Origin of the sequence: Apibacter mensalis, assembly GCF_001418685.1 — a bacterium.
In the GTDB taxonomy this organism is placed as follows: domain Bacteria; phylum Bacteroidota; class Bacteroidia; order Flavobacteriales; family Weeksellaceae; genus Apibacter; species Apibacter mensalis.
In genome coordinates this window covers 57,672-115,342 of record NZ_LIVM01000004.1, presented here as the reverse complement: position 1 = coordinate 115,342, position 57,671 = coordinate 57,672, and the positions used below count along the sequence as shown (strand labels likewise).

General features: G+C 29.6%; 48 protein-coding genes (2 of these 48 cut by a window edge). 16 read left to right on the top strand and 32 right to left on the bottom strand.

Going from position 1 to position 57,671, the window contains the following annotated elements; genetic code table 11:
* Positions 1–1,056, top strand: the 3' portion of a protein-coding gene (locus tag ASC36_RS03935) for a right-handed parallel beta-helix repeat-containing protein (protein WP_055425190.1). The gene continues 354 nt to the left of window position 1, outside the view; the window shows 1,056 of its 1,410 coding nt (coding positions 355–1,410); its start codon lies off the left edge, out of view; its stop codon occupies positions 1,054–1,056.
* A 146-nt stretch (positions 1,057–1,202) separates the two neighbouring features.
* On the opposite strand, the gene ASC36_RS03930 is transcribed toward ASC36_RS03935, so the two are convergent.
* Complete coding sequence (locus ASC36_RS03930) at positions 1,203–2,519, bottom strand: YihY/virulence factor BrkB family protein (protein ID WP_055425189.1); 1,317 nt, start codon at positions 2,517–2,519, stop codon at positions 1,203–1,205.
* A gap of 96 nt (positions 2,520–2,615) precedes the next feature.
* Entirely contained in the window at positions 2,616–3,905 is a 1,290-nt protein-coding gene (gene tilS / locus ASC36_RS03925; protein ID WP_055425188.1) for a tRNA lysidine(34) synthetase TilS, read from the bottom strand.
* Between the two features lie 197 nt (positions 3,906–4,102).
* Here tilS and ASC36_RS03920 point away from each other — a divergent pair, with 197 nt between their 5' ends.
* The 3 genes from ASC36_RS03920 to ASC36_RS03910 are packed head-to-tail and all read left to right on the top strand — an operon-like array spanning position 4,103 to position 6,830.
* A complete protein-coding gene (locus ASC36_RS03920; protein ID WP_055425187.1) occupies positions 4,103–4,849 on the top strand; it encodes a (Fe-S)-binding protein in 747 nt (248 codons plus the stop codon).
* A gap of 9 nt (positions 4,850–4,858) precedes the next feature.
* The gene (locus ASC36_RS03915; RefSeq protein ID WP_055425186.1) at positions 4,859–6,256 is read left to right on the top strand and encodes a lactate utilization protein B; all 1,398 of its coding nucleotides are present in this window, start codon (positions 4,859–4,861) and stop codon (positions 6,254–6,256) included.
* On the top strand, positions 6,243–6,830 hold the full coding sequence (locus ASC36_RS03910) for a LutC/YkgG family protein (RefSeq protein ID WP_055425185.1): 588 nt from the start codon (positions 6,243–6,245) through the stop codon (positions 6,828–6,830). Before ASC36_RS03915 ends, ASC36_RS03910 begins: the two co-directional genes overlap by 14 nt.
* A 193-nt stretch (positions 6,831–7,023) precedes the next feature.
* On the opposite strand, the gene ASC36_RS10635 is transcribed toward ASC36_RS03910, so the two are convergent.
* From ASC36_RS10635 to ASC36_RS11055, 4 genes are all read right to left on the bottom strand, one after another.
* Positions 7,024–7,200, bottom strand: coding sequence for a hypothetical protein (locus tag ASC36_RS10635; protein WP_156332308.1), 177 nt, complete (start codon positions 7,198–7,200; stop codon positions 7,024–7,026).
* A gap of 112 nt (positions 7,201–7,312) precedes the next feature.
* Complete coding sequence (locus ASC36_RS11195; RefSeq protein WP_082435400.1) at positions 7,313–7,456, bottom strand: endonuclease; 144 nt, start codon at positions 7,454–7,456, stop codon at positions 7,313–7,315.
* A gap of 44 nt (positions 7,457–7,500) precedes the next feature.
* The gene (locus tag ASC36_RS10465) at positions 7,501–7,635 is read right to left on the bottom strand and encodes an endonuclease (RefSeq protein ID WP_082435395.1); all 135 of its coding nucleotides are present in this window, start codon (positions 7,633–7,635) and stop codon (positions 7,501–7,503) included.
* A 77-nt stretch (positions 7,636–7,712) separates the two neighbouring features.
* Positions 7,713–7,838 carry a hypothetical protein gene (locus ASC36_RS11055; RefSeq protein WP_260182341.1) on the bottom strand — a complete coding sequence of 42 codons (126 nt, stop codon included), beginning with the start codon at positions 7,836–7,838 and terminating at the stop codon, positions 7,713–7,715.
* 303 nt (positions 7,839–8,141) lie between these two features.
* Here ASC36_RS11055 and ASC36_RS03905 point away from each other — a divergent pair, with 303 nt between their 5' ends.
* Complete coding sequence (locus ASC36_RS03905; RefSeq protein ID WP_055425184.1) at positions 8,142–9,149, top strand: o-succinylbenzoate synthase; 1,008 nt, start codon at positions 8,142–8,144, stop codon at positions 9,147–9,149.
* Positions 9,150–9,233: 84 nt separating this feature from the next.
* On the top strand, positions 9,234–10,229 hold the full coding sequence (locus tag ASC36_RS03900) for an AMP-binding protein (RefSeq protein WP_055425183.1): 996 nt from the start codon (positions 9,234–9,236) through the stop codon (positions 10,227–10,229).
* A gap of 156 nt (positions 10,230–10,385) precedes the next feature.
* On the opposite strand, the gene ASC36_RS03895 is transcribed toward ASC36_RS03900, so the two are convergent.
* The 6 genes from ASC36_RS03895 to ASC36_RS03870 all read right to left on the bottom strand — a co-directional run bounded on the left by ASC36_RS03895 (position 10,386) and on the right by ASC36_RS03870 (position 19,015).
* Entirely contained in the window at positions 10,386–11,531 is a 1,146-nt protein-coding gene (locus ASC36_RS03895) for a porin (protein WP_082435394.1), read from the bottom strand.
* A gap of 5 nt (positions 11,532–11,536) precedes the next feature.
* The gene (locus tag ASC36_RS03890; protein WP_055425181.1) at positions 11,537–12,598 is read right to left on the bottom strand and encodes a type II asparaginase; all 1,062 of its coding nucleotides are present in this window, start codon (positions 12,596–12,598) and stop codon (positions 11,537–11,539) included.
* Between the two features lie 26 nt (positions 12,599–12,624).
* Entirely contained in the window at positions 12,625–14,265 is a 1,641-nt protein-coding gene (aspD, locus tag ASC36_RS03885; protein ID WP_055425180.1) for an aspartate 4-decarboxylase, read from the bottom strand.
* A gap of 43 nt (positions 14,266–14,308) precedes the next feature.
* Positions 14,309–16,012, bottom strand: a complete 1,704-nt coding sequence (gene aspT / locus ASC36_RS03880; protein WP_055425179.1) for an aspartate-alanine antiporter — start codon at positions 16,010–16,012, stop codon at positions 14,309–14,311.
* 259 nt (positions 16,013–16,271) lie between these two features.
* On the bottom strand, positions 16,272–17,672 hold the full coding sequence (gene aspA, locus ASC36_RS03875; protein ID WP_055425178.1) for an aspartate ammonia-lyase: 1,401 nt from the start codon (positions 17,670–17,672) through the stop codon (positions 16,272–16,274).
* Between the two features lie 35 nt (positions 17,673–17,707).
* Positions 17,708–19,015 (bottom strand): anaerobic C4-dicarboxylate transporter family protein, encoded by a 1,308-nt coding sequence (locus tag ASC36_RS03870; RefSeq protein ID WP_055425258.1) that lies wholly within the window; start codon positions 19,013–19,015, stop codon positions 17,708–17,710.
* Positions 19,016–19,224: 209 nt separating this feature from the next.
* On the opposite strand from ASC36_RS03870, the gene ASC36_RS03865 reads away from it, so the two are divergent.
* The 3 genes from ASC36_RS03865 to ASC36_RS03855 all read left to right on the top strand — a co-directional run bounded on the left by ASC36_RS03865 (position 19,225) and on the right by ASC36_RS03855 (position 22,034).
* Entirely contained in the window at positions 19,225–19,875 is a 651-nt protein-coding gene (locus tag ASC36_RS03865; RefSeq protein WP_055425177.1) for a Crp/Fnr family transcriptional regulator, read from the top strand.
* 90 nt (positions 19,876–19,965) lie between these two features.
* The gene (locus tag ASC36_RS03860) at positions 19,966–21,633 is read left to right on the top strand and encodes a DEAD/DEAH box helicase (RefSeq protein WP_055425176.1); all 1,668 of its coding nucleotides are present in this window, start codon (positions 19,966–19,968) and stop codon (positions 21,631–21,633) included.
* Positions 21,634–21,701: 68 nt separating this feature from the next.
* Positions 21,702–22,034, top strand: a complete 333-nt coding sequence (locus tag ASC36_RS03855; RefSeq protein ID WP_055425175.1) for a heavy-metal-associated domain-containing protein — start codon at positions 21,702–21,704, stop codon at positions 22,032–22,034.
* Positions 22,035–22,830: 796 nt separating this feature from the next.
* Here ASC36_RS03855 and ASC36_RS03845 read toward each other — a convergent pair.
* On the bottom strand, positions 22,831–23,268 hold the full coding sequence (locus tag ASC36_RS03845; RefSeq protein ID WP_055425173.1) for an NUDIX domain-containing protein: 438 nt from the start codon (positions 23,266–23,268) through the stop codon (positions 22,831–22,833).
* On the bottom strand, positions 23,256–23,927 hold the full coding sequence (gene mnmD / locus ASC36_RS03840) for a tRNA (5-methylaminomethyl-2-thiouridine)(34)-methyltransferase MnmD (RefSeq protein WP_055425172.1): 672 nt from the start codon (positions 23,925–23,927) through the stop codon (positions 23,256–23,258). Before mnmD ends, ASC36_RS03845 begins: the two co-directional genes overlap by 13 nt.
* Positions 23,928–24,016: 89 nt before the next feature.
* Between mnmD and ASC36_RS03835 the strand changes: the two genes are divergently transcribed.
* The 3 genes from ASC36_RS03835 (at position 24,017) to ASC36_RS03825 (ending at position 27,553) form a co-directional block, all read left to right on the top strand.
* Positions 24,017–25,066, top strand: coding sequence for a branched-chain amino acid aminotransferase (locus ASC36_RS03835; RefSeq protein WP_055425171.1), 1,050 nt, complete (start codon positions 24,017–24,019; stop codon positions 25,064–25,066).
* Positions 25,067–25,183: 117 nt separating this feature from the next.
* Entirely contained in the window at positions 25,184–26,845 is a 1,662-nt protein-coding gene (locus ASC36_RS03830; RefSeq protein WP_055425170.1) for an ArnT family glycosyltransferase, read from the top strand.
* Positions 26,846–26,881: 36 nt separating this feature from the next.
* Positions 26,882–27,553, top strand: a complete 672-nt coding sequence (locus ASC36_RS03825) for an ABC transporter ATP-binding protein (RefSeq protein WP_055425169.1) — start codon at positions 26,882–26,884, stop codon at positions 27,551–27,553.
* Positions 27,554–27,853: 300 nt separating this feature from the next.
* Here the strand turns inward: ASC36_RS03825 and ASC36_RS03820 are convergent, their stop codons facing one another.
* The 10 genes from ASC36_RS03820 to ASC36_RS03775 form a co-directional block, all read right to left on the bottom strand.
* Complete coding sequence (locus tag ASC36_RS03820; RefSeq protein WP_055425168.1) at positions 27,854–28,174, bottom strand: DUF493 family protein; 321 nt, start codon at positions 28,172–28,174, stop codon at positions 27,854–27,856.
* 67 nt (positions 28,175–28,241) lie between these two features.
* A complete protein-coding gene (locus tag ASC36_RS03815; protein WP_055425167.1) occupies positions 28,242–30,008 on the bottom strand; it encodes an AMP-dependent synthetase/ligase in 1,767 nt (588 codons plus the stop codon).
* A gap of 197 nt (positions 30,009–30,205) precedes the next feature.
* The gene (gene glyA, locus ASC36_RS03810; RefSeq protein ID WP_055425257.1) at positions 30,206–31,477 is read right to left on the bottom strand and encodes a serine hydroxymethyltransferase; all 1,272 of its coding nucleotides are present in this window, start codon (positions 31,475–31,477) and stop codon (positions 30,206–30,208) included.
* A 13-nt stretch (positions 31,478–31,490) separates the two neighbouring features.
* Positions 31,491–32,513 (bottom strand): UDP-glucose 4-epimerase GalE, encoded by a 1,023-nt coding sequence (gene galE, locus ASC36_RS03805; protein WP_055425166.1) that lies wholly within the window; start codon positions 32,511–32,513, stop codon positions 31,491–31,493.
* A 25-nt stretch (positions 32,514–32,538) separates the two neighbouring features.
* Entirely contained in the window at positions 32,539–34,533 is a 1,995-nt protein-coding gene (locus ASC36_RS03800; protein WP_245630734.1) for a KUP/HAK/KT family potassium transporter, read from the bottom strand.
* A 109-nt stretch (positions 34,534–34,642) separates the two neighbouring features.
* Positions 34,643–35,605: an endonuclease/exonuclease/phosphatase family protein gene (locus ASC36_RS03795; RefSeq protein ID WP_167336868.1), complete on the bottom strand. Its 963-nt coding sequence runs from the start codon at positions 35,603–35,605 to the stop codon at positions 34,643–34,645.
* 67 nt (positions 35,606–35,672) lie between these two features.
* Entirely contained in the window at positions 35,673–36,578 is a 906-nt protein-coding gene (locus tag ASC36_RS03790; RefSeq protein ID WP_055425163.1) for a rhomboid family intramembrane serine protease, read from the bottom strand.
* A 9-nt stretch (positions 36,579–36,587) separates the two neighbouring features.
* Positions 36,588–37,367: a rhomboid family intramembrane serine protease gene (locus tag ASC36_RS03785; RefSeq protein ID WP_055425162.1), complete on the bottom strand. Its 780-nt coding sequence runs from the start codon at positions 37,365–37,367 to the stop codon at positions 36,588–36,590.
* Positions 37,368–37,404: 37 nt separating this feature from the next.
* On the bottom strand, positions 37,405–39,162 hold the full coding sequence (gene mutL, locus ASC36_RS03780) for a DNA mismatch repair endonuclease MutL (protein ID WP_055425161.1): 1,758 nt from the start codon (positions 39,160–39,162) through the stop codon (positions 37,405–37,407).
* A 190-nt stretch (positions 39,163–39,352) separates the two neighbouring features.
* Positions 39,353–39,664, bottom strand: a complete 312-nt coding sequence (locus tag ASC36_RS03775) for a hypothetical protein (RefSeq protein ID WP_055425160.1) — start codon at positions 39,662–39,664, stop codon at positions 39,353–39,355.
* 350 nt (positions 39,665–40,014) lie between these two features.
* Here ASC36_RS03775 and ASC36_RS03770 point away from each other — a divergent pair, with 350 nt between their 5' ends.
* The 3 genes from ASC36_RS03770 (at position 40,015) to ASC36_RS03760 (ending at position 43,126) form a co-directional block, all read left to right on the top strand.
* A complete protein-coding gene (locus ASC36_RS03770; RefSeq protein ID WP_055425159.1) occupies positions 40,015–40,413 on the top strand; it encodes a hypothetical protein in 399 nt (132 codons plus the stop codon).
* Positions 40,414–40,615: 202 nt separating this feature from the next.
* On the top strand, positions 40,616–42,454 hold the full coding sequence (locus ASC36_RS03765) for a tetratricopeptide repeat-containing sensor histidine kinase (protein WP_055425158.1): 1,839 nt from the start codon (positions 40,616–40,618) through the stop codon (positions 42,452–42,454).
* Positions 42,455–42,463: 9 nt separating this feature from the next.
* Complete coding sequence (locus ASC36_RS03760; protein WP_055425157.1) at positions 42,464–43,126, top strand: helix-turn-helix domain-containing protein; 663 nt, start codon at positions 42,464–42,466, stop codon at positions 43,124–43,126.
* A 336-nt stretch (positions 43,127–43,462) separates the two neighbouring features.
* Here the strand turns inward: ASC36_RS03760 and dinB are convergent, their stop codons facing one another.
* Positions 43,463–44,542 (bottom strand): DNA polymerase IV, encoded by a 1,080-nt coding sequence (gene dinB / locus ASC36_RS03755; RefSeq protein ID WP_073961204.1) that lies wholly within the window; start codon positions 44,540–44,542, stop codon positions 43,463–43,465.
* A gap of 648 nt (positions 44,543–45,190) precedes the next feature.
* On the opposite strand from dinB, the gene ASC36_RS03750 reads away from it, so the two are divergent.
* Positions 45,191–46,183 carry a polysaccharide deacetylase family protein gene (locus tag ASC36_RS03750; RefSeq protein ID WP_055425156.1) on the top strand — a complete coding sequence of 331 codons (993 nt, stop codon included), beginning with the start codon at positions 45,191–45,193 and terminating at the stop codon, positions 46,181–46,183.
* Between the two features lie 140 nt (positions 46,184–46,323).
* Here ASC36_RS03750 and pth read toward each other — a convergent pair whose 3' ends face one another.
* The 7 genes from pth to ASC36_RS03710 form a co-directional block, all read right to left on the bottom strand.
* The gene (pth, locus tag ASC36_RS03745; RefSeq protein WP_055425155.1) at positions 46,324–46,890 is read right to left on the bottom strand and encodes an aminoacyl-tRNA hydrolase; all 567 of its coding nucleotides are present in this window, start codon (positions 46,888–46,890) and stop codon (positions 46,324–46,326) included.
* A 37-nt stretch (positions 46,891–46,927) separates the two neighbouring features.
* Positions 46,928–47,662 carry a glycosyltransferase gene (locus tag ASC36_RS03740; RefSeq protein ID WP_055425154.1) on the bottom strand — a complete coding sequence of 245 codons (735 nt, stop codon included), beginning with the start codon at positions 47,660–47,662 and terminating at the stop codon, positions 46,928–46,930.
* Positions 47,663–47,683: 21 nt separating this feature from the next.
* Positions 47,684–49,069, bottom strand: a complete 1,386-nt coding sequence (locus ASC36_RS03735; protein ID WP_141656192.1) for a DUF6056 family protein — start codon at positions 49,067–49,069, stop codon at positions 47,684–47,686.
* A 62-nt stretch (positions 49,070–49,131) separates the two neighbouring features.
* Entirely contained in the window at positions 49,132–52,497 is a 3,366-nt protein-coding gene (gene mfd / locus ASC36_RS03730; protein ID WP_055425152.1) for a transcription-repair coupling factor, read from the bottom strand.
* Between the two features lie 1,711 nt (positions 52,498–54,208).
* Positions 54,209–55,543 carry an alpha/beta hydrolase family protein gene (locus tag ASC36_RS03720; RefSeq protein WP_055425150.1) on the bottom strand — a complete coding sequence of 445 codons (1,335 nt, stop codon included), beginning with the start codon at positions 55,541–55,543 and terminating at the stop codon, positions 54,209–54,211.
* 381 nt (positions 55,544–55,924) lie between these two features.
* On the bottom strand, positions 55,925–56,995 hold the full coding sequence (locus ASC36_RS03715; RefSeq protein WP_055425149.1) for an endonuclease: 1,071 nt from the start codon (positions 56,993–56,995) through the stop codon (positions 55,925–55,927).
* A 336-nt stretch (positions 56,996–57,331) separates the two neighbouring features.
* Positions 57,332–57,671, bottom strand: the 3' portion of a protein-coding gene (locus ASC36_RS03710) for a CapA family protein (protein WP_073961203.1). 773 nt of this gene lie beyond the right edge of the window; only the last 340 of its 1,113 coding nucleotides appear in the window; its start codon lies beyond the right edge, outside the window — the gene reads right to left on this strand; it ends in the stop codon at positions 57,332–57,334.

Below are 57,671 nucleotides of genomic sequence, written 5' to 3'. Positions count from 1 at the left end.
ACCGTTAGTACTTCCGAAGCATTAGCAGATGAGGACTTACTGTTTATAACAGTAGGTAACACACAAAAAGTTAAATTACTTTCTTTGGTAGAAGATGCGGAATTTTACTTTTCTAAATCAGGAACTAAGGAAATAACAAGCGATTTAGTTTGGAACAATTCAAAATCCAAGGTTATATATGGAAACTTGAAAATTACAAATGGTGCCAAGTTGTCTGTTTCGGAAGGAACTAAAATATACCTTCATAAAAATGCAAATATAATTATTGATTCAGGCAGCCAACTTAATATAGATGGTTCCTTGAATCATGAAGTATTAATTCGAGGAGATCGACACGAAACAAAATATGATTCACTCCCCGGTAATTGGAATCAAATTTATCTGGCTAATAATTCATCGGGAAAAATTAATCATTTGTTAATAAAAGGGGGAAATAACGCCTTCTATTTAGAAGAAAATGCTCACTTGACAATTGCCAATTCAAAGATTTATAATTTTTTGTACGGAGGAATACATTCTGTTGGAGGAAATGTTGAAGGAAAAAATCTTGCGATAAATAATTGTGGTACTTCTGATCTTATAGTAGAATATGGAGGAAATTACGATTTTATCCATTGCACTCTCGCTAACTATTGGTATTTAAATGCTGGTGCCGGATATTCTGTTTACTTATCCAACTCTTATCAAAAATCCGGTGAAATTAAATATAATAAACTGAAAGCTTCCTTTAAAAATTGTATTTTCTGGGTAAGAAATTATAATAGCTTATATTTAGATAAAAATGTACATGCTCCTTTTATTTATACTTTTGATACTAATCTGATTAAAAATACTTCCAATGGTATAAATATAGAAACGGATGACAATTTCATAAATACGATTCTTAATGAAGATCCTCTACTTTATAAAACAGGATATTCTGATTGCTTACTTAGTCTTAATTTAGGCTCTCCAGCTTATGGTAAAGGGAATGTAAACTATGCAAAGGCGATTCCGGAAGATATTAATGGAATTTCGAGAACTAGTGATCCTGCATTAGGAGCTTATCAAGAATAATAATTTTTGAATCGAGGACGGAATTATGCCTAAAATCAAATTAGAGGTTACAACTTTATATACTATTAGCTGGTTGTTTTTTCTCGAAATAATTTTAATTATAAATATTTAGGGGTATTGCCAAAAAATTTTAAAATAAGCAATTCTTAAATATCTTTAAGTAAGACTCCGCTTTCATGATCATAAATCATATTCCTTATTTCTAATGTTTTTTCCCAAATATTTTTTATATCTCCTTCTATATTTATCTTAAAATTTTCAGAACCGTATTGATCCAACTTGTTGAAAAAATAGGTAATGGTAATATGATTTATATCGATTCCGGGTATATATGCAACTATCATATCATTTTCCGTTAAGGTCTCTACGATTAGTCCTACTTGTAACAAATAGTATAAGGAATCATTAGTTAACCGAGTGGGTATTTTATAAGTTTCAGACAATTCATCGGCCGTATATGGCTTTTTACCGGTTTCAAATCGTTTAACAATGAGTGTAGTAATCATTAAAAGTATAAAATCTTTATACCTCCTGCTTATATTGGTAATCTCTTTTTCAAAGCTAAACTTATTTACATTTTGATAGGAAAATGATAATTGAGCACCAAATAGGCAAATAAACCAGCTTAATTGAAGCCATAGCATCAACAAGGGTAATGCTGCAAAACTTCCGTATATAGCATTATATTTCGTAATCCAAAATTGTCCTGAAATGTACAGTATTTGAAATATTTGAAAACAACTCCCACTAACTATACCTCCTAACAATGCAGCACTGAGTTTGACTTTAGTATTGGGAATGTATATATAAAAAAATGTAAAAAGCAAGATAATAATAACATAGGATATCAATCTTACTATCGGGCTAATTACCGTACCGATAATATGGATATTGGTGGTTGAATTTAAAAAAATAGATAATCCGGCATTACAAATCAAAAATAAAGGGGCAATAAGAATTAAAGCTAAATAATCAGTAAATTGTTGAGAAAATTTCCTGCCTTTTTTTATTCTCCATATGATATTAAAATTATCTTCAATATTCGTTAATAAAGTTATTACTGTATAAAATAGGATTATAATTCCTAATCCTAAAAACATCCCCCCATGGGCATAGTCAATGGATCCGTCTATAAATTGCATAGCCTTGGAAAGAGCTACTTCTTGCCCGGTGAAATATTGAAATAGCTGAGTTTCCACTAAGTTTTGAAAACCAAATCCACGGGCAATTGCAAATAATACTGCTAATAAAGGAACAATAGATAAAAGAGAATCATATGTTAAAGCTGCTGCACGTGTATTAATCTGCGATCCATTAATATTTCTAAAAGTCAGTAAAAAGGTTTTAGTTATATTTATAAAATTAATTTTTACATGAGGGCCATCGCTTCCGTTAACCCTCCATATATCATAGGTTAAAAAATGTATTACACTTTTAATTTTTTTATTTATCTTAGAATACATAAAATACTTCTTAATTTTATTGTAAGAGATACAAACATAATACCTACTCCATCAAAATAAGAAAATATTTACTTGGGTAATTAGTATTTAAACAAATTATGCTTTGTAATTTAAATATAAAAATTTCTGAGTGGAATTTGAAATTTTAAACCGATCATCTAAACGAAACCCTATTAACCAAATAATCTCTCCCGAATTATTACATAAAACAAGTACTTTCTCCTTTTGATAATTTGATACTTTATGATCTTTTAAATATTTACTTACTTTCTTTTTTCCTAGCCCGTTAATAGGATAAAAAAAATCACCTTCCTTCCAGTTTCTTAAAATTAACGGAAATTCTATCTTTTCAAAATCAACACTTTCACCATCCATAGGTTTATCACCCTCAACCACATAACAGGTAAATTCAAACGGTTGCTTTAATACAAAAGGAACAGAATGAATTAAAAGATTGATATTAGAAATCTTTGAATTTTTTCTATTTGTTACCAATAATTTTCCCCTATCTACCCAAGCTTTATACCCTTGAGATTCAAAAATTCTACCTGTCTTGGCAGTAAGAATATTTATACAATCCTTTTTGTTAGTAAATCCATAACCGGAAAGTAGGTGATATGACAAAATAAAATCAGCTTGTAGAAGCTTCTCTAATGAATAAGCCTTTATTCCTTCCTCAACAAACACTTCAGCTTTTATTTGTAGCTCGTTAACCTTGGATTCCAAAAAAGTTTGAGTTTCATGTAAAATACTCATACTTTTTTCTACTTGATGTAGAAAGTCGGGAGATATATCTATAAGTTCGGGAATAATCTTATGTCGTATTTTATTTCGCAAATATTCAAGGGTATGGTTAGAAGCATCTTCTCTCCAAGATATTGCATTCTCTCGAGCAAATTTTATAATTTCTTTTCTTGTAAAAGGTAATAATGGTCTTAAAATACAATTGGTGTCCATTTGCATCCCGGATAGCCCCTTAATTCCTGAACCTCTTAACAAATTAATGAAAAAAGTTTCTACATTGTCATTCAGATGGTGCGCTGTAATGAGATAATCAAAATGATATCCCTTTATCAGTTCCCGAAAATAGCTATACCTTAAATTTCTGGCAACCATTTCAATTGATTCTCGATTTTTCTTAATTTGTAAAGTGTCGAATGATTTTACGAAAAGTTCAATTTCATGATCATTACAATACTTACTCACCATCTTCTCATCTAAATTTGAATCTTCTCCTCGAAGCTGGAAATTACAATGAACCACACTAAAGCGGTAAGGAGAATTATTTAATAAATGCAACAATACCATACTATCTACCCCTCCGCTCACTGCCAGTAAATATTTTTTTTCTATAGTAAAATTATTCAATGAATCCGTTAACTTCATATTTTATCCGAACAAATTAGTAAATATCAGAATTTTAATTTTTAACAAAGATAGCTGAAAAAAAATTTGACAAAAACCTCTTATTAAGCACAATCTTTGCTATCGCAATAAAATATAAAAATAATATAAATTCATACAATTATATACTTTAGAATGATTATAAATAATGAAATTATCTATAAATATAAAAATCTATTATGAAAATTGGTTTATTTATTCCATGCTATATCGATGCCATTTATCCGGAAGTAGGTATAGCAACTTTGGAATTATTGGAAAAATTGGGCTTGGATGTAGAATATCCCATGGAACAAACCTGTTGCGGTCAACCCATGTCCAACGAAGGCGATTTTAAAAGTGCAGAAGCGGCACAAAAACTCTTCATTCAAAATTTTAAAGAATATGAGTATATCGTTGGTCCTGCCGGAAGTTGTGTAAAACAGGTCCGATTACATTTTGATAATTTGGAGCAAACCTATGAAGTAAAGCAAGTTAGAAAAAACACCTATGAATTGGTAGAATTTTTACACGACATAATAAAGGTTAAAAGTTTTCCCGGTGTTCAATTTAATCATAAAATAGCTTTACACAATAGTTGCAGCTCCATTAGAGGGTTGGGCATTGCTAAACCTTCGGAAATTATAGGAATACCTTATAATAAATCCGCTAATCTATTGAAAATGATAGAGGGATTGGAACTAGCTGAAATGAGTCGGCCGGACGAATGTTGTGGTTTTGGAGGAACCTTTTGTGTGACTGATGAAGTAGTAAGTGGAAAAATGGGTAAAGACAAAATTTCAGATTATATAACCAGTGGAGCGGAATATGTAGTTTCTCCCGATATGTCTTGCTTAATGCATCAAAAAGGGATAGCTCTAAAAAATGGTATTACTCATTTACCATTTCTGCATATAGCTCAAGTTCTTAACGGAGGTCCATTTTAAACTTTGAAAATGAAAAAGAAAATTGTCAACATTGAAAAAAATTCAGCAGATTTTATAAATCAAGATAGTATACACGAAAAGAAACATGATGAAAACCTGTGGAATGCCCGGTTAAAAAGAGATCGAATTGCCCAATCCATACCTGAATGGGAAGAACTCAAAGAATTAGCATCTAAAATAAAGGAACATACCTTATCTCATCTGGATGAATATGTAAATAGATTTGCTGAAAATGCCTCCAAAAAAGGCGCTGTCGTTCACTGGGCAAGGGATGCACAGGAACATAATGAAATCGTTTATAATATTTTACAAGAAAGAAAAGTAACCGAAATTATAAAAAGCAAATCAATGCTTCAAGAAGAGTGTGAAATGTCAAGCTTTTTAGAATCCAAAGGAATTGTAGTTACCGAATCTGATTTGGGTGAAAGAATTCAGCAATTATCTCACCAACCCCCGGCTCATATTGTGATGCCCGCCATAGAAAAAACTACGGAGGATATAGCCCAACTCTTTGCTAAAACAATCGGAACCGATCCCAATGATACCGATGCACATTCTTTGAACGAAGCCATGAGAAACAACGCCAGACCTAAATTTTTACGAGCGGGAGCAGGTATGACCGGTGCCAATTTCGCAATAGCTGAAACCGGCACTTTTGTAGTCTGCACCAATGAAGGAAATGCTGATATAGGAGCATCAGTACCTCCACTCCATATTGCAAGTATAGGTATAGAAAAAATAATTCCCAAAGTTGAAGATCTGGGAATTTTTATACGCCTGTTATCCAGAAGCGCACTGGGTACTCCTGCAACGCAATATACCTCACACTTTACAGGACCTCGAAAAAATGGAGAATTACATATTATTATTACCGATAATGGAAGATCGGACCGCTTAGGCATGGAAGATTTTTGGACCTCTCTTAAATGTATACGTTGCGGAGCATGTATGAATACCTGTCCTGTTTACAGAAGAAGCGGTGGCTTATCTTATGAATCAACTTATTCGGGACCTATCGGAATTATTTTAAGTCCGACTTTTGACCTTGAAAAATATAAAGAGCTTCCGTATCATTCCACTTTATGTGGCTCGTGTTCTGATGTTTGTCCGGTAAAAATTGACATTTCAGATCAAATTTATAAATGGAGACAATTGGTTGTCGATAAGGGATATATGCCATCAAACCGAAAATATGCACTTGAAGCGGCCGGAACTGTTTTCGGGCACCCTCATTTATTCAGAACTATGGAGACTGTTGCAGAAAAGGCCTTACCTATGGTTCCTGATTTTCTTATATACAGTAGTTTAAATCCTTGGACTCAAGAACGTAAAATGTTTTCTATGGCTAAAAATACGTTCAGAGATTGGTATATTAAAAACAGAAAAGAAAAAAATGATAAGTACTAAAGAACATATATTAGAGGCTATTCGTAAAAATAAGCCACAAGGGAAAATATATCCTTATCCTGAAATTCCCTCATTTCCAAAAAGTAACAAAGATATAGTTGAAGAATTTAAGGATAATTTGATTTTGAATGCCGGTACTTGCTTCACTATTAATTCTATTGAGGAAGGGAAAAACAAAATTAAAGAATTGCATCCACAAGCAAAAGTAATTTGCTCGTCTGCTGTTGAGTTTTCGGGAAACAAAGATTTATCTGAAATAACGGATCCTCATCAATTGGATGATGTGGATGTTGGTATCATTCGGGCACAATTTGGTGTTTCCGAAAATGGAATGGTATGGTTGACTGAAAAAGATATGATAATTACCTCTTTAGGATTTCTTTCACAGCATTTAATTATTTTATTAAAGCCACAGGAAATAGTTCGAGACATGTATGAGGCTTATGCAAGAATAAATCTTCGTGAAAATAATTACGGATGCTTTATGTTAGGACCTTCTGCGACTGCTGACATAGGAGCCGTTATGGTTCGGGGAGCGCAAGGAGCTAGAAGTCTATCGGTATTTTTTATGTAAAATGTTCTATAAATATTCTTTAGAACTAAAAAAAAGGGGGAAAACATTTTACCCCTTTTTTTAATAATTTTTATAATATTTTTATTTAATAATTACCTTTATGTTAACTCTAAAATCATCTCCCATAACTTTCATTATATGGCTACCGGATTTTTGAATATAAATTGTCTAAAAATTGTTAGTATGTAGGTTATCAATTGTTTGTAATAAAGTTCTGTTTAAAGAAAATACCAGCACTTTTTTTTACTTTGGATTGAGTATCGTTAGACCTAATATATCCGGTTTCCATGTAAAGAGTAAAATAAATTTCCAAAAAGTCTCCGGGTTGATATTCTAAGTTTTCAACATCTAAATTGTCGCCCCATACCATTCCTACCTATTCAGGACAATCAATATAAAAATTGCGATTTTTTTTGTTTACCAAAGATAACTTCATTCATGGTTATGTTCCTATTGCTGACAGGATCCATCTTATGTCAAGTCTACAATATATTTCTAAAAGTGTCGGTAAATACTTGATTTTTGGATTTATTAAACATATAAAAACTCCGGGAGCTGATTTCGTCTTCATAGCAGGTCGCAAAATAAAAAAATGCTTGAGCTATATCTCCCTTAAACTCGTCTATGGTTTCAAAAGCTACACACTATATATTCCTTAGAATAACCTGAATTAGCATTGTCTCCTATTTTTTGATCCATTTTTTGATACTCGTTTATAGTTTCCTACTTTTCCAAATGGATAATCCCTTCTCATTGCATTTACTTTATCATCCTTAGACCAAATATGAAAGGCATTTGATATCATAGGATCTTTTTTTTAGAAATAGATTGCGGTATAAGATTCTCTCTGTTATAACAATCTCCTTCTTTATTATAATTATCCTATGGATCTTCACCAAACTGGAATTTGTAAGGATCGGCTTCATTAGACACCTCAGAATTTATATCTAAAACAGTATCGTCGTTTTCATACCATCGATCTCCGAAAGCAGTCGTGGTTTTACACAAATTTCACAATCCTCTATATCCAATTAGAATATGATTCTGTTTAACGATTTCTTTCAGAAGTGTTTTTAAATCATATCCCGTACCGTATGCGCCTGCGTAATAATGTAATAGAATAGACTTAATTTTTATTTTTTATATCTCAATTTGCTGAGAATAAAAAACAAGTACTTAGTACAATCCAAAATAATAAAATTTTCTTCATATTATTCGTAATTTTAGCGTTAATAAAAAATTTGATAAAGTTTTTAATTTATGTTCAAGTTAAGATAAATCTCTTATTAATTATAATTATTTTTTTATATGATGCATGCAAGTTTTACCTCTTACGAATTACTATTTAAACGTCCGGCCGGTACCTCACGCGGAACATTAAATTCAAAGCTTACTTATCTTTTAAAAGTTCAAGATACCCATTCAGAATATATAGGAGAATGTAGTTTTTTTAGAGGTTTAAGCGCTGATTGCGAAATGGAATATGAGCCTAAACTTCAATGGGTATGTGATCATATAAATGAAGGAAAGGAAATTTTGATTAAAAATTGTCAAGAATTCCCTTCTATACAATTCGGTATTGAGCAGATATTTGCTCAAATTGAAAGAAAAAAAAACGGATTGTTTTTTTCTTCAAAATTTACCGAAGGAAAACAAGGTATTAAAATTAACGGATTAATTTGGATGGGAAATTGGGACTTCATGCGTGAACAGATCCAACAGAAACTCGAACAAAATTATAGTTGCATCAAGCTTAAAATAGGTGTTAACTGGGAAGAAGAACATAAAATATTGAAAAATTTACGTAAAGAATTTTCCGCTTCTCAACTGGAACTAAGAGTGGATGCTAATGGGGGATTTACTTATGAGGAAGCTAAAAAGGTATTAGACCGGCTCGCCAAACTTCAAATTCATTCTATTGAACAGCCTATTAAAGCCGGAAACGAAAATCTAATGGCTGATTTATGCAAATACACCCCTACTCCCATTGCTTTGGATGAAGAATTGATAGGTAAATTTTTTAAAGATCAAAAAGAAAAAACTTTAGAATTAATTAATCCTCAATATATTATTTTAAAACCTTCTTTAATAGGTGGATGGAAAGGATCTGAAGAATGGATTGAAATTGCTGAAGCTAAAAATATTGACTGGTGGATTACTTCTGCCTTGGAGTCCAATATAGGATTAAATGCCATAGCTCAATGGACCGCTTTATTCCACAAGGATATACCACAAGGTTTGGGTACCGGAAGTTTATATACTAATAATTTTCCTTCAAAACTTTCTGTAAGAGGTGAATATCTGTTTTATAATCCATAGATAGGTATTTGGCAATCCTTATATCGGTCTTCAACAGATTTATTGAATTTAATCATTTTATAATACATAAAGAAATAATTACGTATGATTGATCTGAATTTTTCAAAACAGATAGATCCGGATACTATACCTTGTCAAGAAAAATGGCAATTGGATATTGTTGATTTTTTAAAGGATTGGTATTCTCCTTCAACCACCATAACTACAAAAACATCCGGTTCTACCGGAACTCCTAAAAATATTAAGCTTACAAAAAAAGCGATGGCAGAAAGTGCAAAGATGACGGGTACTTTTTTAAATCTCCGAGCTAATGATCGTGCTCTTCTTTGTATGCCTTCTTCTTATATTGCCGGTAAGATGATGTTAGTAAGAGCCCTAGTTTGGAAACTTCACCTTTATTGCATTGAACCTACATCTCATCCTCTTGAAAATCTCAATATGATATTTACCTTTTCTGCCATGACTCCCATGCAAGTTGAAAATTCATTGGAAAAGCTTTATCTTATAAAAAAACTGATTGTGGGCGGAGCTCAGCCGTCTTTTCAGTTAGTATCCCAATTGAAAAATCAATCTACCGATATCTATGAATCTTTTGGCATGACTGAAACGATTTCTCATATAGCTTTAAAGAAAATATCGGACCATGAAGAACATCCGGTTTTCAAGCTTATGCCTAACACCAAAATACGTGTAGATGAAAGAGGTTGTCTATGTGTTCTTCCTCCTTTTTTAAATGAAGAAATTAAAACTAATGATTTAATATCCATCATTTCTGAAAATGAATTTGAATGGAAAGGAAGAATTGATAATGTTATTAATTCCGGCGGAATTAAAATATTTCCTGAGCAAGTAGAAAAACAGTTAAAATCTGTTATTGATTCAGACTTTATTATATCTTCTATAAAAGACCCTTTATTAGGTAATAAAGTAGTGATTATCATAGCCGGAAAAAAAGATACTGATCTTGAAGAAAAAATTCTAGATTTCAATTTTGATAATAAATATGAAAAGCCAAAAGAATTTATTTATGTAGATAGCTTTGCTAAAACTCCTACCGGAAAGATAATACGAAAAATTTAAGAAATTTTCTATTAAATTTTAAAATTTCACAATGTTAAAATTTATATCATCAGGCTTAGATTCTTTTTTAAAATATGTTCTTACAAAAAATAAAAAGCCTTATAAATCAATTATAAGGCTTTTTTGTCAAAAATATGTAAGTATAATCGTACAATTTTATTTAATTTTCAAGAACCAACGCATCCCTGCGATAATTTGATTACCATTAATTCCATCTAAACCATTATATATTCCATTAAAATTGGTTCTATTATACGCATACATAAGGTGGAATCTTAAATCTTTTATTGCCGGATCTGTAAATGGATAATATTCTACTGCGGCTTGTATACCTCCATTAATATAAGAAGATGAATTTATTTGATCCCTTCTTTTATTCCATACTCCTTTAATAAGTGGTTTTATCTTTCCTAAATCATATTTTAAATTAACAGAAACAGAATTATCTCTTACGTGTCTTGATCCTAAATCTTCATTTTGCACTAAATCACCATAATTCATATCACGGTCCCCCATATACCAATCTAATTCTGCTGTAAATTTTTGAATATTGATTTGATTACCTACGGTTATCCAATTATAGTATTTACTCGCGTCGTGTTGGAATGCTCCGTATCCGTATCGGGTTCTAAGGGCATTATTAAAAAGGCTACCTTCCCATAAGAATAATCCTGCTAAGGATTTATTTTTATATTTTTCGCTAGAGAATTGAGGAGCATCAGAGTTTACTACCTGTAAATTCAGCGTTTGCCCTGCTATGTTATAAGCTACATTAACCCCTGTCTTATAAGCATCTAAATCATTATATGTCATAGTATATAAATAGACGTCGGCAGCATTATAGTCAAATTCAATAGTACCAAATTGTACTGCTTGTTTACCTATTCTGAATGTCCATCTTTTACCTGCATCTATCTCAAAATAAGCTTGGTCGGTTGCGGATGAATAGTTATCTCTGTATAATGCATTTTGAGGTGTATTGAGTCTATGACGTATTCTATAACGAAAACCCGGTACTATTTCTCCTTCAAACCACAATTTTACAGTATTTCCTCTAAAACTGCTTTGATCCGTTTTATCTCCTTTAAATGTAGCTTGATAATCTACACGAGTATCAAACATGATATTTAACATTTTGTCATCTTTCAACAATTTGTCCAATATAGATTTAAAAGATGATTCATTGGGAGTATTCTCTCCTGACTCTCCTGAATTTAAATTGGTTTGTTGTCCGAACATTGACAAACAAAACAAACAATTAACGGCAATGAGAATTTTTTTCGTAATACTTAAGTTATTCATAAATTTTAATATTCTGTAAACATTCTTTGTATTTCCTTATAGTTATTTGTTTTGGTTAAAGCAAGCATTAACAATACTCTGGATTTATATGGATTTAAATACCAAGATGCTGTAAACCCATATTTGTCATCATCTACCTCATCATATTGTGCGGTAGGTCCCATTGAAATACGGGATGAACGCACAACTGCTATTCCTTTTTTTACTGCATTTGCTAGTGCATTTTGCATGTCGGTGGTAATGTTTCCATTTCCTACCCCTGCAGTAACAATTCCTCTTACTCCGGCATTAACTGCAGCGTCTACAAATAATGACTTAGCATTGGAATAACTTAAAATTACTTCAACTCTTGGAAGCTTAGTTATATTAGTTATGTCAAATTCTGAATTTATGGTATGTCTTTTTACTGATTCACGCGTGTATATGGGTTTTCCGTTATACATGATTCCCAAATTCCCATAGTTTGGATCTTCAAAAGTTCCTACAGAAAGAGTATGAGTCTTTGTAATATCATCTGCTCCTAAAATTTTATCATCCATTACCACCACTACTCCTTTACCTAATGATTCTGGTGATGCTGCACATGCAACCGCATTGTAAATATTTCTAGGTCCGTCTGCACTTATTGCAGTAGATGGACGCATAGAACCTACTAGTACTACAGGCTTATTACTTTTAACTGTTAAGTTAAGAAAATAGGCTGTCTCTTCTTGTGTATCGGTACCGTGGGTAATTACAATTCCGTCTACATCTTTCTGCTTAAGCAATTCATTAACTCTTTTCGATAATTTAAGCCAAACATCGTCATTCATGTCCTGACTTCCAATATTTGCAACTTGCTCTGCTTTAATAATAGCAATATCCTTAATCGAAGGGACTGCGCTTAAAAGTTCATCAACTGTAATGGAACCGGCTTTATATGCCTGTGTTACAGAAGACGACCCTTGCCCAGCTATGGTTCCTCCTGTTGCTAAAATGTAAATAGTTGGCTTGTACTGAGCATTTACCGCTATAAAGATAAACAATACAAACAAATTCAACAAATTTTTGAAATTTTTTGTTTTCATAGTTAAATCATTTATAATTTATTTTTTTATTTTTTTGAATTTTTCCAAGCTTCTACATATTCATACATGGTTTCAGAAAGCTTTTTTCCAATAATTGTATAATCATTGTCATCTAAATTTGCCAACGATACTCTGACAGACCATTCAGGACCGGCAAAACCTCCCCCATTCAACAACACTATGGAAGATTTTTCAGCTAACCTGAAAAGTATATCCACCGGTTCAAAATTCTTTTCTAAAAAGATCACAAAATCTTTATCGTAATTTTTAGATGCCCATTCATGAATATCTATTTCACAATAATAGGATGCTCTTTCAGGGTCGGGTTTAACAGGTATATTCATTCCTTCCCAAAGTAAATTAAATCTATTTTTTACTAAGTCAGTACAAACTTTTTTATATTTATTTTCCTTATCTAATAATGCAAACGAAGCAAACAACATCATTTGAATTTGTTGAGGTGAGGACAATCCCGCTGTATGATTCAATGCAACCTGACGGCTGTCGGCTACTAATCGGTCAATAAATTTAAGTTTTTCAGGATATAAAGTCAAACTTGAATATAATTTTGAAATTTCAGCTTTTTCTTTTTCAGGTAATGCTTTTAGCATTTTATCATATACGTTATCTTCATATAAAGCAATAACACCTAAACGCCAACCTGTAGCACCAAAATATTTCGAGAATGAATATACACAAAGTGTATTTTGCGGTAATTCGTTCATTAACGAACTAAATTCAGGAACAAAGGTACCGTATACATCATCCGTTAATATCATTAAATTAGGATTGAGGTTTTTAACTACTTTTACAAGGTATTTTCTGCTCTTATCGCAAATTTCAACTGAGGTAGGATTACTAGGATTAACCATGAAAAATGCTTTTATTGATTTATCCCCTAATTTATCCAATTCTTCATCCGGATATTGATAATTGGAAGTTCCATCGCTGTTTTTACCTGTACCATGTATGTAAGTTACTTTAAAGTTATATCTCTTTAATTCCGGTATTTCTAAATATGGGGTAAAAACAGGGACTCCTAAAGCAATATGATCTCCCTTTCTTAATAAATAATTTTCCATTAAAGAATCAAAAATATAACACATGGCAGCTGTTCCTCCTTCCACTGCAAAAATATCATATTTTCCACTTCTTTGCGGCCTATTTCCGCACATTTCTTGTATTAAATAATCATGAACTATGGGTTCTATGTGCCTTAACATCCTTACCGGACTTGGGTATTGATCTCCAATAATTCCTTCTGCCAGTTCATGAGCCCAACTGTCTCGATCATATTCATGTTTTTCAATTCCGTATTTATAAGTATTCTTTAAATGATCGATGCCGGGTAGTCCCTTATTTTTATCCAAAAATGCTTCAAATCTTTTACCTATACCTTTTTTTTCAGGTATACCTGCCAAACCTTCCGGTTTGTCTAATGTTCTTTTACATTCTTCAACTCCAAATCTACCTAAGGTAAAAAATGCCTCACGAGGTATGGTTGCTGTCCAATTAGGATTTCCACGGCCTGCATTTAACATGGTTCTTGTCGGTTTAGTTTGTTGATCTGAGGCCAATTTAATCAAATCATTCTTTAACTCAAAAGGGCTTAATTGCTCTAATTGCTGCTCTTTATGACGAGATGTTTTTAGTTTAGAAATATCCATCGTTTTTTATTTTTTTTGTTTTACTAATTTTTATGTTCAAGGGCTAGCTCATTAACAAAACAATTACTACTCCCCATATAATAAGTAGTGTATTGCCGACGGCATAAGTAGTTGTATAAGACAATGCCGGAACTTTACTTTGTAATGTATCTTCTAAAGCTCCTAAAGCAGCTGTGGTAGTTCTAGCTCCTGCACAAGCTCCTAAGGTAATGGCCGGATTAAATTTAAATACATATCTTCCCAATAAAATACCTATAAGCATAGGTACAATACTTACAAATATTCCTGCTATAAATAAACTTACCCCGGCAGTTTTCAATCCAGAAATAAAATCGGGTCCGGCATTTATTCCTACTACAGCAATAAACATATTCAAACCTAAATTGTTCATTAGCCATATAGAGGGTGCAGGGATATATCCAAATGTAGGGCGTAATGATCTCAACCACCCGAAAATAATCCCCATAATTAAAACGCCTCCACTGGCACTTAAACTTAACGGAATGTTTCCGATACGGATTGATAAAGAACCTAATATTCCTCCTAAAAATATACCCAATCCTATATACAAAATATCTGTAACATTAGTGGGTCTTTCAGGATATCCCAAATAGGTTGCAAATTTATCCACATCAGCTTTTCTACCTTCTATTTCAATAACATCTCCTCTTTGAATCGTTACATTTTTTAATAAAGGAATTGTTGTTTTTCCTCTATGTATTTTTAATATGACTATTCCGTGTCTATTTTTATTATATTTTAAGGTATGCAGACATTTTCCTATTATTTCTTTATTGGCAACCATTACTTTTAAATTTTCCACTTTAAAATCCAACAGCTCCAAATCTATAACTTCTTTACCAACCAGATTTTCATCAGAGAGTATGGTATCTAAAGGTCCGTTCAAAACCATCTTATCTCCTTTATTTATAGTTGTATTGGGAGTTGGATCTGAAATAATTTCATTGCTGGATGTTGTCCTAATTTTTTCAACATAAACCGGCCATCCTTTGTCTACCAATAAATCTTCAACTTCTTGAACAGTTCGTTTTTGATTAAAAAAAGAACTACTGGCTTTAATTACTCTAAAAGTTGCTCCGTCATAAGCATATTCTAAGCTTGAATCATCATCTTGTATAGCCCCCCCTAAAGATTCTTCATATTTTTTAGTTTCCTCTATGATATCTTTTCCTAAAAGTTTAGGACCTATGGATGATAAAAACCAAGCAGTTCCTGCTGTTCCAAAAATATAGGTTACCGCGTAAGCTACAGGAATTTGATTAATTAATTGTTGCTTATGGGAAGAATCTATATTTAACTGATTTATCGTATCGGAGGCTACTCCAATTACAGCTGATATGGTATTAGCTCCGGCTAATAATCCTGCTGCATTTCCCATATCAAAACCTGCAATAATTGCTGCAACCCACCCAACTAATAAACAAGATACACATACTAAAGCGGCAAATGCAATTTGCGGTAATCCTTCTTTTTTCAATCCGTGTACGAATTGTGGACCTACGCTATATCCAACCGCAAATAAAAACAGAAGAAAAAATGCTGATTTAACGGTAGGTGAAATGGAAATATCCAGTTGTCCAATTAATACACCCATTAATAGGACGCCTGTAACTGATCCTAAACTAAAACCTTTAATTTTTATTTGCCCTATTGCAAATCCTAAAGCTAAAGTGAGAAAAATAGCTAATTCAGAAGAGCTTTGAATAGTTTTTAAAATCCATTCCATATATCTTGTTTTTAAATAAATATTTTTAAAGTTAATTAGTGACAAAAAAAAGAAAATATTATTTTTATCCCATTAAATAACTCTTCATAAAGTACAATTAATATGCCAATAAAATGGATTTATTTTTCCTATTCTTAATCAATGATTAAAAAACTCCTCTGTGCTAACATTTATATTATGTTCGATATTTTCTGTTAGATTTTATTTATACCATAAAAAGAAAAAGCAATTGATTTTTCAATTGCTCTTCACTGTTATTTTAGTCTTTATACTTATGCGGTCCCAGCATATTTTGCGGGTTTAATATTTCATCTAACTTTTCTTTCGATAAAAGCTTATTCTCAAGAACTAAATCATAAACACTTAAATTTTTCTCTAATGCTTCTTTAGCTATCTTAGTACTATTTTTATATCCTATATATGGATTTAATGCAGTAACAATCCCTATACTGTTTAATACCATGTCTTTACAATGTTGCTCATTAGCTGTGATACCATCTATGCAATTTATACGTAAACAGTCCATTGCATTCATTAAAATGTGAACAGATTCTAATAAGCTATAAGCAATAACCGGCTCCATCACATTTAACTGAAGTTGACCGGATTCAGCTGCCATAGTAACTGTTAAGTCATTTCCTATCACTTTAAAGCAAGTTTGATTCATTGCTTCCGGGATCACAGGGTTAACTTTTCCCGGCATAATGGATGATCCTGGTTGCATAGCCGGCAGATTGATTTCATTAAGTCCGCAACGTGGTCCAGATGATAATAACCTTAAATCATTACAGATTTTAGAAAGTTTAATGGCAACTCTTTTTAAAGCAGATGAGTAAATTACATAGGATCCGGTATCCGGGGTCGCTTCTACTAGATTTTTTGCTGATATAAAAGGTAATTGAGTTATTTCTGCTAATTTTTTAGCACATAATTCAGCATATCCTGGAATTGCATTCAATCCGGTTCCAATGGCTGTTGCGCCCATATTTATTTCTAAAAATAAATTAGAATTTTGAGTCAGCCGTTCAACATCTTCGCTTAGTGTTTCTGCAAAGGCTTCAAATTCTTGACCTAAGGTCATAGGAACTGCATCTTGCAATTGCGTTCTTCCCATTTTTAAAACATGCATAAATTCTTTACCTTTTTTACGAAAAGATTCTATCAATTGTTTTAAATGATCTATTAAGACCATGTTGGAATTAATCGCTGCCAATTTTATAGACGTCGGATACGCATCATTGGTAGATTGTGAAAGGTTTACGTGATCGTGAGGGGAACAAAATTGGTATTCTCCTTTTTTATGACCCATAATCTCCAATGCTATATTAGCCACCACTTCATTAATATTCATATTGGTTGAAGTACCTGCTCCTCCTTGAATTACGTCACTTGGAAATTCTTTATTGTATTTACCGGCTATAATTTCCTGACATGCTTGAACAATCGCATTTTTGATATTTTCATCTAAAACTCCCAATTCACAATTAGTTTCAGCTGCCGCCCATTTTACATAAGCTAAAGCTTGGATTAATTCCGGATAATTAGATAATTTTACACCTGTTATATGAAAATTGTTTACTGCTCTTTGAGTTTGAATTCCATAATATGCACTTTCTGGAATTTCTAAATCTCCTATCAAATCGTTTTCAACTCTGTACATAATTTTTTTATTATTTTTTTACGGTTGTTTTTTATTTAAAATATAAGATATGCTAAACCAAAACCTACACTAACGGCTACAAGGGTTGCAATAAATCCCGGTAATTGAAATGAATGATTGATTACATATTTCCCTATACGAGTAGTGCCGGTACGATCAAAGTTTATTGCTGCCACTATGGTTGGATAATTAGGAATAAAGAAATATCCGTTTACCGCAGGAAACATAGCTATTAAACTAGGAATGGGAATACCTAGGGAAACACCTAATGGCATAAGTGCCCGTACGGTTGCTGCCTGACTAAATAGCATAATAGACATAACAAATAAAGCTATTGCAAATGTCCAAGGGTATTCTGTTACCATGGTAGTCAATAATCCTTTAAAAAATTCTAAATTTCCTCCAAAAAAAGTATCACCCATCCAAGCTATACCGAAAATAGCTATTACTGCTTGTATTCCGGCAGAAAAAATTGAACTTGTAGCAATTTTTTCTACACTGGTCTTAGTAAATATTATTATACATCCTGCAGCTGCCAACATAAGTATTTCTATAATATGTGGCATTGCCATGGGTACTCCATTGAAGGTAGGCTTCATTCCATCTATTGATCCGAACACAACTATACCTATTACACTAATCAGAAAGATTATCACTGATAATTTTGCTCCAGAACTTACTTTAGTTTTCTTACTTTTTTCTTTTATCTCTAAAAGGCCTTCTTTTATTCTTTTTCGATATTCAGGATCTTTTTCTAAATCAACTCCTATAAACATTTGTACGAATGCGGCAACTAAAACTCCCACTAAAGTAGAAGGAACTGAAATCATTAATATATCCGTAAGTCTTAATTCCGGGTTTTTTACCATAATTACGCTCAGTAGAGCTGCCGTAGCTGCTGAAATCGGACTTGCTGTTATTGCTTGTTGTGAAGCTATAACTGAAATACTCAATGGTCTTTCCGGCCTTACCTTGGCATCCGTAGCTACCTCTGAAATTATAGGTAACAAAGCATAAGCTATGTGGCCGGTACCTGCAATAATTGTAAAAATATAAGATACAACAGGGGCTACTATGGTAATTGCGGGAGGGTAAACTCTCAAAAGCTTTTCAGCAATATTTACCATATAATCAATACCCTCTGCTGCTTGTAAGGTACTCGCCGCAGTAATTACTGCAACAATCATTAACATTACATCTATAGGGGGATTTTGTGGCTTCAGCTTAAAAACAAAAACTAATACAGCCAATCCCAACCCACCAAAAATACCTAACCCTAAACCTCCTTTTCTCGCCCCGATAAATATGGCTGCCAGTACGACTATAAATTCCAGCAAAATCATTAATGTATTACTCATCTAAAAATTAATTTTATTTAATTTAAAACCAACAATAGGTATAAAATTTATAACAAATTTTAGTTTTAATTATTTGTTATTTGCAAATGTAAATAGATAATTGAGATTTTAATTATTTTTCGGGAGTGATGTTTTTTGTATTTTTAAAACAATATAATTACCTTTGTAAGTGAAATATTTTACTTTTTTTTAATATGGAAAAGTTGATTGCTGCCATTCCTTTTTATACTATATTAACTGAAGAAGAGAAAATGTTTCTTTCTCAAAACTGCAGTATTGTTGACTTTGATTCCAGAGAAGCACTCTTTAAACAAGGAAGCTTTGCCGCTAATATATATTTTGTATTAGAAGGCTATTGTAAAATGACCTATCAATCCGGAAATAAAAAAAAAATAGTATATATAGCCCGAGAAGGTGAAATTATAGGTAAGGATTATATATTAATGGAACATTATCCTTACAGTACCCATTCTCTTACCACTTCAAAGCTAATGGTTATCCCAAAAAATTTATTCAGGAAAATATGTGAATTGAATAATTCATTTTATCTTAAAATCAGTAATAAATTAGAATTAAAACTACAGGAGACCATGGAATGGCTAATCAATCTAAGTTTTAAGAACGTGGAGGGTGCCATGGCAATGTTTATTTTAAAATTTTGTAATAAAAATTTTAAGGACATTGGTTTATCTCGAACTGAAATTGCTGAAATAATAGGCTATTCCAGGGAAAGCATTATTCATACCTTGACTAAGTTTGAACGTGAAAAGCTTATCAAAACTAAAGGTAAAAACATAATTATAAAAGATATTGAAAAATTGAAAGAAATAATAAAATACGGATAAATTATATAAATAATAGAAAACATATATCAATTCTTGAATTGTTAATTAACAAACAAATCATATCTTTGTATCGATTTTTAAAAATTATTGATGAATTTATTCAAAGAGTATGGCCTATCAGATGATTTATTAAAGGCCATAACAGAGTTGGGTTATACTCAACCCACTGAAATCCAGAAGCAAACCGTTCCCTATTTATTATCCAAGGAAGAAGACTTAATAGCTTTAGCACAAACCGGTACCGGTAAAACAGCTGCATTTTCATTACCTATATTGGAAATGATAGATCCCTATCAAAAGCACGTTCAAGCCTTAATCCTTTGTCCAACACGTGAATTATGTTTACAAATTTCTAAAGATATAGCCAGCTATTCTAAGTATTTATCCCAAATACGCTCATTGGCAGTTTATGGAGGTTCAAATATTTCTGAACAAATTAGAGGTTTGAAAAATAATCCTCAGATTGTAATAGGCACGCCGGGAAGGGTTAATGATATGCTTAAAAGAGGGGTTCTAAAAATAAACCAAATCAAATGGTTAATTTTAGACGAGGCAGATGAAATGTTATCTATGGGATTTAAAACCGAATTAGAAACAATCCTTAAAGAAACGCCTAAAGAAAGACAAACTTTATTATTTTCAGCAACCATGTCTAAACAAGTAGAGGCAATTGCTAAAAATTATATGAAAGGCGCACAAAAAATATCTGCCGGAGGAATTAATGAAGTAAAGAAAAATATTACTCACAAATTCGTAATGGTACGTGACAGACAAAAAAATAATGGATTAAGAAGAGTATTGGATGCCAATCCGAATATATATTCTATTATTTTCTGCAGAACACGCGTGGAAACTCAAAACGTTGCAGATTTTTTAATGCATCAAGGTTATGCTGCCGATGCCCTACATGGAGATTTATCACAATCTCAAAGGGATATGGTAATGAAAAAATTTCGTTTAAAAAATTTACGAATTCTTGTTGCTACTGACGTAGCAGCCAGAGGATTGGATGTCAATGATCTCACTCATGTAATTCATTTTTCATTACCTGATGATCCGGAAGTTTTTATTCATAGAAGTGGAAGAACCGGAAGAGCCGGTAAAGACGGAGAATCTATAGCGATTATTCGTCCAAGTGAAATGGTTAAATTTAATCGTATTAAAAAGGAAACTTCTATTAAGGTAGAAGAAATGAAAATTCCTACTAAAGAAGATATTTTGAAGGCAAAGGAATTTTATTTGTCTGATAAACTTCTTAATGCTGAGTTCGATTCCGAAGAATTTGAGCTTTCTACTGTTCCGGATTTATCTAGTATTTCTAAAGAAGAACTTTATAAAAGGATTATGTTTCTGGAATTAAAATCAACTTGGGAGTTCTATAAAAATGAAAAAGATATTGCTCCCATTGATAAAAATGAGAGAGCTGCAGAAAGAGGAAGAAAATCTTCAACCAGTAGAAGTAGAAAAGAAAGAAAGGATCCTAAAGATGGAAATAACAGGAATAGAAAAAGTAAAAGACAAGGAAATTTCACTCGTTTTTTCTTTAATTTAGGCAAGAGAGACAATCTTAACAAAGTAACTGTTATTGACCTGATTAATAAGAATACGAAAGGTGCCAGAGCAGATATTGGAGAAATTGATATTAGAGATAAATTTACTTTTTTTGAGGTTGATGCGAATTATACAGATCAATTATTAAAGAAGATAAATCAGTTAAGTTTTAATGGTAAAAATATGTCATTGGAAATAGCTCAATAGAAAATTTAAATTTGAAATTTCTAAATTGTTTAAATTATTTAAAGCTACTTATAAATTATACCATAATTATGAAATTCATAAGAAATATTTTTGTCATCCTATTGATTTTTATTTCAGTTAACGAGATAAGTGCACAAATAAATAATCAAAAAGTTGAAAAAATAAAAGTTTACGGTAATTGCAATATGTGTAAAGAAACTATTGAAAATGCAGGTTCTGAAACGAATGTATCTGCAATAACATGGGATTCGGCCACCAAAATTGCAACTATAACTTATGATGACACCAAAACATCTCTAAATACTATTTTGAAGAAAATAGCTAAGTCGGGATACAGTAATGAAAAGTACAAAGCTAAAGATTCCGATTATAAAAAATTACCTTTATGTTGTCAATATTGAAAAAATAGTTTTAAGCGTTCTTTTAGAGAAATTTAAAAATTCTCATAATTTAATACATTAATTTATCAATTTAGAGAACTCAATTTTATTGAGCTCTCTTTTTTTCGCTTTAAAAATTTTATTTAACAAAAATGTTTTCAAATTCTTATAACAACATAATGTTCAAGTTAAATTGATTTGAACGACTTTTTAATATAAAAAACTACGTTACTATATATCTCATCGAGAAATAGGTAATTTTTATTTAGTCAAGTATTGTTAACTCTATGATCTTTTATACGTTAATATATTAGTGTTGTAAAAATCTAAAATCTATTTAATAAAATTATTGGACAAGAGTTTTGTCTTTACTATTTATAAAAAATAAACTGACTTTAAAAAGTCAGTCTCTCATATTAAAAAAGTAAATATATTATTTCACAAAATTTATGAGGCTGTCGCTCTTGGATACCATACGGTACACATAATACCTTCACTTGCTGCTTTTGGATGGGCGCAATCTGATTTCTGAAATTTAGAGCATTTAAGGCAATCATCTTCTCTATGATGAATCACTTTAAATTCGTACGAATTACAAACTTGGTTTTGGCTAACCGCTATTTCTTTAATAGTACATAATCGTCCATTTAAAAAATGCTCACAATTACCACAACATTTAGCTAATTTTAATTCCATATCAACTATTATTTTATTTAAAAACTTTGATACAAAAGTATAAATTAATATCCAAAGATTTATTCTAAATAACTGATTTTAAGAAATTTATATTTAGAATAAATTAAGATAATCGGTAAAATTATTCTAAATATCTAGGTGTTTTTTTGAGCAATTTTTTTAATACAATTTTATCGACAGGTAAGGTAATTGTATCAATATTAATTTTATCTAAAGGTATCCATACCACCTCATGTATGGATTTTTCGATAATCTGTAAATTTGAAAAATTATTACAATCAACCTTATAATATACAGTAAGCAACTGACTATCCGGAGTCAATTTAGATTTTAAAAAAAAATCTTGTGTATAAAAATGTTCTTGGATAGTAACTTCTAAATTTAACTCTTCTTTAAATTCTCTTTTCAAAGTGTCCAGGGTTCCTTCTCCCAATTCTAATCCTCCTCCTGGCAATTTAAGCAATTGCTTCCCTGCGTACATTTCATTTAAGAACATCAAGCTATTGTCTTTTACTAAAAGTCCATATACTCTGACATTTAAGTTTTTTATCTTTTCCATGCATTAACCATTTCTCGCTTTCCTTGCGGTCCTGATAATTTTTCAACTTTAAATCCAACACTCTGCATTGCTCTTCTGGCACTTCCTTTACTAGAATATGTAGTTAGCAAACCTCCTGGTACCATACAATCAAATATTTGCTTAAAAATATCTTCTTCCCAAAGCTCCGGCTGAACTCTGGCTCCGAAAGCATCAAAATATATTAAATTTATATCGTTAATGGGTAAATTTCTTAATTCTAGAAAATCTGCTTTAAATTTAGTAAAAGTAAAATTTTCACATATACGAATTTCCTGCTCCCAGTCTGCTTGATGTAATACTTGATAATATTCTTCTGCTTTTTTATTATCTACTAAAGCTCCATATTGTAATTCGTTAATTTCTTCTTTATTAAGAGGATATTTTTCCAATGTATAATATTGAACCGTCAAGTCTTTTTCCATCGCTTTAAATAGCGTTAAAAAAGCATTTAAACCCGTTCCAAAACCCATTTCTAGAATTGAAATTTCTGAGGTTTTAATTTGATCTAAACCATGAGAAATAAAAACGTGTTCTGCTTCTTGCATTATACCATGACGAGAATGATAAGTCTCATTCCATTCAGGAATATGTATAGTTTTAGTACCTTCCAATGTAGTGATAATGGTTCTTTCTAACATAAAATTTAAATCATTTCAAAATTACAACTCTTTTTAATCTATCAAATGATTTATTTATTAATTTTGAAATGTTTAATAAACAATATGTAATGAAAATAAATAAAATAGATAATTCCAGATTAAATAAAATAGATCCCAACGACTCTCCATTTGGTGCTAATATTTCGGATCATATGCTTATATGTGATTATGAAAATGGGAAATGGGGAGAACCGGTTATTATGCCCTATGGGTCCATGAACTATTCTCCTGCTTTAATGGCTCTTCATTATGGTCAAGCAATTTTTGAAGGAATGAAAGCATATAAGGATAAAAATAATGAGGTTTTTTTATTCCGACCTGAAAAAAATTTTGAACGGTTTAATGAATCAGCAAAACGTCTGGCTATGCCTCAAGTACCTAAAGAAATTTTTATTGACGGACTCTATGCCTTAATTGATTTAGACCGTGATTGGATTCCTACAAAACCCGGAATCTCTTTATATATTCGCCCGGTTATGTTCGCTTCAGAAGAAATGTTTTCAGCTAGGATATCTAATAAATATACCTTCGCAATTATGACGTCACCTGCGGGAAATTATTATGATAAGCCTTTAAAAATTAAAATTGAGGATTATTATACCCGTGCAGTCGATGGCGGTGTTGGTTTTACCAAATGTGCCGGTAATTACGGAGCTTCTTTTTATCCTACTTTTTTAGCAAATAAGGAAGGTTTTGATCAGGTTATATGGACTGACAGTAAGAATCATGCATATTTTGAAGAATCCGGAACTATGAATGTTATGGTAAGAATCGGAAATACTATTTTTACCCCTCCTACTTCCACAACGATTTTAAGCGGTATAACCAGAGACAGCTTAATAAATTTAGCTAAATATCACAATTTGGATGTGAAGGAAGAAAGAATATCTGTTGATAATATAGTTAACGCATATCAAGAAGGCAATTTAAAAGAAATTTTTGGTTGTGGTACTGCAGTGGTTATATCTAGATATTCTCATTTGGGTTATAAGGATACTCTAATGGAATTGCCTCAATTACCAGATGAAGAAAGTTATGCTGTTTTTCTTAAAAAGCAGTTGGTGGGAATTCAAACTAATGAAATTGATGATCCTTTTGGATGGAGATATAAAATATAAAAGTTTATATATTTTTTAAATAAACAAATTAACTTTTTACTAACTTCTGGCACAACCTGTGATTCAGAAGTTTTTTTTATCTATGAATTTATTCAACATTAAGTCTATATATAAATAATGAAATTTAAATCAACAAGCAAAATCCAATTTGTATTCATAGGTATTTTATTCTTATTAAATATTTTTCAATCAATAACTCTTCCTTTAATTGATGATGAAGCCTATTATTGGGTTTGGTCTAATAATTTAGATTTTGGCTATTATGATCATCCGCCAATGGTTGCTTTATTTATTAAGGCAGGGTATTTGCTTATCAAAGGAACCTTAGGGGTTAGATTAATGTCTATTTTATCCTGCATAGGTGTTTATATTATCTGGATAGTAATTCTTAAACCTAAGACATTAAAAGATAATTATTTGTTTATTGGTCTTTTTGGATCAGTCGGGTTTTATCAAACTTTAGGGTTTATATCCACTCCCGATGCTCCCTTGCTTCTATTTAGTTCATTATTTTTATGGCGATGGAAAACATTCACTGAAAAACACAATTTAATAAACACTCTACTTTTAGGAACATCCATGGCACTTACCATGTATTCTAAATATCAAGGAGCTTTACTGATAGTTTTTACCCTTATACCCTTTCTTCCCTCTTTACTAAAAAATAAATGGTTTTATTTTAGTTTGTTAATCTCATTAATTTTATACTTTCCTCATTTATTTTGGCAATACGAACATGATTGGGCATCAATAAAGTATCATTTTTTTGAAAGAAACAAGCAAAAATCTTTTAGTTATCCATTCATTAAATGGATACTCGGTATTCTTATTATAGGTAATCCATTACTTATATATTTTTATGGAAAGAGTATTTTCTCTCGTTTGGATAGAAATAAACCGTGGATAAAGTCTTTACAATGGGTAAGTTTTGGAGGAATTCTTTTTTTTAGTTTATTTTCATTTAGCAGGGTCATTCAGCCTCAATGGAACCTCATCATTTATATCGCTCTTATCCCATTGACTTATATAACCTTTAAAGGAAAAAATATTACTTGGATTTCTCGTCTGTCTTTTACTTATATAATTCTATTATTTATAGTAAGGATATCCTTATTTTTTCCTGCAATTATTTATAGAACTCCCATGTACAAATTAAAACAATTTGTAATGAATGCTGAAGAGGTAAATGAGGGCATAGCCATTTTCGAACGCTACCAAAAAGCTGCTGCATATAATTTTTATACTCAAAAAACTTCTTATTGTCTACAAGTTTATACTCACAGACGTTCTCAATACGATATATGGAATGCAGAACAAAAAATTCAAGGAAAAACGATTACATTTTTTGGATTGGAAGAAATATCACCTGTTTTTATTAAGGATGAGGACGGAAAAAATGAATATTTTAAAACAGTAGATGATTTCCATTCTTATTCAGAAATAAAATGCGAAGTTCAACCTACTACCTTATCATCTGAAGACACTTCACAAACAATCGATGTAAAATGGATAAATCCTTATTCAAAAGAAATTAGCTTGGGGAAAAAAACTAATCAAGAAATATTTTTCTTATTCGTTAAAAATAAAACATTCGAGCAAGAATATATTATTACCATCAACGATAATATTATTTTACCTGCAAATAAAACTGTTGAAAATACTTTATACATAGATGTGTCTCAAATTTCTCCCGGTGATTATAAAATCTATTTGATTTTAAAACCCTATGGCATATCCGGAAAAATTATCTCTAATGAAATGAACCTCCATATTCTTTAATTCTTTAATTTTTTATTATTTTTGATAAAACATTTTATGGTACTTATTCAAAATATACATAAATCTTTTGGTTCCCTGGAAGTTTTAAAGGGGGTTTCTATTCATATAAAAAAAGGCGAGATAGTTACCATTGTGGGAGAATCAGGTGCCGGAAAATCAACTCTTTTACAGATAATAGGTACTTTAGACAAACCTTCTAATCCGGAAAGATACCATAGCATTATCGAGATTGACAATTTGCCCATTACTCAATTACGAGATAAGGAACTTTCTTTATTCAGAAATCAAAATATAGGATTTATTTTTCAATTTCATCAGTTATTACCGGAGTTTACTGCGTTGGAAAATGTAATGCTCCCCGGAATGATAGCCGGAAAATCTAAGTCAAAATTGGCTAAGAAAGCTAAGGATTTATTAAGTTACCTGAAATTATCTCATCGTTTGGAACATAAGCCCGGCGAACTGTCCGGTGGTGAACAGCAAAGGGTTTCTGTTGCGAGGGCCTTGATGAATAATCCTAAAATTATTTTAGCGGATGAGCCTTCTGGAAATCTTGATTCTACCAATGCTGAAGATTTACACCAATTATTTTATCAATTAAGAAAAGAATTTAATCAGACATTCATAATTGTTACGCATAATTCGCATTTAGCCTCTATGGCCGATAGAAGTTTACTAATGAAAGATGGAACGATAGCAAACGAATAAATTTCTATTAAGATTTAAAATATTCATTATTATGTTTATGTTCTAAAACTAAATAATATTTTGTTTCCGTTTAGATTATAATATTAAAAAATTGTATGATACAACGATATATATTTACATAATTTTATTTATTTTAATCACTAAATGAGCTTTCGATAAAGATATTGATCTTCTATTTTTTATTTTAATTTGCTTCTGTAAATTATTAGAAAATATTTATTTTAACCAATTTCTATTAAAAAAACAAAGCATAAATAAACATTTCCTGAAGCTAACCTTTAATTCTTAATATTCTATTAATTATAACATTATAATTCCATCTATGGAACTGGCTTCTTTATAATATTCCATAACTGAAATAGAATCCGATACATACATAGTAATTGTTATGCTTGTATATTTACCGCTCTTACTTTCTTTCATAGAAAATGAAGCTTCGCTATGATCAAAAATTTTATGCAATTGAGCTACCTTCTTACTTTCCGTCGGAATTATGAATTTAAACATATAATTTCCAGGAAAAATGTGTGCTTTATCTAATTGTTCTTTAAATCTTGCATAAAAATCTTCTGGACTCTCATCATTATTTGCAAATACTTTTATATTGTCATTCTTATTCATAGTAAATCTTAACTCAAATCTAAAGCCAAATAAGATTTATGACAAATTAGCATGATTAAAAATAAATTTATTTATCGTATAACTTATTATATAAATTGATATATTTTTCTTTAATAAATTTTCTTTTTAATTTTAAAGTGGGAGTAAATTCTCCTCCTTCCACTGACCAAACACTTGGAGTAAGCTCAATTTTTTTTATTTGTTCCCATTTTCCTAAACTTTTATTCACTTTTTCGACCTCTTGCATAATTCTATCTTTAATTTCCTTATTATTGGCAATTTCTGCCGGTGAGGATGAATCTATAGGTAAACGTTTGTAACTGATATATTTTGCAATAAAATCGAAATCAGGTTGTATAAGAGCGCAGGGCATTTTTTCTCCGTCACCTACTACCATAGCCTCTCCTATAAATTGTGATTGCTTAAGCTTATTTTCTGTCACCTGTGGAATAATATATTTCCCACCGGATGTTTTAAAAATTTCTTTTTTTCTATCTGTAATTTTCAGGAATCCATCTTTCATATAACCTATATCTCCTGTCTTAAGCCAACCGTCTTCAGTAAATATTTCTTTGGTTTTTTCTTCATCTTTATAATAACCTAAAAAGACATTGGGACCTTTAGTAAGTATTTCCCCATCATCTGCAATTTTAACTTCATTTCCATTCAATAAAGGTCCTACGGTTCCTAATCGAAAAACATCTTCTGTTCTACCGTTGACTGATATAACCGGAGATGTTTCTGTCATACCATATCCTTCCGTAATAACTAACCCTGCTGCATTAAAAATCCTGCATAAATTTTCCGATAAGGCTGCACTTCCACATATAATTAACTGAAGATTATTACCTACTGCTTTTCTCCACTTTTTAAATACTAAAGCATCTGCTATTTTATGAGAAAAGCTAACCGGTTTGAATGGTTCAAATTTTTTAGCTACATTAAGAGCCCATAAAAAAATTTGTTTTTTTATCCAACCTGATGAAGTTCCTTTATTATATATGGATGCGTATAACTTTTCAATTACTCGTGGCACCACAAGAATTACATTGGGCCTAACTTCTTGAAAGTTTGAAGCTAATTTGTCTATTCCTTCAGCAAAATATATTCCATAACATTTATACATAAAGACATAAACAACCATTCTTTCTAATATATGACTAATGGGAAGAATACTTAAAATTCTAAATTTTTCATCATTCTCCATTATAAATCTAGTATGACATCCCATTACATTGGATAATATGTTTTTATGTGAGAGCATAACGCCTTTTGGCCTACCCGTAGTACCCGAAGTATATATTAGGGTTACCCATGTATTAGGTTCTATACTATTTTTTAATTTTTCAACCTCATGCTGATTGGAATCCTCTTCTCCCTTTTTTTTAATTTCCGTCCAATGTGGAGCCCCTTCAATTTCATCGAAGGTAAATAAATTCGTTAGGGAGGGGCAGTTATCCTTTATATTTTGTACTTTATCATATAATTTTTTGTCTGAAATAAAACAAAATTTAGCCTCACTGTTATTTAATATAAAGATTAAATCATCATCACTTATGGTAGGATATATAGGAACACTTACTGCACCTATTTGTTGTATGGCAAAATCCATAATCGACCATTCTGTCCTATTTACTGAAGTAATTAAAGCTATTCTGTCCTCAGGTTTTATCCTATATTTTAAAAGACCTCTACTTACTTGATTAACCTGATCTATAACCGACTTTGTTGAAATGCCTTCCCATATTCCATTTTTTTTAGACGATATGGAAACTTCAATCGGTCTATTTTCTAATTGATAATATAAAATGTCAAATAGCTTAGCGACTTTCATTATGTATTTATTTTAAAGAGCGAAAAATACAAAAAAATAACATATTAGCAAAAATCGTCTTTCATTTATAACTAATAATTAGAAATAAAAAATCAATGATTATATCTTATGTGGATGAAAATAGTTTAAAACTTACTTATTATAAGTAATTAGTTTTCGTATTTTTAATTTTCTTTATAATTAAATCTTTTTATTAATTACCATTGGAATAAAGGTCTTGAATCCATCATTGCATTGACTTCTTTTTTTACTTTATCTATTACGATTTTATTTTCCGGATCAGCAATTACTTCATTTATAAAATCAGCGATCTTTATCATATCGTCTTCTTTGAGCCCTCTGGTGGTAACGGCTGCTGTTCCCAATCGAATTCCGGAAGTTACAAATGGGCTTCTATCATCATAGGGAATCATATTTTTATTACAAGTTATATCTGCTTTCTCTAACGCCTTCTCAGCGGCTTTACCTGTAATATTTTTATTATGCAAATCTATTAACATAAGATGGTTATCTGTTCCTCCTGAAATGATATTAAAATTTCTTTCGATCAGAGCTTTGGATAAAACTTGAGCATTTTTAACTACTTGATGTGTATAGGTAAGATATTGATCACTTAATGCTTCAATAAATGTTATTGCTTTAGCTGAAATTATATGTTCTAAAGGCCCTCCTTGAGTACCCGGAAAAACGGCTCCATCAATAACTTGGGACATCATCTTCACCTCTCCTTTTAATGTTTTATATCCGAACGGATTTTCAAAATCTTTACCTAACATAATCATACCTCCTCGTGTACCTCTTAAGGTTTTGTGAGTTGTAGTGGTAACTATATCACAATATGGTAATGGATCTATTAATATACCTTTCGCAATAAGGCCGGCCGGATGGGATATATCAGCCATTAAAACAGCTCCGATTTCATCTGCAACTTCTCTAAATTTTCTATAGTCAAAATCTCTTGAATATGCTGATGCTCCAACTATAATCATTTTAGGTTTTTCTCGCCTTGCTGTTGCTGCCATATCATCATAGTTAATTCGTCCATCTTCTTTATTTACTTTATAAAAAACCGGATTATAATTTAATCCTGAAAAATTAACCGGAGAACCATGAGTAAGATGTCCGCCATGTGCCAAGTCTAATCCCATTATTGTATCACCGGGTTTTAAACATGCAAGTAATACGGCTGCATTAGCCTGTGCTCCGGAGTGCGGCTGAATATTAACATAAGAAGCACCAAATAATTTTTTAGCGCTATCTATTGCGATTTCTTCTATCTGATCTATTATTTCACAACCTCCGTAATATCTTTTTCCCGGATATCCTTCCGCATATTTATTAGTTAGTACTGAACCGGCGGCTTTCATTACTTCTTCGCTGACAAAATTTTCTGAAGCTATCAATTCAAGCCCTTTTGTTTGTCTTTCTTTTTCTTTTTCGATCAGTTCAAATATTTTTTTAGTTTCCATAACATAATTTAATTTATTTTCTATATGATTTTTCCCAATTCCATGCATCTCTAACCATATCTTCCAGAGAATACTTGGCATTCCATTTTAAAATTTGATTGGCCTTATCACAGCTGGCATAAATACTTTCTATATCTCCATTTCTTCTGTCTCCTATTACATAAGGAACTTTAACCTTATTAATATTTTCGAAGGTATTTATTATTTCTAAAACGGAACTTCCAATTCCTGTTCCTATATTGAATACATCATACGATAATTTACCATAATCGTTAAGAAGATAGTTACAAGCACTTACATGAGCTTTGGCCAGATCAACAACATGAATATAATCTCTTACGCAAGTTCCATCGGCTGTATTATAATTATTACCGAATACGGTTAATTCTTTTCTAATACCAAAAGCAGTTTGCGTAACAAATGGCATTAAATTATTGGGGATGCCTTTAGGTAATTCACCGATTAATGAAGATTGATGGGCTCCCACCGGATTAAAGTATCTTAGAGATAAAGCATGCAACCTTCCTGTAGCAGAAATTTTTTCTAATATATCTTCTGCCATTTGCTTAGTACTTCCGTATGAAGATATAGCTTTTTGATTGGGAGATTTTTCAGTAACAGGTAATTCTTTGGGCTGTCCATACACTGTTGCAGAGGATGAAAAAACAAATTTTCTTACTTTAAATTCATGCATAACTTCTAACATGTTCATAAGAGATATTAAATTCGTCTTAAAATACATAAGAGGAATTTCCATAGATTCTCCTACTGATTTTTTCGCTGCAAAATGTATACAAGCAGAAATTCCTTTATTTTCCGAGAAAACTTGCTGTAACTTCTTATAATCACATATATTATGGTTATAGAACTTAGGTTTAAATCCTGTAATTTTTACTATCCTGTCTAATATAAATAATTCTGAATTACTTAAATCATCAATAATTATCGGTTCAAATCCTGATTCGATCAATTCAACTACCGTATGAGAACCTATAAATCCTAAGCCTCCAGTAATTACAATTTTAATTTTATTCATAAGTCATAAAATTTTATCTGAACATTTATTTATAAATTTTAGCTCTCTTTATCCTGCTTTTATATATTACGTCCGTAAGCATTGGTACCTCTTCTACTTCCACATTATAAGTATCTAAACCTAATGCAGCTGTGTCTGATATCCCTATACATTTTACTATATTATAAAATCGTAAGATAAATCTTTCTTTTAATGAAAACAAATACTCTTGATTAAAGACTCTGTCTATAAGGACATATTTAAAATCTGCAGGAATATCATATTTTTTTAAAGATGGATAATTACTCGATAAGTCTATCTTACCTGAAATTTTTAAATCTTCAAGCACCTGGCTAAAATATATATTTATTAATGGTACTACTTTAAAACCTAACTTAAAATTAACTTTATATAGTGTATTAGGTATTAATTCTAATACATCGTATTCAAAAGTATAGGGATTTGTATCATTTTCGACTCTAAGGAACCAATAGTAATCTGCCCTCTTAGGATGTTTGTTGATTATAGAGAATAATATTTTAGCTTCTATTTCTTCTGAATTACTTGCCCTGCTTATATAAACTAAATTGGTAGAATATTTCGATATATCCTTATCTGTTTTCATATCTTGTATAGTAGGTAAATAAGGTTTTATATTAACATATTGTACATATTTATTCTTTAATTTACGTCCGTTATACCAAATGTACATACTGAAAGCTATTAATCCAGCCAATATCATGGTAATCCATCCCCCTTCTTCAAATTTCAAGGCATTGGCATAGAAAAATCCTCCCTCAATGATAAAATACACAAGTGCAAATATTAAAATAAAAAATATATTTACTTTCTTACCATACAAATAGAAGAGCAGTAAAATGGTTGTCATCAGCATGGTTATGGTAATTGCTAATCCATAGGCTGCCTCCATTTTTGAAGATTCTTTAAAATAGAATACAACAGAAATACAGGATATGAGTAATCCCCAATTTATGGCAGGAACATACATTTGTCCCTTTTCATGCGTGGGATATTCTATCTTTTGTCGCGGCCAAAAATCTAATGACATTGCCTCACTGAAAATAGTATATGAACCTGTAATTAAAGCCTGACTTGCAATGACTGCTGCTAAAGTTGACATTCCTACCCCAATGATTACAAAACTTTCAGGCATCATCATAAAAAATGGATTTCCTCCACTAGCAGCCTTAACCGGATTTGATAAAATCCATGCACCTTGACCCAAGTAATTAATTATTAAACAAACTTTTACAAAACCCCAACTCATCCTAATGTTTTTAATACCGCAATGTCCTAAATCGGAATACAGTGCCTCTGCTCCAGTAGTACATAAAAATACGGCACCCATTATTAGCAATATCATATGCTTTGCTTCTAATGCAGTCTGAGCGCTATCTTTTACAATAAGCATTAATTTAACTGCATAATAGGGATTTATTGCCTTTATTACATATAAATTAGGAATAAATTGGATAATACCCAATAGTAATAGCATGATAAACCATAGAGTCATTATAGGGCCATAAAATTTTCCTATAGATTGTGTTCCAAATTGTTGTACAACAAAAAGAACTATAAGTATAAAAATGGTTATGGGTATCACTTCTGTGTGTGGATTATAACTTTTTAATCCCTCTACAGCTGACATGATTGTCATTGAAGGTGTTATTACTCCATCCGATACTAATGTTGCTGCTCCTAAGATGGCTATTATATATAAACATTTGTTCTTCATTTTTTTAACTAACGAATACAGGGCTAAAATACCCCCTTCACCATTATTATCAGCCCTTAAGGCAATTATTACATACTTTAGGGTTGTTTGCAATGTTAATGTCCAAATTATACAAGATAAAGCCCCTATAATAAAATCTTCGGAAATTTGATCTGTATGATTGGCGGCAACTATAGCTCTCATTACATATAAGGGTGAAGTTCCTATATCCCCAAAAACAATTCCGATGGTAACTACTAAACCTAAAAAGGTAAGTTTAGATCTTTTAGAATCTTTCTGCTGCACAATTAGTTATTTTAATTTACTACTAATTTGCAAAGTTATATTTTTTTTAGGTTAAAAATTTTTTTATATACTGTTAATTTAATTAAAATATGAGAATATATTTAGCCCATTATTTTAACTCAAGAGTTGCTAATACCGGATAATGATCTGAAAAATTAACGTTTCTATCTACATAACATAATTTTGATTTAAAATCATTATTTACAAAAATATAATCTATTCTAATAGGATAATAATAATCATAAAATGTCCATCCCAGACCTTTTCCACTTTTTTCAAATACATCTACCAAATCTTTTTTTAAGGTAAAGTATTCGTAAGACAAGGGCACAGAATTAAAATCTCCACATACAATTACGGGATAGGGTGATTCTTTTATATATTTGGTAAGTAAATCTATTTGAACTTCATGTTTTTTAAACCCTTTTAATAATTTATCAGTTATTATTTCTAAGTTATTTTTTAACTGTGCTATAGTACTGATTTTAAAAATATTTTTATTAAGATACATAGGCTCCAAATATATGCTAAAGCATCTAATTATATCTTGATCTTTTTGAATATCTACCATACCTGCAAATCCATTATTCGGTAGAATTATTTTTTGTTCATTTATTATTGGATATTTCGATGATATTCCAATCAAATCAAAGGCAGCATTATATCTTTCTGCTAAAAATATTTCTTTTGATCTCCATTGCCTAGTATATATCTCATGAAAAAATGCAATATCAACATCTTTTTGTGTAATATAGTTTTCCAGTGCTTGTAAATCTTTATTATTATTTGCGTATCTAATATTATAAGTTAAAATTTTAAGCTCATTATTTGTGATTTGCTCATGATTTGCTTCCCCAAGATGAACAAATTTTTTTATAGGAAATAGTAGAAAGAAAGTAAATATAAAGAAGGGAATAAAAACCTTTTCTCTTTTTATAATCCAGTATATAGTAAACAAAAGATAAATAGCAATTAATATAGGATATATAAGAGCCAGTAAGCCTAAATAAGGAAATATTTTAGGTTCAATAAATTTATTTAAATACGTAATACACAACAAAATAGCTATCACGCTATGTATTATAAGAAATAGATACTTTAATTTACTATTATTTATAAAAATCATTTTCGGCAATATTTCACTTAGATGAATTAAATAAAAATTCTTTTTCTTGTTTTGTTAAACTATCATATCCGCTTTTAGATATTTTATCCAATATAGTATCAATCTGTTTTTGTTTCTTAACTTTTATAGAGTTAAATTCTTCGTCGGATAATGGTCTTGTATGGTTCGACTTATTTTTCTCTTGTTTGTTCTTTTCAATTTTAAATTTAGGTTTAAATAACTTATTAAAGTAAGAAGCCATATTCTTTTCAAATTTCTTAAAATTAAAAATTGAAAGTTCTAGAAAATCATTTCCTTTTTGAAAAACTTTCATATAAAAAAATCCAAAAGTTGCAGCTGTTATTCTCGCTATAAATATTCCTATTAGCTCACTAAAGTTTATTAAAGAAATAATGTCGAAAAATAAAAACACTATTCCAGCAACATAAAGCGGCATTTGATAAGGTATAGGGAACAAAGATATTTTCATTTTAGGATCATATGAAATTATTGCAAACAAGCAACTATAAGCCCCTAATATACTTCCTCCTAAAAAGCTATATTCCTGACCAGATAATACATTAGAAATTATAAAGGCTAAACATCCTGTTAAATTTCCACAAATAAAAAATTTAAAAAAACTTTGACCGTTAAAATAAATTTTGAAAATTTTTTCCACAAAATAAATAATCATTGCGGTAACAATCAAATCCAAAGGATTATTGTAAATAAAAGGGAAAGTTATAATTGTCCAAACAAAGGGGAATATATTATAGGCAGATACTAATAAATATGAGGTTATTGAAAAATCAAATATTTCAATTGAAATAAAATTTAATGTCCAATATATAAATGAGGATAATACGGATATAAAAATAATTTTAAATCCTTCTGTTCCTTTTTTATAATAATCATATATGTTTACTATCCTTTTATCCATACAATTAATTTAGTTCCAACGATATCTGTTTTTCACCCAATGACGGGTCATAAAATATCCGAAAACGGCTCCGCCCAAATGAGCAAAATGCGCAACATTATCCCCCTGCGATTGCTGTAGTCCTAAGTAAAGCTCTAATAAAACCATGATTGGGATAAAATATTTTGCTTTCATAGGAATGGGGGGAAAAATTAACATTAATACAGAATTAGGAAACATAACTCCAAAGGCAACTAAAATTCCATATATGGCTCCACTGGCTCCCACCATTGGAGTAACTAAATCTATATAAAGCTTACTTGCTGCATATTGATCTGTACCTTTGGGTAAAGTATTTAACCAGGCATATGCTTTTTGTTCCAAATTATTATTTGTTATTTCATAACTTAATTTCGCATATTTACTTACCTCATTTAAAGGAACATTGGCAGAAACTAAAGAATCATATACTTGCTTAAATTCAAAATAATTCACCATGTTGAATAAAGCAAAAGCTCCTAATCCACAAACGAAATACAGTATCAAATATTTTTTGGGTCCTAAGGATTGTTCCACAGCTGATCCGAACATCCACAATGAAAACATATTGAAAAAAAAGTGCGTAAATCCTCCGTGCATAAACATATGTGAAATGATTTGGTACCAATGAAAATTGGGTGAAAGTGGAAAATATGCACCGAAGATAACCGTTAAATCTATTCCGCGAACGGACAATATATATGTTCCTATAAAAAATATGGTATTTAATAGTAAAAGATTTTTAGTTACCGTAGGTATCGCTCTATTCATTATTTTTAGTATTTTAATTATTTTGAATGGATTTTTACTAATCAAAATTCGGCATGGTTACTATTTCATAATTTCTTTTTCCAAAAGGATTATAATTAGGACATCCTAAAGTTATAAAATTCTCCCATAAAGGTATTAAATGAGAAGGCTGTATAAATTCTTTTCTTTTTTTAGCGAAAACTTTCGAAATTGTTTTACTAAAAAATATAGAAAATTCTTCTTCTGAATGTTCTGATAATTCATTTAATAAATTATCTATCAATTCAATTATTTTTTCTTGTAATACATCCGAAGGAATTGCAGTTATCGTTAATAAATCTTCTTCTATCTCCATATCTAATCCTTCAGCAAATAATGAAGTTTTAATTGAATCTAATTTCTCTTTTTCAAGATCATAAACGGGTCTTTCTATTGGAAACAATAATTGTTGACTTAATACATTTCCCTTAAAATTTTTCATACGATTTTCATATAAAACAGTTTGATGAATTCTATAGGGATCTAAAATCCATAAATTTGAATCTTTTTCAATTATCCATCTACCATTAGATAAACGCAATAATAATGATTCATTGGCATTTTCAAAAGAATTATCAAATAAATCCGAAGTCAAAATTTCTTGCCTGGACGAAGTATATAATTCATTTAACTTTAGTTTTTCCTCAACGGTAGGTTTATTAGGAATTTTATCGAATGGATTATAGGTAGTACAAATATTTATTTTAGGTTCTACAACAGGATTATCTTTTCTAGCCAGAGAAAAACTCCATTCAGGATTTTGATCAAAATCCAAGCTTGGAACTATATTATATATACCTAAAGATTTCTTAATAGCTGTTTTTAGTAATGCATATATAGATGTCTCATCTTCAAATTTTACTTCTGTCTTAGTTGGATGAATATTTACGTCTATCCTTTCCGGATCAATATCTATATAAAGAAAAAAGGAAGGCAAAAAACGTGGTGGAATCAATCCTTCGAATGCATCTTGTACAGCCTTAGTTAAATAGGATGATCTGAAAAATCTTTGATTAACGAAAAAAAATTGTTCTCCTCTTGCTTTTTTAGCACTTTCCGGTTTACCTATAAAGCCACTTAGCTTTATCCAATCCAATTGCTCAGAAATAGGTACCAATTGATGTTGAATTTTCCTGCCAAATATTTCAGATATTCTTTGCATTAAACTTCCTGAACGAAGCCTTAATATTTCTTCACCATTATTAAATAATTGGAAATGAACTTCTTCATGCGCTAATGCCACCCTATGAAATTCATCTAAAATATGTCTGAATTCTACCGAGTTAGATTTAAGAAATTTCCTTCTTGCTGGTACATTAAAAAATAGATTTTTGATTAAAAATGAAGAACCAACTGCGGTATTTATCGGGACTTGGGAAATTATTTCGCCTCCTTCTATTATAATATGAGTTCCTATTTCATCCTCTTCTTTACGGGTTTTCAATTCAACCTGGGAAACTGCTGAGATAGAAGCTAATGCTTCACCTCTAAAGCCTTTTGTATGAATATGAAATATATCCTCAGTAGTAGTAATTTTTGAAGTAGCATGCCTTTCAAAGGACATTCTGGCATCAGTTGTGCTCATTCCAATTCCATTATCAACTACTTGAATTAAATTTCTACCTGCATCTTTAATTATAAGTTGTATTTGAGTTGTTTTTGCATCAATAGCATTTTCTAAAAGTTCCTTTACCACAGAAGAAGGTCTTTGTACTACTTCTCCTGCCGCTATCTGATTGGATACATTATCCGGAAGTAAGTGTATTATATCAGGCATAGTACAAAGTTATTAAAACTATTAGAAACCTCATCGTATCACCTTACTAAATAAAAAAACCTATAATTCTAATTTGTATATAAGTAGACTTTAATATACTCAAAAATATTAATATCAATATGTTATAGTATAGTTTTAAATTTTGTTAAATTAATTTTAACAAATAATAAATACATAATACTATTAATTTTTAAATTACCTGCTTTTTTATTTTTTCATTTTCCTCTTTATTATAGAAATCTACAAAATCTTCATACCCAATATATTTACATAATAGATCTAATATATACCTGTTTGGCTCACCTGTAGCGTTATCTATTCCTCCTATATATTTATCATAATATCTTATAAATGTCTTTTCACTAATGCATGTCTTATATTCTTTTTCTATCTTATAAGAAATATGTTTGGAAAGAGGTGTTTTTAACACAAGTAATGATTCTTTTTTAGCCTTATTAAAGGCCATATAGACTATTTTCTTTATTACTTCTTTATACCCCATATATTAAGTTCAAATAGTTAGTAAATACCTTTTATTTCAAACAATAAAATTTGTATTAAAACTTATAACATGTCTTTAAAAAGTCTATAATATGTCTTTATTTTGCTTTATATTATCAGTTAATTTGTATTTAAATTTTATTAGTATATTTTATAGCAAAGGTACTAAATGTATTCTAATAAGGAATAAAAAAGTAGCAGCATATCAATAGATATGGGAAGCCTATTAATCTGCTGCCTATTATTCCATGCTTCCCTATACATAAAGGTGAATTTCAATGCTGATAAATAACTAATTATTTATCTAATAATATTTAGATACCATATTATTTATGTAAAAATTAAACAAACATGAAAAAAATATCAATATCCGTATTAAGTTTATTTTTAAGCTTATTTATAGTGTCATGCAGCGACGATTATAATGATATTCCAATGCAAAAGTCATTCTCAGCAGATAGCGCTACTGAAGCAACATTAATTAATAATACAAATACAGGGGAAAATAATTCAGAAAATCAAGGAAATAAACTTTATAAAATAGATATTAGCGGAGAAACTGCACAAAATCCCGTTAGAAAAATGGATATTAGCGGGGAAACTGCACAAAATCCCGTTAGAAGAATGGATATTAGCGGAGAAACTGCACAAAATCCCGTTAGAAAAATGGATATTAGCGGGGAAACTGCACAAAATCCCGTTAGAAGAATGGATATTAGCGGAGAAACTGCGCAAATACCGGTATGGTAATTCAATCCATAAAAAAATGATAGAATCATAAACTAGATAAGATAATTTAATTTTCCAATAGTTTATAGATATTTATATGGCAAGGAATAATTTTATTCCTTGTCTTTTTTTATTATTATCTCTAAATTGCTTACAAAATATAACTTTTGCCCATATAATAACTTTTAACATGATAAATTAATATTTTTATATTCAGGGAAAAATGAAAACTTTTATTATATTTTTATCCTACACTATTATTTTATTACTTTACTTCCCTTCCTGCAAGGATTTTACCTTACGGAAAAAAAAATCTGATAATTCAATTAAATTATCAAAAATTAAAACTATTTCTTTTAATAACTATACCAATGAATCCATTCAATATACTTATAAGCAGATATATAAGCTAAAAAAAATTAAAAATAATTTAATGTTGGCCAATATATATTTTCAAATGGGGCATTATTATTTAAATAAAAATAGAAGTGACAGCGCATTTTATTATTTTAATCATGCGAAAGAAGCTTTTTCAATTGACAATAATAGTAATAACAATAATAATATATTTATCGGCAAAAGCTTAATTAATATGGCAATCATCCAAGCTAATGAGGGAGATTACATAGGAAGCGAAGAAACAGCTGTTGAAGCATTAAAATATATTAAAAATTCTCAAAATAACACATCATTATCTGCTGTATATAATTGTCTTGCAATATCTAAAACCGAACAAAAAGATTATGATCAAGCAATAAAATATTATAATTTGGCTTTGAATTTTTCAACTAATAAGATATCTGAAATTAACATAAAGAACAATGGTGCAGTGGTAAATATTAAAGCCGGAAATTATAATAATGCCATACAAATTTTAACGAATTTAAGCAAAGATCCATTTATAAATAATCGCCCCCTTCTTCAAGCACGTATAACTGATAACTTAGCTTATGCTAAATGGCTTTTTAACTCAAACTACAAGGCAGATAAAGACTTTTACCAAGCCTTAGAAATAAGAAAAAAAGCATTCGATACCATCGGACAAATAGCTAATCATTATCATTTATCGGAATATTTCGAAAAAACAAGTATTAAAAAGGCAATTTTCCATGCAAATAAAATGTATGATATCGCATTAAAACTGGGTAATATAGATGATCAATTGGCAGCGATGCAAAAAATTATTCTGTTGGACACCCCTTCGACTCATGAAAAAAATTATTTTAATGCATATATTAAGTTAAGTGATAAAATTAATTTAAAAAGAACTCAAGCTAAAAATCAGTTTGCTTTAATACGTTATGAAGTAGAACGAAACAAAGAAGAGAATGCCTTATTGAAGGCTGAAAATGCTCAAAAAAACTACCTTTTACTAAAACAAAAAGTTATGTTTGGTTCTGCAACATGTCTTACCATTTTAATTCTAATATTATTAATATTTTGGTATCGAAGAAGAAAAGCTAAATTCAGACAAGAAAAAATCGAAGAAGTACATAGAACAAAATTGAAATATTCTAAAAAGATTCACGATGAAGTTGCTAATGGAATTTACTTTTTGATGGTACAACTTGAAAATAATTCTGATGCAAAACCCACTAAAATAATTGATGAATTAGAAATATTATATCATAAATCCAGGGATATTTCTCATGATGCTGAATTTAAAATAGATTCTAAAGAAGAGTTTTCAATTACTTTACGAAACATGATAAAACCTTACGGTGCAAAAAATACACGAATTATATTAATTGGTAATGAACCTCATATCTGGGAAAATATTTCTGATGATAAAAAGGAAGAAATATACTATATTCTTAAAGAATTAATGACTAACATGAAAAAACACAGCCAAGCCGATATTGTTACATTAAAATTTAAAAATGAAGACTCTATAATTTCGATTGAATATTCAGATAATGGGGTAGGTTTAGCAGGGTCAGGTGGTATCCCTAACAAAGATTTAAAAGACATAAAAGATAGATTAAATCCGATACAGGGAAGTTTTTTTATCGATCACGAAAAAAAGATAGGCTTAGCAATAAAAATTATTATTTCAATCTAATTTATACTAATGTTTAAAAAAATACTTATTTCTGAGGATTTTGACAGTTATAATATAGGGGTTAAAAAAACTGTTGAGGAATTAAAAATTCCAATTATTGACCAAGCTTTTTATTGCGATGAAGCATTGTTGAAAATTAAAAGAGCAATTATAGATCATCAACCTTATGATTTGTTAATAACCGATTTGTCTTTTGCTTCGGATTACAGAGTACAAACACTAGAAAGTGGAGAAGATTTAATACTTGCAGCAAAAAATGAACAAGCCGACCTTAAAGTTATAGTTTTTTCGATTGAAAACAGGTTTCATAAAATAAAATCTATGTTTGACAGATATAAAATTAATGGATATGTTACTAAGGGAAGAAATGATACAAAAGAATTACAAAAAGCCATAATATCTGTAAACCAAAATGAGACCTATATTTCCAATGATAATTACAAATCAGCTCAAAACAATTTATATGAATTAACGGAGTATGATATCAACTTGTTAAAATTGCTTTCTCAAGGGTATACCCAAAAAGAGGTTGAACACCACTTAAAAGAGAAACAAATAGTACCTAACAGCGAGAGCTCTATTGAAAAGAGACTTGCCTTGTTAAGAGCTTCTTTTAACGCTAAAGATACTAAACAATTATTAAGTTTAATAATTGAGTTAGGAATCATTTAAAAAAATTTTACATTTTTTACAAGTATTTACGGATATCCATAAAATTTAATAGCCTACCAAGCATATATTTGCTATTATTTTAATCATATTATGTATATAAATGTTGTGTATATAAAAAATATAATTATATGACAACTTTTATATCCTATTGTTTTAATAAATATATTAATAGTTAGTTGAAAAGCGTGGTTAATTTATATTAGCCATGTTTTTTTTACCATTTTCAACAAAATTCAAATTTATTTTAACTTTGTATTTCAACTAAATTAATAATTTAGTTTAGACCAGTTTCCAATGATATAATAATTAAAAAATTTTATATAAAAAATTGTTTAATTAAAAATCTTTAAAAGGAATTTTTAACTGAAAATTTTTCTGCATATCCTCCATTAATTCGGATTTAGAATTTTTAATACTTATTCCAATTAACCTAATTTTTTTATCTATATTGACAGTATATAGTAATTCTAAGGCAATTTTATATAACAGAGGGAAATCAGTAATAAAACTTGTAATAGTTTTACTTTTTGAAATTACTTTAAAATCTGAATATTTAATCTTTAAAATAACTGTTCGACCCTTAAAAGAAATTTTATTCATTCTTTGTAACACGTCTCTACAGATGGAATCTAATTCAGAACATAATTTAGGTAAAGAATTTGTATCCTCCATCAATGTATTTTCTGATCCTACTGATTTCCGTATCCTATTGGGATTAACTTCCCTGTTATCTATTGCTCTGGCATTTAAATAATATACACTCCCCTGTTTACCAAAAAGTTTAATAAGTTCTTCTTCAGATTTTTGCTTAAGGTCCCATCCGGTATTTATTCCCAACTGATGCATTTTTTCTGCTGTTTTTTTACCTATTCCAAAAAAATTTTCAATTCTAAGATTTTCAACAAATTTTTCTGCTTTTTGTGGAGTAATTATAAATAATCCATCAGGTTTATTATAATCCGAAGCTATTTTTGCAAGAAATTTATTAAATGATATACCGGCAGAGGCTGTCAACCCTGTTTCTTTAAAAATTTTATCTTTAATTTCTTTAGCAATATCCCTGGCAAATTCCTTATTTTTCAAACTATTAGTCACATCTAAAAATGCTTCGTCAAAAGATAAAGGTTCTACTAAATCTGTATATTGAAAAAAAATATTCCTTATTTGTTTTGAAACAGAACGATAAATTTCAAATCGTGCGGAAGTAAAAATTAGATTCGGACACCGTTGAATTGCTTGTTTGGAGGACATTGCTGAATGAACCCCAAATTTTCTTGCTTCATAACTGGCTGCTGCTACTACTCCTCTTTCTCCTGAAAATCCAACGGCCAAAGGTTTTCCTCTAAATTCTTCATGATCCCTTTGCTCTATTGAAGCATAGAATGCATCCATATCTATATGAATTATTTTACGCACAATGATATAATTACGAAAGGTGTCTCTTTAAAAATATAATTTTGTATTAACTTTATTATAGATATATGATTGACTGTTCAATTTTCTACTCCACAAAATTAGATATTAATTTAATTATGAAAGACTTTTAATAGTTAAATTAACCTAAATAAAAATGATATTTCCAAAAATGGTAGTTAAATTATGAAATATTTTGTACTAAATTAATCCCCCCCTAATCTAATAAATATATATTTGTAATAGAATTTTTTACTATAATTTATTTCTAAAATTAATTTGAGAATATTTTTTGTATTGTATGTATATTTAACCAATATTTTTATGAGTTAATTACACTTACTACATGTTATTACTCAAAATTATCCGAATATTTTCAAACATAATTTTTATTTTAAGTTATATAAAGTTAATACATGCAATATCAGTTTTTTTTAAATTTTTTTATAACCTTTTATGAATGAAAAATTTTTAATTACACATTAGTATAATTAGGTCATATTCTGGTATTTTTTATACAAAAGAAAAGACAGAATCAAATAAGTAAAAATATTATAATAATAAGGCTATAAATTACTTATTAATTAAAAATGGCATGATTTATGACGGGAATATTTTTTTAAAATTTTTTTGAAATTTTAAGCTATACATATGAAATTATATTGTTTTATTGTAATCTTATTTATAGGATTACTTAGTTGTAAGAAAGAAGATAAAAAAAAATTAAATAATATATCTGAAAAGCTTAATACTTCTATTTCAGATTCAAATTCTCATATAGATTCAGTTATATCACATAACAAATCAAAAAAACATAGTAATCTTCTGGTTAAAAAAGATTCATTAATTAATCTTAATCATTCTGATAGTAAAAATGCTCATAGACATGATAGTGCAACTAAAGAACGTAACGATCATAATAAAATTTTCGGATTAAAATCTGATAAAGGAATTGCAAAAGATTCATCGAATAAATATTACATATATTTATCATTTGATGACGGACCACAATTACCGGGTACCTATAACTGCAAAAATATATTAGAAAAGTATAACGTAAGAGCTACTTTTTTCATGATTGGTGTTCATAATACGGGATTAGTACGAGAAAAATTGGTAGATTCTTTAAATGATAACCCCTTATTTATAGTTTGCAATCATAGTGATACTCATGCAAATAATAAGTATAGTTTATTTTATAAGAATGCTAAAAATGCTCTACAAGATTTTCTAACGGCTGAAAGTAAATTAAAACTTAAGCATAAGCTAGCTCGACTTCCCGGCAGAAACACCTGGGCAGTAAATCATCAAATCAAAGGAGAGTCATCGGCGTTCGATGTTGCCAAAAAGCTGGATTCTATAGGTTATTCTATATTTGGATGGGATTTGGAATGGAGGTTTGTTCATAGTAATATTCCGGTGGAAAGTGCTTCTGAAATGATTAAAAAAGTAAAAAACACTTTGAAAAGTGGTAGAACACATTACCCCAACTCAATAGTAATCTTGATGCATGACAGAATGTTTGATAAACCTCAATATGCTGACTCTTTACAGAAATTTATTTCTGCTTTGAAAAATGATAAGCAATATATATTTGAAACTCTTGATAAGTACCCTATTTTATCTGCAGAAAAAATTAAATAATCTTTTGACTTTTTTGGCGTTTTTAAGTCTTTAATATATAAAAATACACATCTAAATTATCATTTGACATTACGTATGTATTGATTTTGATCTAAATACAAGTGTTATAATTATTATTTTAACAACCTATTATATGAATTTTACTTACCGTTATATTGATTCATAGTATTATTTAACCCTGAGAAAATAAAGGACAGTATTGCTTCTGAACCGGTATCGATTCTTTCACTTAGGACCTTCTTTTCTTCTTCATCCCATTCTCCTAAAACGTATTCAACTTGTTTACCTTTTAAATAGTTATTTCCAATTCCAAAACGAAAACGTGGATATTGTTGGGTAAGTAACTTTTCTTCAATGCTTTTTAATCCATTATGTCCCGCATTGCTCCCTTTAGATTTTATACGAATTGTACCTAATGGCAGGCTTAAATCATCACAGATAATAAGACAATTCTCAAGGTTTATATTTTCTTTCGTAATCCAATATTTAACTGCATTACCGCTTAAATTCATATAGGTATCGGGTTTTAGTATAAAAATTTTTCTTCCTTTGTATGAAGTTTCACAAACTTGACCGAAATTTTGTGCTTTAAAAGTACTACCTAATTTTTGAACTAATTTTTCTACTATTAAAAAACCTATATTATGCCGAGTATTGCTGTATCTCTCTCCTATATTTCCTAAGCCTACTATCAGGTATTTATTCATAATATTTAGATTATTAATCTTAATACTATAAAAATAATTATTTTTTCTTATAATATCTTTTTATTCTTACCAGTTCAAAAGGAAGCTTTAAAGAATAAGAAAATTTTACTTTAGAATCACCTACATCTCTCCATGCTTCTAAAGGAATTTCTTTTGCTCTTTTTTCTACATTTTCTTTACCAACAATATTCATGAATTTAAAGAAAATTTCAATATCAAAACTCCAATTGGATATAAATGGATCTGTAAAAATCTTTTTTGCTATTTCATTGGAGAATGCTTTTGCTCCACATTGAGTATCGTATACAGGTAAATCCAACATAGAGCTGGATAAAGTAGCAAAAATTCTTCCAATTAAATGACGATGTAATTTTCTTTTTATTTGTGAACCGATTCTCCTAACTCGGGAACCAAAAACAAAAATAATATTTCCCTTCATGTATGAACATATACGACAATATTCATCAACTGATGTGGCAAGGTCGGCATCTAAATATCCTAAAATATCAAAATTTTTCCACTTAAAAGCTTCATTGATCCCAGTAAAAATTGCTGCTGCTTTTCCTGCATTTTGCTTTTTATCGACTACCAAAACTTTATCAGGAAACTTTTGATTTAATTCATTTAATATTTTTAATGTTTGATCCGTGCTGCCATCATTTACAAAACAAAAGGAAAGATTATTTTCTTCTGCAAGACTTTTTTCAAATTCTTTAATGGGCAGTCTGAATTCTTCATTATAACAAGGAACAACTACACAATTAGTTTTCATGATTTATGTATTATATATTAATTATTTAATTATGATCGCTTTTTTATTAAAATATTCAGCCATGGAAGCATTATAAAAATGTTTAGGATCATGACTTAAATCGGAATGATATATGATTCGTGGTTTAGTTTGTATTGGAGACAAATATACTGTATCTTCCTTAGATTTTTGAATAATCTCATATCTTTTATGAACTTCTTCTTTGTATTTTTTTGCTTTACCACTAACTATATCATCGTATGAATAGTAAATATTATTACTAAAATCATAGTCTTCACTATCTCTAATAGCAAAAGTATAACCTAAAACTAGAATTAGCAAAGAAATATTTATTAAAAACTGAGGCAGATGAATTTTATTTATAAATGAACGATTTATTAATTTGTGACAGAAAATCATTAATAATATCAAAATCATCAAAAATATTACATTAACCGTTCTTAAAGGAGGATAAGTTCCTAAGGTGTATATACTAGGAAAGCACCCTATAAATATTACAATTAAAAATAGAGGTGTATAAAAATAATAAGGAAGAGACAGCCATGTAAATCTCATTTTTTGTAAAGGTTTTCTAAGATTATAGAATGCCAAGAATATAATTAAAAATGAAAGGAATGAATATCTAAAAATTATTACTATTGTTTTTTTTAATGATCTGAATATAATCTCTGAAAATGAATAGGGATTGATTACAGAATGGGAACGCTCATAATTTCCCGGTGCAATTAGTATAAAAATCGTTAAAAGTCCTGTCCATACAAAAAGATAAAAATATAGGGTAAAAAAATTCCTAGTTTTACTAAAATTATATGTAAGCAATAAAAAATTGTATAAAAGCAAATAAATCATGGAGATTTCATTACAGCCTACAATAAGGAAAATCAGAAGAAATAGAATCAGGTTCCCTAATTTTTTTTTCTTAGAAATCTTAGCAGAAAATCCTATATATAATACAAACAAAATGTTACTAAGATGATAGGTAGCTGCTCCGGAAAGCCAATAAAAGGCTGAATTAATTTCGGGTAATTGAAATATATATACAAAAGACAGTACTGATGCAAGTTTAATTGATAATATTTTGTTTTTCACCTGCTGATAAAACATAAAATAGGAAGCACATATAAATAATACGATCATTAAAGCAGAAATCATTCTATACCCGAAGAAACTGCCCCAATGGATTGGATCTGCAATTAAAATGGCTGTAGCAATGTATCTGCTACCCCAATGCATATATTCATAATATTGTGTATAAAAAAAAGAATTTTTACATAATTTTATAGCATATGTATAATCATCAGCCGAAGGTTCATTATAAAAAGAAAGATATAATAGTGGAATGGTGACCACAAATAATAATAGGATAATGAGTTTATCAAATATGCTGAATATACGCGATTGACTCATGTAATAATACTTATAAAATATAATAAACGCGAAGATACATTTTTTTTGATATGGTCTAATTGTTATTGATTAATAAAAGCGTTTATTCTTTCCAAAAAATTTACCAAATCATCTATTTTCGATACATTCTCTTTTCTTAAGTAAAGTTGTAAATTATCATTTATTTTTTTTTGTTTTAAAGTAGCTTCAAACGGATTATTTTGTAAATATTCAAGAACTTTCTTGAAAATATCTGATTGATAATATTTAGATTGAGCCTTGACAGGAAAATAAGCCAATAATACATTATTTTTAACCAATAATTTTTCAAATCCAATATATTTTGAAATCCACTTTAATTTTACACTTTTTAATAAACCTTGAGTTTGATTAGGCAATTTTCCAAAGCGATCGATAAGCTCATTTTTAAAATTTATTAGCTCCTGCTCATTATCAATCTCAGATAATTTTTGATAAAGTGAAAATCTTTCTTCTACCTTATTTACATAGTGATCAGGTATTAATAATTCGAAATCAGTATCAATTTGAATATCTGAAATAAATTCTTTTTTCTCCTTTTCTTCAACAAATAAATCTGAAAATTCATCTTCTTTCAATTCTTCTATAGCCTCATTTAATATTTGCTGATAAGCCTCGAAACCTATTTCTGCAAAAAAACCACTTTGCTCAGCACCTAATAAATCTCCGGCTCCGCGTATCTCCAAATCTTTCATCGCTATATTAAATCCGGAACCTAGATCAGAAAATTGTTCAATAGCTTGTAAACGCTTTCTGGCTTCAGAAGTTATAACATCTAAAGGCGGAGTAATAAGATAACAAAAAGCTTTTCGGTTGGATCTTCCTACCCTTCCCCTCATTTGATGTAAATCTGCTAAACCGAATCTTTGAGCATCGTTAATGAAAATAGTATTTGCATTAGGGACATCTAACCCTGATTCTATAATTGTCGTTGAAATTAATACATCGTAATTACCCTCCATAAAGTCAATCATAATTTTTTCAAGCTTCTTTCCCTCCATTTGACCATGTCCAATTGCAATTCGGGCCATGGGTACCAAACGTTTGATTATTCCGGCCAGTACATCCAAATTTTCAATTCTATTATTAATGAATAATATTTGTCCTTCTCTATTTAATTCATAAATTACTGCATCTCGTATTTGTTCTTCATTAAAACCGATAAGTTGAGTGTGAACCGGTTGTCTATTGGGGGGTGGCGTCTTAATTACAGACATATCACGAGCCGCCATCAAAGAAAATTGTAACGTTCTAGGTATAGGTGTAGCCGTTAATGTTAATGTATCCACCGTAGTTTTTAATGTCTTTAATTTGTCTTTTACGGAAACTCCGAATTTATGTTCTTCGTCAATAATTAATAAACCCAAATCTTTAAAAACTACATCTTTACCAATTAGCTGATGGGTCCCTATAATAATATCTATTTTTCCTTCTGCAAGAGACTTAATTATTTCTTTTTTTTGTCCTGCCGTTTTAAACCGATTTAAATATTCAATACGTACAGGAAAATCTTTTAATCTGGATACAAAAGTTTTATAATGTTGTAGAGCCAATATAGTTGTCGGAACCATAACGGCGCTTTGTTTTCCGTCAGTTGCTGCTTTAAACGCAGCTCTTATGGCAATTTCCGTTTTACCAAATCCTACATCTCCACATATGAGCCTATCCATAGCAATAGGTTTTTCCATATCATTTTTTACATCTTGAGTGGCTTTTTCCTGATCAGGGGTATCTTCATACATAAATGAGGCTTCCAACTCATTTTGTAAATATCCATCTGGTGAAAATGCAAATCCCGGCTTGGTTTTTCTATCGGCATATAATTTTATAAGATCAAAAGCAACTTCTTTAACCTTTCTTTTTGCTTTATTCTTAAGGTTTTTCCATGCTGCCGAACCTAATTGGTTAAGAGTAATCTCTCCCCCTTCTTTTCCTGAAAATTTAGAAATTTTATGTAAAGAATGAATATTTACATACAAAATATCATTATTTTTATAAACTAACTTAATCGTTTCTTGTAACTTATCATCATTTTTAATTTTCACCAACCCCATAAATTTACCAATCCCATGATCGATATGGGTTACAAAATCCCCCACTTTCAAGTCCGTGAGCTCTTTTAATGTCAAAGATTCCGACTTTGAAAATGAGTTTCGTAAATTATAACGATGATATCTTTCGAAAATTTGATGATCCGTATATATAAGAAATTTAGCATTATGATCAATAAATCCTTTACTTACATTTGCATGAAATCCCGTAAAGGGAATTTCTTTTTCTATTTCTGAAAAAATATCTTGCAACCTAGTTTCCTGTTTTTCTGACTGAAAAGCTATATAAGTTTGGTAATGTTGCTTTTCTTTCTCTAACAAATCTTGTCCTAAAAATTCAAATTGCTTATGAAAGCTAGGTTGTTCCGTTTGATCCAATCGTACCGATTTGTATTCAGTAAAATAAGGTATCGAAGAAAATTCGATGAAAGAATTATCTTTTACTTTTGAAATAAGCTCATGGGGTTGTAAATACAATTCCTTTGGCTCACTACGTTTTATATTTTGTTTTAGGGAAGTATAGACTTCTTCTGCTTTAGAAAATTTATTTTCAATTCTAGCTATGGATATGGATAAATCTTTACTTATAAATATCGTATCAGGAGGCAAATAATCTAAAAATGAAACTTTAAAAGTTTCATTATATGAATTATCAATATTGGGAACTACCATAAACTCATCAACTTTCTCCACAGATAATTGAGTCTCAATATTAAATTTGCGGATAGTTTCTATTTCATTACCAAAAAAACCTACACGATAGGGCATTTCATCAGAATAAGAAAATACATCTAAAATTCCACCTCTTAGCGAAAATTCGCCGGGCTGAGTTACCATATCGGCTCTTTTAAAATGAAAGCTGAATAGCGTTTCATTAAGAAAATCAGCATCTATTTTTTCGCCTATTTTTATTTTTAAACTAATTGAATTTAACTCAGATTTAGTAATTACTTTTTCAAACAACGCGTCTGCATAGGTAATAATAATTTTAGGATTTTGTGTTCGGTTCATACTGTTAATAACTTCAGTACGTAAGACCACATTTGCGTTTTGCACTTCCTCAATTTGATAGGGGATTAAATGCGAAGTAGGATAAAACAAAACTTTATCTTTCCCAAACATATCTTCAATCTCATTTAAAGCATAAGCTGCTTCTTCTTTATCCGAAAAGAGTATTAATACTGTTCTTTTTAAAGAACTATATAAATAACTGCTGTAAATATTTATATAGGATCCTGCAGCACCTAACACAGATAATTTTATGTTATTTTTTTCTTCTAAAAATATGTTTACTTCCGAATTTAAAATACTCTTTTTTAAAATCGGAAAAATTGAGTGTATAATAGAATTTGTATTCAAAACAAAGTAAAGGTACAAAATTTGTTAGAAATTCAATTATTTAATTATTTAACATATCAGTGTTTAATTATTTTAATTATGTTTTTTTTCTTAAATAAAATTAAAATAATATTACATATAAAAAAATAAATAATAATATTTATATGTAATAATAAAAATATTAAATATTTAAATAAATTGATAAATTCATTAGTTTATGATAATTTTGTAATCTACTTTAATTTAGATTAGTGTATAAATTTATTACGGGAAAGGAATATAAAGTAAAGATAATTTATAATCTTATCCCACATTAGAACAGTCAATGAGACAACTTATTATATTAAAAGAAGCTGTATATTGCTTACTTAAATTTGTAAAAAATAATTACTCTTTTTACAACACCTGGTACTCTGATTAATTTTTCTCAAATATTATGAATCAATTCTAATTTAAAAGATACTAATAAATAATAATTTTAGATATTATATAGACTGTATTAGTTGGAATAATAACCCTGGAGTATTAATCAATGTTAATTATAGTAAGATAATATATTCCTATAATTTATTTTGCATAAAAGTTGATAAAGAGACAGCCAATTCTTTAGATGAAAATTGGAAAATAACAGATAACAAATGATAATATATTTCCCACTTATATTTTATGGCGATTTTCAAGGAATAACTATATTCCCATTTATTTTTATACGATATAAACATTTAAAAAGAAATAAAATATTAATTAACCACGAGAGAATACATTTAAGACAACAACTTGAAATGTTTTGGATATTTTTCTTTGTATTTTATATAGCTGAATATATACATAATCTTATAAAATATAAAAATGCACATATTGCCTATAGTGAAATAAGTTTTGAAAAGGAGGCCTATGTAAATGAATTAAATTTAGATTATTTGAAAAAAAGGAAATTTTGGGCTTTCATAAAGTATATAAAATAACAATTATAAATATAAAAAGACTATTTATAAAGAGTAATATAAAAGATCGCTTTGTACAATTAAAGTAGCCATGCTATAATGCAATTTCTTTATGTTGGAATGAATACTACATTACTTTCAAATTTTTTCTATAATATTGAAAAATCATACGCATTTACTTTTATTATATTATAATGAGTACCATCGCAATAGAATAACACGTTAGAAGCATATGGTCCTTTTAAATAATCTTTAAAGTTTATATTGGGATCTTATATCTCCATAAACCATAAGCAAGGAAATAAGGATTTCGTGTTTTTTTTTAACTTCTACCTATATAAGCAATCTGTTTATCTATATTATTTTATTACAAACTAAATCCCTAAATTTTATATTATAACTAATGTAATTATTTTCTAATTTTATAAAATATATTCATATTAATTTATATATATCTAATTTCCATCAATACTACGTAATCAATTATATAATTTTTTTTCAAGCTACTAAACGAATTTACCATGTAGTGAAACAACTAATTATATCAATCAGAATAGAATTTATAACAGTTTATTTTAACATCAAACCTACTTTTTATATACCTGTAAAGCCTTGTTAACCTAATATTTACATTATTGAATCTTATAAAAATTAATAACTTTTTAATTTTAAGCAAATTCACAAGTTTTTTGAAATAATCTGAAGATATACCATGTATTAGTCTTATAAAGAGTAAAGCAGGACTCATATGAGACCTGCTTTATTTTTTACTTATAATTTAAATAAAATTAATATTTATAAAGTGCTGCATAAAGTGTTGCCTTTGCATAATAAGGGACTATACCTATAATATGATCACCTACAGTAGGGATAAAGGTTACATTTCCACCTGCTTTTTTCTGATTTTCAGAAAAATCATAGGCATTTTGATAATAAACAGAAACATCGGAAGTCCCATGCGTCATTATAAATCTACATTTATTTTTCCAAGGTTTAACGCTATTTTCTTTAAGTATTTCATTCATATAAGAAATGCTCGGGTCGGTATCAAGATATTTAATAAATTTTTCGGTATATATATCCTTAGGCCTGTTTGAAAAATATAGATTTAATAGTAATTCATAATGAGTTCCATCAAACCAAGAAAGGGATTTGGAAGCATAAGGCTCTTTTAAAAAATCGTTGATATTTATATACGGATAGGCATTTTCCTTATACCCCCACAAACCATAAGAAAGAAAAAAATGATGTTGAGTTTTTTCAGTACCTCTAACTATATCCGCAATTTGCTTTAAATTACAAGGAGTACCACCTGTAAGCAACAAGCCAACTGATTGACCATGTGAAGGGTTAGTTTCAATTTCCCGTGCTAAAGAAGAAGCTACAAAACCACCTAAAGAATATCCGGTAATTATTAAATCCTTTTTATATTTATATCCTTTTTTGGTTAAGGTTCTTTGAGCAGACTTTAATAAATCCAACGTAGAATTAACCATAGCTTTTGAATCTAAATACGGATGTTGACATTGTTTATATGAATCTCCAAATCCGGGATAATCAGGGAAGAAAACTATAAAGCCGCTACAAGCCTGAAGCGTCCAAAAAGCTAAGTAATTAAAATGAAAATCATTATCCATCCATTTAAATCCTTGAAACACATTAGAAGGAGCCATTTTATTATAGGTATACGTTGGAGGTGGAGCAATAATTATACGGTGTTTAAATATATTATTACAGATAAATTTTGTAGGCAATAACAATACTCCTGATACATCAATGGTCCCCCCTAAACGATTGGGATGAGAGGTTTTAGCTTTTACTTTTATAACCTGAACATAAGGTTGTGATCTTCGCGTTTTAGAAGGTTCATTTAATTTTAAATTTGATACACTTACTCCAGACTTAATTAAATTTTCCCTTATATCTAATAAAGTACTGTAATCCAAAGTTCCAATTTCCTCAAAATCATTTGACCAACCTGATACTGAATTAGATAATGATTCATCAGAATTTACGGAACTTGAAGACACTTCATCAAGACTATCTTCGCTAGTACATGATTGCATTGTTAATATCATCCCTAAAAAAGAAAAGATGATAAACCTAAATGTAAATTTTTTCATAATTTTAATTTATAAATTTATTTTTAATAGGTAAATTTAACTATAAAATTATGAAATATAAATATAAAACTACCATATTTAAGTAGTGTAATTGGATTCTTTTTTCTCAAATATTAATTTAAATAATAAATAATTTAATAGTAAAACAAATAACTTTTTAAAGTATTATAACAAAAGCTTAAACTAATATAATCAAGTATTTTAAGTTTGTTTATATTACATCACAAATACATATTATTAACTGTTAGTCTATATTTTTGAATATAAGCAGAACCTTTTAAAATTTTTTCTTAAGAATTTAAAATAATAAAAAGCCTTAAAATTACTTGGCTTCTTTTCCATATAATTACTTATATATTTAAAATATTACTTTAATAAGATTCATGGTTTTTTTATAATTTTAAAAGTTTGATTCCCTGATTTAGTAACCAATTTAATAAAATAGATACCCACTTGATTTGGAATCGATAGTTTGTTGTCATTAAAATTTACAATATGATTAATCAAATTGCCTGAAACGTTATAGATATATATTGATTTTATATCCCGTCCTTTAATATATATAAAATTATCAGATGTTACTGTTGGATAAACTTTACATTCAACAGGTTTTATCATTTCATCCACCAACATATATCCCCACGTATTTAAAGCACTTGGTCCTCCCCAAATAAGAGTGGCAATGTAAGGGTTATCAATAAACGGATTCCTATTTCCCTGTACGCTGTAAATAACCTCATTTCGAAGTTTTTCAAAAAGCGATGGATCTTTTTCAGCATTCCACTTTAGATATAAATCCGGCATTTCAACACTATAAGTATAGGTACTTTCTGCAGTATTTTTAGCCTCGCATTGATAAGGATATCTGACATGCATATACATGATGATTCTTGCTACAGAACCCTTCCATTCATCCCCCGGATAAAAACCCGTAGAGGAAACATTACCGGAAATTCCTTTACCTTCGGCAAAATTCCGGTTACTTCTACGGATGTTATATTGTTGATCTACTGCCCTTAAATTATGTGCATCGGTACCGGGACCTCTAGACGATGTGACTAATTTAGGATTTGCTAATGATTTTGCAAAAACATGTTCTCTGGTCCAAAGTCCTTTACAAGAAGATTTGTGACATGATGAATCCACACTTCTCATACGATTATGCATTGTATCCTCCGAATCGTTATTATAGCCATATATTAATAAAACGGTATTTTGTTGAAGATTATCAGGATCTAAATCTGACAATTTTAAGGTTTTCCACACATCAGGCTTTTTGCTATTACTATAATACAATAAGGTGGTATGGGTAGCAGTAATTAAAGATGAAATATCTTTTTTTAAATTGTCTCCATGTTTTGAAAAATCTATGGAATCATAATATTTTGGAATTTGGGCGAATAAGAATAAATGGACTATTACCAATAATAAAAGAGTAAATTTTTTTTTCATATATGTATACTTAGTAAGACTATTATAAAAATAAAAATATTGTTTGAGACAAAAAAATATAGGTATATATTCTCTAATAATTCTAATAATTAGAAACAGCCATAACATCATATATCTTATATAAATCATTGAATAAATTAATATCTAACAACTATTTCATAATATAAATTCATTATTATGTTAAAAGCTATGTTTAGATAAATAAAATGATTTTAAAATTATGTAGTGTACAAGGAGGTTAAATAGAATTCTCACAAAAAATAATTACAACGAATACCAAACCGATACTTGTTCATACAATATAAACAGTTCGCAAAAAATAATAATTAATTTAATTTACCTAGGTTTGACTTTAATTTCTCCAGATGACGTGAAGATAAAACGATTATTAGGGAAATCTGTAAGGGTTAAATATTTAATGTAATTATATGCTCTATGGTTATGGTCGATTTCAGGGCCTTTTTTAGATCCCTTACTTTGAATTATGGATACAACATGACAAGAAATAAAATTTCCTTTAACGTCGGTTTTAATTTTTAGAATCGGGGCATTTCCATTAGGTCCGGTAAGTGTAATCTTTCCATAAGTGGCAAAATTACCCAAACTATAAGCTATAAACTTATTATTATAAAGCTCAATGGCTCTAGCAACATGAGGACCGCTTCCCAGGATAAGA

Bases quoted from the DNA above. Each gene is read 5' to 3' on its own strand.
- ASC36_RS03915 (WP_055425186.1), top strand. From the start codon at position 4,859: ATGAAAAAGAAAATTGTCAACATTGAAAAAAATTCAGCAGATTTTATA.
- ASC36_RS03770 (WP_055425159.1), top strand. From the start codon at position 40,015: ATGAAAAAAATATCAATATCCGTATTAAGTTTATTTTTAAGCTTATTT.
- ASC36_RS03835 (WP_055425171.1), top strand. From the start codon at position 24,017: ATGAAAATAAATAAAATAGATAATTCCAGATTAAATAAAATAGATCCC.
- ASC36_RS03720 (WP_055425150.1), bottom strand. From the start codon at position 55,543: ATGAAAAAATTTACATTTAGGTTTATCATCTTTTCTTTTTTAGGGATG.
- ASC36_RS03815 (WP_055425167.1), bottom strand. From the start codon at position 30,008: ATGAAAGTCGCTAAGCTATTTGACATTTTATATTATCAATTAGAAAAT.
- galE (WP_055425166.1), bottom strand. From the start codon at position 32,513: ATGAATAAAATTAAAATTGTAATTACTGGAGGCTTAGGATTTATAGGT.
- ASC36_RS03855 (WP_055425175.1), top strand. From the start codon at position 21,702: ATGAAATTCATAAGAAATATTTTTGTCATCCTATTGATTTTTATTTCA.
- mutL (WP_055425161.1), bottom strand. From the start codon at position 39,162: ATGCCTGATATAATACACTTACTTCCGGATAATGTATCCAATCAGATA.
- ASC36_RS03870 (WP_055425258.1), bottom strand. From the start codon at position 19,015: ATGATTTTGCTGGAATTTATAGTCGTACTGGCAGCCATATTTATCGGG.
- ASC36_RS03765 (WP_055425158.1), top strand. From the start codon at position 40,616: ATGAAAACTTTTATTATATTTTTATCCTACACTATTATTTTATTACTT.
- ASC36_RS03715 (WP_055425149.1), bottom strand. From the start codon at position 56,995: ATGAAAAAAAAATTTACTCTTTTATTATTGGTAATAGTCCATTTATTC.
- ASC36_RS03865 (WP_055425177.1), top strand. From the start codon at position 19,225: ATGGAAAAGTTGATTGCTGCCATTCCTTTTTATACTATATTAACTGAA.
- ASC36_RS03790 (WP_055425163.1), bottom strand. From the start codon at position 36,578: ATGGATAAAAGGATAGTAAACATATATGATTATTATAAAAAAGGAACA.
- ASC36_RS03820 (WP_055425168.1), bottom strand. From the start codon at position 28,174: ATGAATAAGAATGACAATATAAAAGTATTTGCAAATAATGATGAGAGT.
- pth (WP_055425155.1), bottom strand. From the start codon at position 46,890: ATGAATAAATACCTGATAGTAGGCTTAGGAAATATAGGAGAGAGATAC.
- ASC36_RS03785 (WP_055425162.1), bottom strand. From the start codon at position 37,367: ATGAATAGAGCGATACCTACGGTAACTAAAAATCTTTTACTATTAAAT.
- ASC36_RS03890 (WP_055425181.1), bottom strand. From the start codon at position 12,598: ATGAAAACAAAAAATTTCAAAAATTTGTTGAATTTGTTTGTATTGTTT.
- ASC36_RS10635 (WP_156332308.1), bottom strand. From the start codon at position 7,200: ATGGTATGGGGCGACAATTTAGATGTTGAAAACTTAGAATATCAACCC.
- ASC36_RS03760 (WP_055425157.1), top strand. From the start codon at position 42,464: ATGTTTAAAAAAATACTTATTTCTGAGGATTTTGACAGTTATAATATA.
- ASC36_RS03900 (WP_055425183.1), top strand. From the start codon at position 9,234: ATGATTGATCTGAATTTTTCAAAACAGATAGATCCGGATACTATACCT.
- ASC36_RS03910 (WP_055425185.1), top strand. From the start codon at position 6,243: ATGATAAGTACTAAAGAACATATATTAGAGGCTATTCGTAAAAATAAG.
- mnmD (WP_055425172.1), bottom strand. From the start codon at position 23,927: ATGTTAGAAAGAACCATTATCACTACATTGGAAGGTACTAAAACTATA.
- aspA (WP_055425178.1), bottom strand. From the start codon at position 17,672: ATGTACAGAGTTGAAAACGATTTGATAGGAGATTTAGAAATTCCAGAA.
- ASC36_RS03930 (WP_055425189.1), bottom strand. From the start codon at position 2,519: ATGTATTCTAAGATAAATAAAAAAATTAAAAGTGTAATACATTTTTTA.
- tilS (WP_055425188.1), bottom strand. From the start codon at position 3,905: ATGAAGTTAACGGATTCATTGAATAATTTTACTATAGAAAAAAAATAT.
- ASC36_RS03895 (WP_082435394.1), bottom strand. From the start codon at position 11,531: ATGAATAACTTAAGTATTACGAAAAAAATTCTCATTGCCGTTAATTGT.
- glyA (WP_055425257.1), bottom strand. From the start codon at position 31,477: ATGGAAACTAAAAAAATATTTGAACTGATCGAAAAAGAAAAAGAAAGA.
- ASC36_RS10465 (WP_082435395.1), bottom strand. From the start codon at position 7,635: ATGATATCAAATGCCTTTCATATTTGGTCTAAGGATGATAAAGTAAAT.
- ASC36_RS03920 (WP_055425187.1), top strand. From the start codon at position 4,103: ATGAAAATTGGTTTATTTATTCCATGCTATATCGATGCCATTTATCCG.
- ASC36_RS03845 (WP_055425173.1), bottom strand. From the start codon at position 23,268: ATGGAAAAGATAAAAAACTTAAATGTCAGAGTATATGGACTTTTAGTA.
- ASC36_RS03860 (WP_055425176.1), top strand. From the start codon at position 19,966: ATGAATTTATTCAAAGAGTATGGCCTATCAGATGATTTATTAAAGGCC.
- aspT (WP_055425179.1), bottom strand. From the start codon at position 16,012: ATGGAATGGATTTTAAAAACTATTCAAAGCTCTTCTGAATTAGCTATT.
- aspD (WP_055425180.1), bottom strand. From the start codon at position 14,265: ATGGATATTTCTAAACTAAAAACATCTCGTCATAAAGAGCAGCAATTA.
- ASC36_RS03735 (WP_141656192.1), bottom strand. From the start codon at position 49,069: ATGAGTCAATCGCGTATATTCAGCATATTTGATAAACTCATTATCCTA.
- ASC36_RS03750 (WP_055425156.1), top strand. From the start codon at position 45,191: ATGAAATTATATTGTTTTATTGTAATCTTATTTATAGGATTACTTAGT.
- ASC36_RS03830 (WP_055425170.1), top strand. From the start codon at position 25,184: ATGAAATTTAAATCAACAAGCAAAATCCAATTTGTATTCATAGGTATT.
- ASC36_RS03775 (WP_055425160.1), bottom strand. From the start codon at position 39,664: ATGGGGTATAAAGAAGTAATAAAGAAAATAGTCTATATGGCCTTTAAT.
- ASC36_RS03905 (WP_055425184.1), top strand. From the start codon at position 8,142: ATGCATGCAAGTTTTACCTCTTACGAATTACTATTTAAACGTCCGGCC.
- ASC36_RS03825 (WP_055425169.1), top strand. From the start codon at position 26,882: ATGGTACTTATTCAAAATATACATAAATCTTTTGGTTCCCTGGAAGTT.
- ASC36_RS03740 (WP_055425154.1), bottom strand. From the start codon at position 47,662: ATGAAAACTAATTGTGTAGTTGTTCCTTGTTATAATGAAGAATTCAGA.